General features: G+C 71.1%; 48 protein-coding genes and 2 tRNA genes (2 of these 50 only partly in view). 18 read left to right on the top strand and 32 right to left on the bottom strand.

All coding sequences use genetic code 11. The features are described 5' to 3' along the window. The 7 genes from mrdA to AB0F56_RS10470 all read right to left on the bottom strand — a co-directional run. Positions 1-1,273, bottom strand: the 5' portion of a protein-coding gene (gene mrdA, locus AB0F56_RS10440; protein WP_362006569.1) for a penicillin-binding protein 2. 923 nt of this gene lie to the left of the window's left edge; 1,273 of the gene's 2,196 nt are visible here — the first part of the coding sequence; it begins with the start codon at positions 1,271-1,273; the stop codon falls past the left edge of the window. A 19-nt stretch (positions 1,274-1,292) separates the two neighbouring features. After that, on the bottom strand, positions 1,293-1,958 hold the full coding sequence (gene mreD / locus AB0F56_RS10445) for a rod shape-determining protein MreD (RefSeq protein ID WP_362006571.1): 666 nt from the start codon (positions 1,956-1,958) through the stop codon (positions 1,293-1,295). 3 nt (positions 1,959-1,961) lie between these two features. Next, a complete protein-coding gene (gene mreC, locus AB0F56_RS10450) occupies positions 1,962-3,023 on the bottom strand; it encodes a rod shape-determining protein MreC (protein WP_362006573.1) in 1,062 nt (353 codons plus the stop codon). Between the two features lie 147 nt (positions 3,024-3,170). Further along, positions 3,171-4,190 (bottom strand): rod shape-determining protein, encoded by a 1,020-nt coding sequence (locus AB0F56_RS10455; protein WP_260226282.1) that lies wholly within the window; start codon positions 4,188-4,190, stop codon positions 3,171-3,173. Between the two features lie 347 nt (positions 4,191-4,537). After that, positions 4,538-4,951: a nucleoside-diphosphate kinase gene (gene ndk / locus AB0F56_RS10460; protein ID WP_362006577.1), complete on the bottom strand. Its 414-nt coding sequence runs from the start codon at positions 4,949-4,951 to the stop codon at positions 4,538-4,540. A 128-nt stretch (positions 4,952-5,079) separates the two neighbouring features. Further along, complete coding sequence (locus AB0F56_RS10465; RefSeq protein ID WP_362006579.1) at positions 5,080-5,448, bottom strand: DUF4233 domain-containing protein; 369 nt, start codon at positions 5,446-5,448, stop codon at positions 5,080-5,082. Between the two features lie 5 nt (positions 5,449-5,453). Beyond that, on the bottom strand, positions 5,454-6,962 hold the full coding sequence (locus tag AB0F56_RS10470; protein WP_362006582.1) for a folylpolyglutamate synthase/dihydrofolate synthase family protein: 1,509 nt from the start codon (positions 6,960-6,962) through the stop codon (positions 5,454-5,456). Between the two features lie 100 nt (positions 6,963-7,062). Here AB0F56_RS10470 and AB0F56_RS10475 point away from each other — a divergent pair, with 100 nt between their 5' ends. Beyond that, complete coding sequence (locus AB0F56_RS10475; RefSeq protein ID WP_362006585.1) at positions 7,063-8,082, top strand: rod shape-determining protein; 1,020 nt, start codon at positions 7,063-7,065, stop codon at positions 8,080-8,082. 22 nt (positions 8,083-8,104) lie between these two features. Here the strand turns inward: AB0F56_RS10475 and AB0F56_RS10480 are convergent, their stop codons facing one another. Both AB0F56_RS10480 and AB0F56_RS10485 read right to left on the bottom strand, forming a co-directional pair. Next, entirely contained in the window at positions 8,105-9,247 is a 1,143-nt protein-coding gene (locus AB0F56_RS10480) for an ATP-binding protein (protein WP_362006588.1), read from the bottom strand. A 212-nt stretch (positions 9,248-9,459) separates the two neighbouring features. Next, positions 9,460-12,081: a valine--tRNA ligase gene (locus AB0F56_RS10485; protein WP_362006589.1), complete on the bottom strand. Its 2,622-nt coding sequence runs from the start codon at positions 12,079-12,081 to the stop codon at positions 9,460-9,462. A 138-nt stretch (positions 12,082-12,219) separates the two neighbouring features. Between AB0F56_RS10485 and AB0F56_RS10490 the strand changes: the two genes are divergently transcribed. Further along, positions 12,220-13,173: a hypothetical protein gene (locus tag AB0F56_RS10490; RefSeq protein ID WP_362006592.1), complete on the top strand. Its 954-nt coding sequence runs from the start codon at positions 12,220-12,222 to the stop codon at positions 13,171-13,173. A gap of 63 nt (positions 13,174-13,236) precedes the next feature. Here AB0F56_RS10490 and clpX read toward each other — a convergent pair whose 3' ends face one another. The 5 genes from clpX to AB0F56_RS10515 form a co-directional block, all read right to left on the bottom strand. Then, entirely contained in the window at positions 13,237-14,520 is a 1,284-nt protein-coding gene (gene clpX, locus AB0F56_RS10495) for an ATP-dependent Clp protease ATP-binding subunit ClpX (protein WP_137989313.1), read from the bottom strand. Between the two features lie 156 nt (positions 14,521-14,676). Then, complete coding sequence (locus tag AB0F56_RS10500; RefSeq protein ID WP_362006950.1) at positions 14,677-15,339, bottom strand: ATP-dependent Clp protease proteolytic subunit; 663 nt, start codon at positions 15,337-15,339, stop codon at positions 14,677-14,679. Positions 15,340-15,399: 60 nt separating this feature from the next. Next, on the bottom strand, positions 15,400-16,017 hold the full coding sequence (locus tag AB0F56_RS10505; protein ID WP_362006595.1) for an ATP-dependent Clp protease proteolytic subunit: 618 nt from the start codon (positions 16,015-16,017) through the stop codon (positions 15,400-15,402). 240 nt (positions 16,018-16,257) lie between these two features. Continuing rightward, positions 16,258-17,643 carry a trigger factor gene (gene tig, locus AB0F56_RS10510; RefSeq protein WP_362006598.1) on the bottom strand — a complete coding sequence of 462 codons (1,386 nt, stop codon included), beginning with the start codon at positions 17,641-17,643 and terminating at the stop codon, positions 16,258-16,260. Between the two features lie 161 nt (positions 17,644-17,804). Continuing rightward, a tRNA-Pro gene (locus tag AB0F56_RS10515) sits at positions 17,805-17,881 on the bottom strand. A 131-nt stretch (positions 17,882-18,012) separates the two neighbouring features. On the opposite strand from AB0F56_RS10515, the gene AB0F56_RS10520 reads away from it, so the two are divergent. Then, positions 18,013-18,083: transfer RNA gene (locus tag AB0F56_RS10520), tRNA-Gly, on the top strand. Between the two features lie 126 nt (positions 18,084-18,209). Further along, the gene (locus AB0F56_RS10525; protein ID WP_362006600.1) at positions 18,210-18,575 is read left to right on the top strand and encodes an amphi-Trp domain-containing protein; all 366 of its coding nucleotides are present in this window, start codon (positions 18,210-18,212) and stop codon (positions 18,573-18,575) included. 160 nt (positions 18,576-18,735) lie between these two features. Here the strand turns inward: AB0F56_RS10525 and AB0F56_RS10530 are convergent, their stop codons facing one another. The 5 genes from AB0F56_RS10530 to AB0F56_RS10550 form a co-directional block, all read right to left on the bottom strand. Next, positions 18,736-18,930 carry a hypothetical protein gene (locus tag AB0F56_RS10530; RefSeq protein WP_362006602.1) on the bottom strand — a complete coding sequence of 65 codons (195 nt, stop codon included), beginning with the start codon at positions 18,928-18,930 and terminating at the stop codon, positions 18,736-18,738. Positions 18,931-19,116: 186 nt separating this feature from the next. Beyond that, the gene (locus tag AB0F56_RS10535; protein WP_362006604.1) at positions 19,117-19,566 is read right to left on the bottom strand and encodes an HD domain-containing protein; all 450 of its coding nucleotides are present in this window, start codon (positions 19,564-19,566) and stop codon (positions 19,117-19,119) included. A gap of 9 nt (positions 19,567-19,575) precedes the next feature. After that, on the bottom strand, positions 19,576-22,014 hold the full coding sequence (locus tag AB0F56_RS10540; RefSeq protein WP_362006606.1) for an ABC transporter permease: 2,439 nt from the start codon (positions 22,012-22,014) through the stop codon (positions 19,576-19,578). Further along, positions 22,014-22,820, bottom strand: a complete 807-nt coding sequence (locus AB0F56_RS10545) for an ABC transporter ATP-binding protein (RefSeq protein WP_362006608.1) — start codon at positions 22,818-22,820, stop codon at positions 22,014-22,016. Before AB0F56_RS10545 ends, AB0F56_RS10540 begins: the two co-directional genes overlap by 1 nt. A 128-nt stretch (positions 22,821-22,948) precedes the next feature. Then, positions 22,949-24,094 carry a PP2C family protein-serine/threonine phosphatase gene (locus tag AB0F56_RS10550; protein ID WP_362006611.1) on the bottom strand — a complete coding sequence of 382 codons (1,146 nt, stop codon included), beginning with the start codon at positions 24,092-24,094 and terminating at the stop codon, positions 22,949-22,951. Between the two features lie 107 nt (positions 24,095-24,201). Between AB0F56_RS10550 and AB0F56_RS10555 the strand changes: the two genes are divergently transcribed. Next, the gene (locus AB0F56_RS10555) at positions 24,202-25,431 is read left to right on the top strand and encodes a GNAT family N-acetyltransferase (RefSeq protein ID WP_362006614.1); all 1,230 of its coding nucleotides are present in this window, start codon (positions 24,202-24,204) and stop codon (positions 25,429-25,431) included. Positions 25,432-25,450: 19 nt separating this feature from the next. Here AB0F56_RS10555 and AB0F56_RS10560 read toward each other — a convergent pair whose 3' ends face one another. Both AB0F56_RS10560 and AB0F56_RS10565 read right to left on the bottom strand, forming a co-directional pair. Then, positions 25,451-26,260 carry a DNA-formamidopyrimidine glycosylase family protein gene (locus tag AB0F56_RS10560; protein ID WP_362006616.1) on the bottom strand — a complete coding sequence of 270 codons (810 nt, stop codon included), beginning with the start codon at positions 26,258-26,260 and terminating at the stop codon, positions 25,451-25,453. Continuing rightward, complete coding sequence (locus tag AB0F56_RS10565; RefSeq protein WP_362006619.1) at positions 26,260-26,754, bottom strand: ribose-5-phosphate isomerase; 495 nt, start codon at positions 26,752-26,754, stop codon at positions 26,260-26,262. Before AB0F56_RS10565 ends, AB0F56_RS10560 begins: the two co-directional genes overlap by 1 nt. A gap of 195 nt (positions 26,755-26,949) precedes the next feature. Between AB0F56_RS10565 and AB0F56_RS10570 the strand changes: the two genes are divergently transcribed. Together AB0F56_RS10570 and AB0F56_RS10575 are read left to right on the top strand one after the other, a co-directional pair. Continuing rightward, on the top strand, positions 26,950-28,404 hold the full coding sequence (locus AB0F56_RS10570; RefSeq protein WP_362006620.1) for an amino acid permease: 1,455 nt from the start codon (positions 26,950-26,952) through the stop codon (positions 28,402-28,404). Positions 28,405-28,488: 84 nt separating this feature from the next. Further along, complete coding sequence (locus tag AB0F56_RS10575) at positions 28,489-29,796, top strand: FAD-binding oxidoreductase (protein ID WP_362006623.1); 1,308 nt, start codon at positions 28,489-28,491, stop codon at positions 29,794-29,796. A gap of 22 nt (positions 29,797-29,818) precedes the next feature. Here the strand turns inward: AB0F56_RS10575 and AB0F56_RS10580 are convergent, their stop codons facing one another. Beyond that, positions 29,819-30,412: a biotin transporter BioY gene (locus AB0F56_RS10580; RefSeq protein WP_362006625.1), complete on the bottom strand. Its 594-nt coding sequence runs from the start codon at positions 30,410-30,412 to the stop codon at positions 29,819-29,821. Between the two features lie 254 nt (positions 30,413-30,666). Between AB0F56_RS10580 and AB0F56_RS10585 the strand changes: the two genes are divergently transcribed. From AB0F56_RS10585 to AB0F56_RS10595, 3 genes are all read left to right on the top strand, one after another. Further along, the gene (locus AB0F56_RS10585; RefSeq protein WP_362006627.1) at positions 30,667-32,061 is read left to right on the top strand and encodes an amino acid permease; all 1,395 of its coding nucleotides are present in this window, start codon (positions 30,667-30,669) and stop codon (positions 32,059-32,061) included. 115 nt (positions 32,062-32,176) lie between these two features. After that, complete coding sequence (locus tag AB0F56_RS10590; protein WP_362006629.1) at positions 32,177-33,595, top strand: amino acid permease; 1,419 nt, start codon at positions 32,177-32,179, stop codon at positions 33,593-33,595. A 215-nt stretch (positions 33,596-33,810) separates the two neighbouring features. Further along, the gene (locus AB0F56_RS10595; protein ID WP_362006632.1) at positions 33,811-34,455 is read left to right on the top strand and encodes a superoxide dismutase; all 645 of its coding nucleotides are present in this window, start codon (positions 33,811-33,813) and stop codon (positions 34,453-34,455) included. Between the two features lie 156 nt (positions 34,456-34,611). Here AB0F56_RS10595 and AB0F56_RS10600 read toward each other — a convergent pair whose 3' ends face one another. Then, complete coding sequence (locus AB0F56_RS10600) at positions 34,612-35,247, bottom strand: DsbA family protein (RefSeq protein ID WP_362006634.1); 636 nt, start codon at positions 35,245-35,247, stop codon at positions 34,612-34,614. 136 nt (positions 35,248-35,383) lie between these two features. Here AB0F56_RS10600 and pepN (AB0F56_RS10605) point away from each other — a divergent pair, with 136 nt between their 5' ends. Both pepN (AB0F56_RS10605) and AB0F56_RS10610 read left to right on the top strand, forming a co-directional pair. Continuing rightward, complete coding sequence (gene pepN / locus AB0F56_RS10605; protein WP_362006637.1) at positions 35,384-37,978, top strand: aminopeptidase N; 2,595 nt, start codon at positions 35,384-35,386, stop codon at positions 37,976-37,978. 161 nt (positions 37,979-38,139) lie between these two features. Further along, the gene (locus AB0F56_RS10610) at positions 38,140-38,994 is read left to right on the top strand and encodes a hypothetical protein (RefSeq protein WP_362006640.1); all 855 of its coding nucleotides are present in this window, start codon (positions 38,140-38,142) and stop codon (positions 38,992-38,994) included. A gap of 3 nt (positions 38,995-38,997) precedes the next feature. On the opposite strand, the gene AB0F56_RS10615 is transcribed toward AB0F56_RS10610, so the two are convergent. The 5 genes from AB0F56_RS10615 to AB0F56_RS10635 form a co-directional block, all read right to left on the bottom strand. Continuing rightward, a complete protein-coding gene (locus tag AB0F56_RS10615; RefSeq protein ID WP_362006643.1) occupies positions 38,998-40,155 on the bottom strand; it encodes a serine hydrolase domain-containing protein in 1,158 nt (385 codons plus the stop codon). Positions 40,156-40,263: 108 nt separating this feature from the next. Beyond that, positions 40,264-40,731: an NUDIX hydrolase gene (locus AB0F56_RS10620; RefSeq protein ID WP_362006645.1), complete on the bottom strand. Its 468-nt coding sequence runs from the start codon at positions 40,729-40,731 to the stop codon at positions 40,264-40,266. 9 nt (positions 40,732-40,740) lie between these two features. Further along, positions 40,741-41,235, bottom strand: a complete 495-nt coding sequence (locus AB0F56_RS10625) for an HPP family protein (protein ID WP_362006647.1) — start codon at positions 41,233-41,235, stop codon at positions 40,741-40,743. Further along, complete coding sequence (locus AB0F56_RS10630; protein WP_362006649.1) at positions 41,232-42,131, bottom strand: pyridoxamine 5'-phosphate oxidase family protein; 900 nt, start codon at positions 42,129-42,131, stop codon at positions 41,232-41,234. The genes AB0F56_RS10625 and AB0F56_RS10630 overlap by 4 nt, the downstream gene beginning before the upstream one ends. Positions 42,132-42,253: 122 nt before the next feature. Continuing rightward, entirely contained in the window at positions 42,254-42,709 is a 456-nt protein-coding gene (locus AB0F56_RS10635) for a VOC family protein (RefSeq protein ID WP_362006650.1), read from the bottom strand. A 118-nt stretch (positions 42,710-42,827) separates the two neighbouring features. On the opposite strand from AB0F56_RS10635, the gene AB0F56_RS10640 reads away from it, so the two are divergent. The 5 genes from AB0F56_RS10640 to pepN (AB0F56_RS10660) all read left to right on the top strand — a co-directional run bounded on the left by AB0F56_RS10640 (position 42,828) and on the right by pepN (AB0F56_RS10660) (position 52,045). Next, positions 42,828-43,370, top strand: a complete 543-nt coding sequence (locus tag AB0F56_RS10640; protein WP_362006653.1) for a CGNR zinc finger domain-containing protein — start codon at positions 42,828-42,830, stop codon at positions 43,368-43,370. A gap of 197 nt (positions 43,371-43,567) precedes the next feature. Beyond that, positions 43,568-46,888: a S8 family serine peptidase gene (locus AB0F56_RS10645; protein ID WP_362006655.1), complete on the top strand. Its 3,321-nt coding sequence runs from the start codon at positions 43,568-43,570 to the stop codon at positions 46,886-46,888. 201 nt (positions 46,889-47,089) lie between these two features. Then, positions 47,090-48,106 carry an aspartate-semialdehyde dehydrogenase gene (locus AB0F56_RS10650; RefSeq protein WP_362006657.1) on the top strand — a complete coding sequence of 339 codons (1,017 nt, stop codon included), beginning with the start codon at positions 47,090-47,092 and terminating at the stop codon, positions 48,104-48,106. A 137-nt stretch (positions 48,107-48,243) separates the two neighbouring features. Then, complete coding sequence (locus AB0F56_RS10655; protein WP_362006659.1) at positions 48,244-49,419, top strand: TerD family protein; 1,176 nt, start codon at positions 48,244-48,246, stop codon at positions 49,417-49,419. Between the two features lie 52 nt (positions 49,420-49,471). After that, positions 49,472-52,045 (top strand): aminopeptidase N, encoded by a 2,574-nt coding sequence (gene pepN / locus AB0F56_RS10660; RefSeq protein ID WP_362006662.1) that lies wholly within the window; start codon positions 49,472-49,474, stop codon positions 52,043-52,045. Between the two features lie 136 nt (positions 52,046-52,181). Here the strand turns inward: pepN (AB0F56_RS10660) and alc are convergent, their stop codons facing one another. The 4 genes from alc to AB0F56_RS10680 all read right to left on the bottom strand — a co-directional run bounded on the left by alc (position 52,182) and on the right by AB0F56_RS10680 (position 56,252). After that, positions 52,182-53,318: an allantoicase gene (gene alc / locus AB0F56_RS10665; RefSeq protein WP_362006665.1), complete on the bottom strand. Its 1,137-nt coding sequence runs from the start codon at positions 53,316-53,318 to the stop codon at positions 52,182-52,184. A gap of 65 nt (positions 53,319-53,383) precedes the next feature. Beyond that, positions 53,384-54,304 carry a LysR family transcriptional regulator gene (locus tag AB0F56_RS10670; protein ID WP_362006667.1) on the bottom strand — a complete coding sequence of 307 codons (921 nt, stop codon included), beginning with the start codon at positions 54,302-54,304 and terminating at the stop codon, positions 53,384-53,386. 35 nt (positions 54,305-54,339) lie between these two features. Then, entirely contained in the window at positions 54,340-55,194 is an 855-nt protein-coding gene (locus AB0F56_RS10675) for a DMT family transporter (protein WP_362006953.1), read from the bottom strand. A gap of 116 nt (positions 55,195-55,310) precedes the next feature. Then, positions 55,311-56,252, bottom strand: coding sequence for an EamA family transporter (locus AB0F56_RS10680; RefSeq protein WP_362006669.1), 942 nt, complete (start codon positions 56,250-56,252; stop codon positions 55,311-55,313). A gap of 164 nt (positions 56,253-56,416) precedes the next feature. On the opposite strand from AB0F56_RS10680, the gene AB0F56_RS10685 reads away from it, so the two are divergent. Beyond that, positions 56,417-56,789, top strand: the 5' portion of a protein-coding gene (locus tag AB0F56_RS10685) for a MarR family transcriptional regulator (RefSeq protein WP_362006671.1). It continues 143 nt past the right edge of the window; 373 of the gene's 516 nt are visible here — the first part of the coding sequence; it begins with the start codon at positions 56,417-56,419; the stop codon falls past the right edge of the window.

A 56,789-nucleotide genomic window follows, 5' to 3' on the forward strand; every position in this document is an offset into this window, starting at 1 on the left:
ACTCCTGGTGGCCGAGACGGTAGAAGACCGTGTTGCAGGAGTACTTGAGGGCGTCGCCGAGGGTGATGGGGCCGTGTCCCTGGGACTCGAAGTTCGCGAAGCTCCGGTTGCCCATGCTGTAGGAGCTGCTGCAGAGGTACTTGTCGTCGAAGTCGTAGCCGGCCCGTACTGCCGCGCTCGCCGACACGACCTTGAAGACGGAGCCGGCCGGCGCCTGCCCCTGGATGGCCCGGTTGAGCAGCGGGTAGTTGGAGTCCTTGCTGGTGAGCCGCGCGTAGTCCTTGCCGGAGATGCCACCGACCCAGGCGTTCGGGTCGTAGTCGGGCTGGGACGCCATCGCGACGACGCGGCCCGTCTTGGACTCCATCACGACGACGGCACCGGCGTCGGCCTCGTACTTCCGGCCGGTGATCTTGTCGGTCTCGCCGCGGACCGTCTTCATCGCCTGGGCGAGCTCGTACTCGGCGACGGACTGGACGCGGGCGTCGATGCTGGTGACGAGGGTGGAGCCGGGCACACCGGGATCGGACTGGGTCTGGCCCATGACCCGGCCGACCTTGTCCACCTCGTACGACGTGACGCCCGCCTTGCCGCGCAGCTCCTTGTCGTAGGTGCGTTCGATACCGGAGCGGCCGATCTGGTCGGAGCGGAGGTACGGCGACTCGGAGTCCTTGGCCTTCTGGATCTCCTCGTCGGTCACCGGCGAGAGATAGCCGAGCACCTGCGCGGTCTTGGCCTTGCCGGGTGCCGTGTAGCGGCGTACGGCGGTGAGTTCGGCGCTGATGCCGGGGAAGTCCTCGGTGCTCTCCCGGATCCGCAGGGCCTGCTGCGTGGTGGCCTCGTCGGTGATCGGGATCGGCTGGTAGGGGGAACCGTTCCAGCAGGGCTTCGGGGTCTGCGAGTCGCAGAGCCGGACCTTGTCCATGACGTCCTTGGGCTTCATGCCGAGGACGCCCGCGAGGCGGGTGAGGACGGCCTTGCCGTCGTCCTTCATCTTCATCAGGTCCGTGCGGGACGCGGAGACCACGAGCCGGGTCTCGTTGTCGGCGAGCGGGACGCCCCGGGCGTCGAGGATCGCGCCGCGGACGGCGGGCTGGACGACGCGCTGGATGTTGTTGCTCTTCGCCTCTTCGGCGTACTCCTTGCCGTTGCGGATCTGGAGGTACCAGAGGCGTCCGCCGAGGGTGAGGAGGAGGGAGAAGACGAGGATCTGGATGATGACGAGCCGGACCTGGACCCTGGGGGTCCGCCCGGTCTCCGGGATGTTGCTCATACTGCCGGTGCCCCCTCGCTCACAGTCGCTTGACTCCCTTGATGCGTCCGGCGCGTGCCGCTCTCGTACGGGCCGCCTTGACGCGCAGGCCGCCGCGCTGGTTGCCGATCTGCAGGCCGGTGCCCGAGCTGAGCCAGCCGGAGGCGACGTCCGTCCCGCCGGAGCTGTCGGCGGTGAGCGGGTCGTTCTCCGCGCGCCGGGCGAGCGCCATGATCAGCGGCACGGTGAAGGGCGCGAGGAGGAGGTCGTAGAGGGCCGCGGTGAACAGCAGGAAGCCGAGGCCGACATGGCGGGCGGCGGTGTCACCGACGAGGGCGCCGACCCCCGCGTAGAGCAGGGTGGAGCCGATCGACGCGGCGACGACCACGGCCATCGGGCCGCTGGCGGACTTGAGCTTGCCGTTGTCGGGGCGGGCCAGTCCGGCGAGGTAGCCGATGACGCAGAGGACCAGCGCGTAGCGGCCGGCGGCGTGGTCGGCGGGCGGGGCGAGGTCGGCGAGGAGGCCGGCCCCGAAGCCGATGAGGGAGCCGCTGACGGGGCCGTACACGAGCGCGAGACCGAGGACGGTCAGCAGGACGAGATCGGGTACGGCGCCGGGGAGCTGGAGGCGCGCGAGGACGGAGACCTGGATGACCAGGGCGACGACGACGAGCGTGGTGGAGAGCAGGATCCGGTTGAACTTCATGCCTCAGTCCCCCTGCTGATCGTTCTGCTGCTCGTTCTCGGGCATCTGCCCCGGCGGTTGCTGTTGGCCCGGCTGCTGACCCGGCTGCTGCTCCCCCTGCGGCTGCTCGCCGCCCTGTACCTGACCCTCGACCTGGCCCTGCGGCTGCTGCTCGCCCGCCGGGGGCTTCGGGGTGACCGTGACGGTGACGGTCGGCGCGGGCTTCGGCTTGGGCGGCAGGACCGTGTCGCGCGGGTTGGTGCGCGGGGCCTGGACGACGACGCCGACGATGTCGAGCTTGGAGAAGCTGACGTACGGGCGGACGTAGATGTTGCGCGTGAGACCGCCGCCCAGCGGGTCGACGCGGACGACCTCGCCGACCGGGACGCCGGGCACGAAGGGCTTGTTCGCCTGCGAGCCGAAGGTGACGAGCCGGTCGCCGTTCTTCACCTTCGCCTTGCCGTTGAGGAGCTGGACCAGGAGAGGTCCGTTGCCCTGGCCGGTGGCGAAGCCGAGTTCGTCCGAGTTCTCCATGCGGGTGCCGACGGTGAAGTCGGGGTCGCTGGCGAGGAGCACCGTCGAGGTGGAGGGGCCGATGGTGGTGACGCGGCCGACGAGACCCGAGCCGTTGAGCACGGTCATGTCCCGCTCGATGCCGTCGTTGGCCCCGGCGTCGATGGTGACGGTCCAGGAGAAGCCCTGGGCCGCTCCTATCCCGATGACCTCGGCGCCCTTGATGCCGTACTGCCCGGCGCCGGCCGTCTTGAGCAGCGTGTCGAGTTCGCGCAGCCGGCTGCGGTTGCGGTCGTCGCTGCCGAGCTTGGCCTTGAGAGCGGCGTTCTCGCGCTCCAGGGCGGCGAGCCGGTCGTGCCGCTCGCCGGAGTCGCGTACCGCCCCTATGGCGTTGCCGATGGGATCGACGGCCGCCGCGACACCGTTCTCCACCGGTCCGAAGACCGCCGCGGCCGCCTGGCGGGCGCCGTCGACGGGTGACTCCTCGCCGCCGCGGATGTCCACCGTGATCAGTGCGAACGCGATGGCGATCAGCAGCACCAGGAGCAGCCGGCTCTCTCGTGTGTCCCTCACGTGCGGCGGCCGTGCCTTTCCTCGTGGTTCGGTTGCTTCGTGCGGTTCGTGCGATTGGTGCCGGTTTGTGTCGCTATATCAACGATCGGCCGTACGGGAGGTCTTGCCACCCGTGCGGCCGATCGCTGGCCGAAAGCCGCTCATTCGTTATCGGCGGGGCTGGGAGTCCAGGACCTGCTGGAGCGCCTCGAACTCCTCCACGCACTTGCCGGAGCCCAGCGCCACGGAGTCGAGCGGATCCTCGGCGATGTGGATCGGCATCCCGGTCTCGCGGCGGAGCCGCTCGTCCAGGCCGCGCAGCAGGGCGCCGCCACCCGTGAGAACGATGCCGCGGTCCATCACGTCACCGGAGAGCTCGGGCGGGCACTTGTCGAGCGTCGTCTTCACGGCGTCGACGATGGCGTTGACCGGCTCCTCGATGGCCTTGCGGACCTCGGCGGCCGAGATGACCACGGTCTTGGGCAGACCGGAGACGAGGTCACGGCCGCGGATCTCGGTGTGCTCGTCCTTGTCGAGGTCGTAGGCCGAGCCGATGGTGATCTTGATCTGCTCGGCGGTGCGCTCACCGAGGAGGAGCGAGTACTCCTTCTTGATGTGCTGGATGATCGCGTTGTCGAGCTCGTCGCCGGCCACCCGGATCGACTGTGCCGTGACGATTCCGCCGAGCGAGATCACGGCGACCTCGGTGGTGCCGCCGCCGATGTCGACGACCATGTTGCCCGTGGCCTCGTGGACCGGCAGGCCCGAGCCGATGGCGGCGGCCATGGGCTCCTCGATGATGTGCACCTGACGGGCGCCGGCCTGCGTCGAGGCCTCGATGACGGCGCGGCGCTCCACTCCGGTGATGCCGGAGGGCACGCAGACGACGACCCGGGGGCGAGCCAGGTAGCGGCGCTTGTGGATCTTGAGGATGAAGTAGCGGAGCATGCGCTCGGTGATCTCGAAGTCGGCGATCACGCCGTCCTTCAGGGGCCGGACGGCGACGATGTTGCCGGGTGTCCGGCCGATCATCTTCTTCGCCTCGGCGCCGACCGCCAGGATGCCGCCGGTGTTGGTGTTGATCGCGACGACGGACGGCTCGTTCAGAACGATGCCGCGACCCCTGACGTACACCAGCGTGTTGGCGGTCCCGAGGTCGACAGCCATGTCACGGCCGATGAACGACATTGAGTTCCCCTTGTTTCCCATGAGGATGCGTCGGGCCTTCCCAATCGGAGCGTTGACGGCTTCTCAGGTAGGCGAGGTGGTGCGAAGTGGGTGGGTGTTCGGGTGCTACGGCGTGGAGTTTTCCATCGTAGTGCCGCCCCCACGGATACCGCGCGGTGGTCCACCTCTGTACAGGTGACGACAGGACGGTGCGATGCGTTCCCGGTCCTGTCGTTCATATGCCCGGGGGCGACCGAAATTCCTTCGGTCGCCCCAGGTTCGTTGCGGTGGATGGCTGACTTCGGGTCAGAACGGGATGTACCCGGTCGGCCCTGTCGGCCGGTCCACTCGGCCTCTCCGCCGTCGGCTCAGACCAGGCCGGGGAAAAAGATCTTCAGTTCCCTGGCGGCGGACTCCTCGGAGTCCGAGGCGTGGATCAGGTTCTCGCGGACGATGGTGCCGAAGTCGCCACGGATGGAGCCGGGGGCGGCGGCGATCGGGTCGGTCGGTCCTGCCAGGGTGCGCAGGCCCTCGATGACGCGCTCACCGTCGACGACCAGGGCGACGACGGGGCCGGACTGCATGAAGCCCATCAGCGGCTCGTAGAAGGGCTTGCCCTTGTGCTCGCCGTAGTGCTGCTCCAGCGTCTCCTGGCTCAGCTCGCGCAGTTCGAGCGCGGAGATGGTCCAGCCGGCCTTGCGCTCGATACGACCGATGATCTCGCCGATCAGGCCACGGCGGACGGCGTCGGGCTTGAGCAGGACGAGCGTGCGCTGGCTCACGGTGGGGGCTCCTTACGAATCCGGTGTGCGGGACTCAGAGGCTACAGGGCCGGATCCCCCGCCGATTACGCAGCGTCAGGCCCACCCCAGCCCACGTCCAGGGCGGGCCCGACTCGGCTCCGCGGGGTCTAGGGAGTGTCCGGCGTCGCGCCGGCCTCCGCCGCCTCCGCCTGGGCGGCCCAGCGGGCCTTGACCTCGTCGATCTTCGCGCCGTAGTGGCAGGAGGCCCACCACAGGGCGGCGAAGGCGACGCCGAGGAAGAACATCACCGGGACGAAGAAGCCGCTCGCGATCAGGGCGATCTGCAGCGCCCAGCCCATCTGGACGCCGCCCGGGCGGGTGATCATCCCGCAGAGCAGCACCGACAGCAGCATCGCGACGCCGCAGACCCACCAGACCGTGGCCATCGACAGGCTGTCGTCCTTCATGGCGACGAGCCCGGCGAAGCCGATCACGAAGAACTCGCCGATCAGCGTCGAGGCACAGAGCGTACGCATCGGATTCAGCGCCTTCCCAGCAGCAGCCGGGCGTCCCCGACCGTGAAGATCGAACCGGTCACGAGCACACCCGCGCCGCTGAACTCGCCCTCTTCCTCCGCGAGGGTGATCGCCGCCTCGATCGCGTCGTCCAGACGCGGCTCGACGACCACGCGGTCCTCGCCGAAGACCTCCACGGCGATCGCCGCGAGCGCGTCGACGTCCGTGGCGCGCGGGTTGGAGTTCGCCGTCACCACGACCTCGGCGAAGATCGGCTCGAAGGCTTCGAGCAGCCCCTTGGCGTCCTTGTCGGCGCTGGTGGAGACCACGCCGATGAGCCGGGAGAAGCCGAACGACTCGCTGATGCCGTCGGCCGTGGCCCGCGCGCCGTGCGGGTTGTGCGCCGCGTCCAGGATGACCGTCGGGGACTTGCGGACGACCTCCAGGCGGCCCGGCGAGGCCACCGAGCCGAACGCGCGCCGGATGGTGTCGATGTCCAGCGTGCGGGCGTGCTCCGCGCCGATCCCGAAGAAGGCCTCGACCGCCGCGAGGGCGACCGACGCGTTGTGCGCCTGGTGCGCGCCGTGCAGCGGCAGGAAGACCTCTTCGTACTCGCCGCCGAGCCCTCGCAGGGTGAGCAACTGGCCGCCGACCGCGACCTCGCGCGAGACGATGCCGAACTCCATGCCCTCGCGGGCCACCGTCGCGTCGACCTCGACGGCCTTCTTCAGCATGACCTGCGCCGCGTCCACCGGCTGCTGGGCGAGGACGACCGTCGCGCCCTGCTTGATGATCCCGGACTTCTCGACCGCGATCTCGCCGGGCGTCCCGCCGAGGCGGTCGGTGTGGTCCAGGTCGATCGGGGTGACGACGGCGACCTGCGCGTCGATCACGTTCGTCGCGTCCCAGGTGCCGCCCATGCCGACCTCGACGACCGCCACGTCCACCGGGGCGTCGGCGAAGGCCGCGTACGCCATGCCGGTGACGACCTCGAAGAAGGAGAGGCGGTACTCCTCGCGGGAGTCGACCAGCTCGATGTACGGCTTGATGTCCTGGTAGGTCTCGATGAACCGCTCGGCGGAGATCGGGGCGCCGTCCAGGCTGATGCGCTCGGTGATCGTCTGCACGTGCGGCGAGGTGTACCGGCCGGTGCGCAGCTCGAAGGCGGCGAGCAGGGCCTCGATCATCCGGGCCGTGGACGTCTTGCCGTTCGTCCCGGTGATGTGGATGGAGGGGTACGCGCGCTGGGGCTCGCCCAGGACGTCCATGAGCGCCGCGATACGGGTCACCGAGGGCTCGAGCTTGGTCTCGCCCCAGCGGGTCGACAGCTCGGTCTCGACCTCGCGGAGTGCCTTGTCCACCTCCGGGTCGGCGGGCCGGGCGGGCACCGGGTCGCCCTGGGGCGGGCCGGACTGCGCGCGCAGCGTACGGCTGCCGGCCTCGATCACCGCCAGGTCGGGGTCTCTGTCGGTCTCGGAGGCGACGATGTCGTCGAACGGGTCGGACTCGCCGGACTGGTCGCGGGGCTCACTCACGGGCCCAGTCTACGGAGCGGCACCGACAGGACCATGGACCCACCCCTTTCGGGACTTTCGGCCCACCGTCCGCGGAAGCGGCCGGGCAAACTTGGCGATCATGGACATAGGCATCGACCTCGGCACCGCGAACACCCTCCTCTACGCCCGCGGCCAGGGCATCGTGCTCAACGAACCGTCGGTGGTGGCGGTCCAGGAGGGATCGCGCTCCGCGCTCGCGGTCGGCACGGAGGCGAAGGAGACGATCGGCCGGACGCCCGGTTCGATCACGGCGATCCGGCCGCTGCGGGACGGGGTGATCAGCGACTACGAGGCCGCCGAGGAAATGATCCGGCACTTCGTCCGCAAGGCGGTGAAGGGGCGCAGGCCACGGACCCGGATGGTGGTCTGCGTGCCGAGCGGGGTGACGCCGGTCGAGCGGCGGGCGATCGTGCACGCCTCGCGCTCGGCGGGCGCCCGCGCGGTCCATCTCATCGAGGAGCCGATGGCGGCGGCGATCGGTGCGGGGCTGCCGGTCTCGTCCCCGCGCGGCTCGATGGTCGTGGACATCGGCGGCGGTACCACGGAGGTGGCGGTGATCTCGCTCGGCGGCATCGTCACGGCGCGGTCGCTGCGGGTGGGCGGCGACCGGCTGGACGCGGCGATCACCGACTTCGTACGCAAGGAGCACTCGCTGCTGATCGGCGAACGCACGGCGGAGGACGTGAAGGTGGCGATCGGCTCGGCGTGGCCGGTGCCGGGCGAGGAGGAGCGGGAGCGGGCGACGTTCACGGTACGGGGCCGGGAGAAGGTCAGCGGGCTGCCGAGGACCCTGGAACTGACGGTGGCGGAGGTGCGGGCGGCCCTGGACGAGCCGGTGGAGGCGATCATCGCGGCGGTGCGGGCGACGCTGGAGGAGTGCCCTCCGGAGCTCTCGGGCGACGTGATGGAGCACGGCATCGTCCTCACGGGCGGCGGCGCGCTGCTGCCGGGCCTGGACCTGCGGATGGCCTCGGCGACGGGCATCCCGGTCTTCGTCGCGGACGACCCGCTGGACTGCGTGGTCCTGGGCTCGGGCCGCTGCGTGGAGGACTTCGACAGCCTGCACCGGGTGCTGGGGCGGGCGGAGCGGGCGCGCTGACGCCCTGCGCCAGCGCCGGGGACTATGTCCGGTCGAATCCCGTCGGCAGCAGCGCCGTCACCGTGTACGTGTCGCCGTCCGGGCCCGCCGACAGGCTGCCGCCCATGCTCGTGACCCGCTCCTCCATGGAGAACAGGCCGGTGCCCGTGGAGACCGGGGCGCGGTCCGGCGGGGTCTCGGGGAGCGGGTTGCGGACCTCGACGCGCAGGTCGCGGCCGGCCACCTCGATCGTGACCGTCACCGGCAGCCCGGGCGCGTGCTTGGCCGCGTTCGTCAGGCACTCCTGGACGACACGGTGGACGGCCGCCTGCCGCAGCGGCGAGAGCGCCTTGGCCTCCTCGGCGACTTCGAGGTCGACCGGGCCGCCCATCCGCTCGCTCTCGTCCGCGAGCGCGGCGAGCCCTTCGAGACCGGGTGTCGCCGCTCCCCCGTCGGCCCGCCGCACGAGGGTCTCGTTCAGCATGTGGTGGGCCCGCCGGGCGGTGTCCGCGAGCTCCTCGAAGTCCGTGTGGTGCGTCGCGCCCCTGGCCCGTACGGCGAGCACCTCGGCCCGTACGGCGAGCACGGTCAGCTCGCGTCCCACCAGGTCGTGGACGTCCCGCCCGACCGAGATCCGCTCCTCCTGGACGGCCTGCCGGGCCGCCGCCTCCGCTCGCTGGGACTCCAGGGCGCGCACCAGGTCCTGACGGTTCGCGCCGATGCCGACGCCGGCCGCGAGCACGCCGATCGGCACGACGAGGCTGAGGAAGTCGCTGAGGGTCTCGCCGTGCCGGGCCGGCCAGCCGGGCATGAGGAAGAGGCCGTACGCCACGGCCACGTAGAGCACGGTCGCGACGACGCCGACCGCGCGCCCCCGGAACCGGCCGAGGGAGTACAGCGCGAACTGAATCATCGTCAGCTCGTGCAGCCAGCCCATCAGGGCGAGCGCCACCAGGTACGGCACCCAGGGCAGCCGCCGCCGCAGGACGAGCGTCGCGGCCCCGGCCGCCAGGACCAGGGAGGCGGTGGCGCCGGTCAGAGAGTTGTCGGCGCGGGCCAGGCCCGGCACGTCGAGGGACATCAGGGCGAAGGCGCTCACCGCCGTCACGACGTCCAGCGCACGCGGCGAACCCGCCCACCGGTCCACGCGGCGGCGCAGCGCGGGGAAGGCGGGCAGTCGGGACATGCCCTCCATCATCCAGGGTCTTTCGACCCGCCACCCCGGACCTAAGTCACTTCTCGTGTGAGATCGGGCACTCCGGTCAATACGTCGTTAAAGACCCGCCTCCGCAACGCCGAGACGGCGGGCGTGGGCTCCTGAAACGGGAGGAGGGCCCGGAACCGATCGGTTCCGGGCCCTCCCGCGCCGTCTGAGGCTGTACGCCTGCTTAGGCCTGCCTACGCCTGCGGCAGCCGCTCCAGCTGCGCCTGGATACGGGCGATGTCCTCGTCCGCCTTGGCGAGCCGCGTACGGATCTTGTCCACGACGTTGTCCGGCGCCTTCGCAAGGAACGCCTCGTTGCCGAGCTTCCCGTTGGCCTGCGCCTTCTCCTTCTCGGCGGCGGCCAGGTCCTTCGCGAGCCGCTTACGCTCGGCCGCCACGTCGATCGTGCCGGACAGGTCGAGCGCGACCGTGGCCCCGGCGACGGGCAGGGAGGCGGTGGCCGAGAAGCCCTCGCCCTCCGGCTGGAGGCGCAGCAGCTGACGGATGGCGGCCTCGTGCGGGGCGAGGGCGGTGCCGGTCACGTCCAGACGGGCCGGGACCTTCTGGCCGGGCTGCAGACCCTGGTCCGAGCGGAACCGGCGGACCTCGGTGACGACCTGCTGGACCAGCTCGATCTCCTTCTCCGCCGCGTCGTCGCGGAAGCCGGAGTCGGTGGGCCAGTCGGCGATGACGACGGACTCCTTGCCGGTGAGCGTGGTCCAGAGCGTCTCGGTGACGAACGGGACGATCGGGTGGAGCAGTCGCAGCATGACGTCCAGGACCTCGCCGAGGACCCGGCCGGAGACCGTGGCGCCCTTGCCGCCGGCGAAGAACGTGGTCTTCGACAGCTCGACGTACCAGTCGAAGACCTCGTCCCACGCGAAGTGGTAGAGCGCGTCGGCGAGCTTCGCGAACTGGTAGTCGTCGTAGAACGCGTCGACCTCGGCGACCGTCTTGTTGAGCCGCGAGAGGATCCAGCGGTCCGTCGCGGACATCTCCGACGGGTCGGGCAGCGGGCCCTCGACCGTCGCACCGTTCATCAGCGCGAAGCGGGTGGCGTTCCAGATCTTGTTGGCGAAGTTCCGGGAGGCCTTGACCCAGTCCTCGCCGATCGGGACGTCGACGCCCGGGTTGGCACCGTTGGCCAGGGTGAAGCGGACGGCGTCGGAGCCGTACTCGTCCATCCAGTCCAGCGGGTTGACCGCGTTGCCGAAGGACTTCGACATCTTCTTGCCGAACTGGTCGCGGACCATGCCGTGGAGAGCGATGGTGTGGAACGGCGGGGTGCCGTCCATCGCGTACAGGCCGAACATCATCATCCGGGCGACCCAGAAGAAGAGGATGTCGTAGCCGGTGACGAGGACGGAGTTCGGGTAGAACTTCGCGAGGTCGTCGGTCCGCTCCGGCCAGCCGAGCGTGGAGAACGGCCACAGGCCGGAGGAGAACCAGGTGTCCAGGACGTCGGTGTCCTGGTGCCAGCCCTCGCCGGTCGGCGGCTGCTCGTCGGGTCCGACGCAGACGATCTCGCCGTTCGGGCCGTACCAGACGGGGATGCGGTGGCCCCACCACAGCTGGCGCGAGATGCACCAGTCGTGGAGGTTGTCGACCCAGTCGAAGTACCGCTTCTCCATCTCCTGCGGGTGGATCTTGACCTTGCCGTCGCGGACCGCGTCACCGGCGGCCTGGGCGAGCGGGCCGACCTTGACCCACCACTGCATGGACAGGCGCGGCTCGATGGTGGTCTTGCAGCGCGAGCAGTGGCCGACGGAGTGGACGTACGGACGCTTCTCGGCGACGATCCGGCCCTCGGCGCGCAGCGCGGCGACGATGGCGGAGCGGGCTTCCAGTCGGTCCAGACCCTGGAAGGGGCCGTGGGCCGTGATGACCGCGCGCTCGTCCATGACGGCGAGGTTCGGCAGGCCGTGGCGCTGGCCGATCTCGAAGTCGTTCGGGTCGTGGGCGGGCGTGACCTTGACGGCGCCGGTGCCGAACTCGGGGTCGACGTGCTCGTCGGCGACGACCGGGATCCGGCGGCCGGTCAGCGGCAGCTCGATCTCCGTGCCGACCAGGTGCTTGTACCGCTCGTCCTCGGGGTGGACGGCGACGGCGGTGTCGCCGAGCATCGTCTCGGCGCGGGTGGTGGCGACGACGATGGAGGCGTCGCCGTCCCCGTACCGGATGGAGACGAGCTCGCCGTCGTCGTCCTGGTACTCGACCTCGATGTCGGAGATGGCCGTCAGACAGCGCGGGCACCAGTTGATGATGCGCTCGGCGCGGTAGATCAGCTCGTCGTCGTAGAGCTTCTTGAAGATGGTCTGGACGGACTGGGAGAGCCCCTCGTCCATGGTGAACCGCTCACGGGACCAGGCGACGCCGTCCCCGAGTCGCTTCATCTGGCCGGAGATCTGACCGCCGGACTCGGCCTTCCACTGCCAGACGCGCTCGACGAACGCCTCGCGGCCCAGGTCGTGGCGGGACTTGCCCTCCTTGGCGAGCTCGCGCTCGACGACGTTCTGGGTGGCGATGCCCGCGTGGTCCATGCCGGGCTGCCACAGCGTCTCGTAGCCCTGCATCCGCTTGCGGCGGGTGAGGGCGTCGATCAGCGTGTGCTCGAAGGCGTGGCCCAGGTGCAGCGAGCCGGTGACGTTCGGCGGCGGGATGACGATGGTGTACGGAGGCTTCTCGCTGTTCGCGTCGGCCTCGAAGTAACCGCGCTCTACCCAGCGCTCGTACAGCTTCCCCTCTACTTCGGCCGGCGCGTACTGGGTCGGCAGTTCGGGGTTGGCTGCTGGCTGCTGCTGAGTGTTCTCGGTCACGGGGTCAGTTTAGGGGTGTCGCAGGGCTGTCCCGAAACGCGTTTGTTCCGTAACGGTGTGCCCCCCGCCGCCCATGTGGGGCACGGCTTCCGACAGGATGTTCGCTACGCATAAACATCCTGTGAGGGGAACCTGTCCATGAGCTACAACCAGCCGGGTCCGTACGGCGGTCAGCCGCAGCAGCCCGGGCCGTACGGCCAGCCGGGCCCCTACGGTCAGCAGCCGGGTCCGTACGACCAGCAGCCGCAGCCCGGCTACGGCTACCCCCAGCAGGCTCCTCAGGGCGTACCGCCGCAGCAGCCCCCGTACGGCTACCCGCAGCAGCAGCCCCAGTGCGGCCAGCAGCCCCCCTACGGCGCCCCCCAGGGCCCCGGCGGCTACCCGCCGCCCCCGCCGGCCGTGAAGAAGTCGAAGACGGGGCTGATCATCGGCGCGTCGGTCGTGGCCCTCGCACTGATCGCGGGCGGCGCCTGGTTCTTCACCCAGGGCGGTGGCGGCTCATCGGTCGCGAACGACGGCCCGCACAAGCTGATCACTCCGGAGACGGTGCTCACCGAGTACAAGAAGTCGAAGGAGGAGGAGGCCGGCGTCGGTGGCTCGGACGACGACTTCCTGAAGGACGCCGAGAAGAACGGCGTGAAGAACGCGAAGCAGGTCGAAGCCGGCTACGAGGTGAAGGACACCTCGAACCCGCTGGCGGGGAAGCTGATCGAGTTCGGCGGTGTCTACGGCGAGATCGCCGACCCCGAGGCCGTCGTGGACGGCGTCTCCGCCACCATCAAGGCCGAGTCCGAGAAGGACAAGGACGCCGAGGCGGAACTGCTCGGTGAGCCCAAGCCGTACACCCCCGAGGGGTTCGACGGCGCGGTCCTGAAGTGCCAGCAGATCAAGAGCAAGCCGAAGGCCGGTGCCGACGCGGGTGCGGGTCCGACGGAGTTCACGATGTCGGTGTGCGTGTGGGGTGACCACAGCACGCTCGGTTTCGTGCTCCCCATGGACATGGCCTCGATGCTGAGCGGCAAGGGCACCGCGCCCGAGCAGGCGGCGGCGATCACCGCCAACCTCCGCAAGGAAGTCCGCGTCAAGCTCTGACCCGACGCCGCACACGGAGAGGGGCGCCCCCGGTGGGGGCGCCCCTCTTCGTGTTCGTGGTGCTCAGGCCGACTTCTCGTGCCGCCCGTCGTTCTTCACGATGCGGGGGACCAGCGTCGGGTTCACGTTGTTGTGGACGACGTCGGCCGTGATGACCACGCGGGCCACGTCCTTGCGGGACGGGACCTCGTACATCACCGACATCAGGACCTCTTCCATGATGGCCCGCAGGCCACGCGCGCCCGTGCCGCGCAGGATCGCCTGGTCGGCGATGGCCTCCAGGGCCGGGCGGTCGAAGTCCAGCTCCACGCCGTCGAGTTCGAAGAGGCGCTGGTACTGCTTCACCAGCGCGTTGCGCGGCTCGACCAGGATCTTGAGCAGGGCCTCGCGGTCCAGGTTGTGGACCGAGGTGATGACCGGGAGGCGGCCGATGAACTCCGGGATCATCCCGAACTTCACCAGGTCCTCCGGCATGACCTCCTGGAACTGGTCGCTCGCCTCGATCTCCCGCTTCGAGCGGATCGTCGCCCCGAAGCCGATGCCCTTGGCGCCCGCACGCGACTCGATGATCTTCTCCAGGCCGGCGAAGGCGCCGCCCACGATGAAGAGCACGTTCGTCGTGTCGATCTGGATGAACTCCTGGTGCGGGTGCTTCCGACCGCCCTGCGGCGGAACCGAGGCCGTCGTGCCTTCCAGGATCTTGAGCAGGGCCTGCTGCACGCCCTCGCCCGAGACGTCGCGCGTGATCGACGGGTTTTCGCTCTTGCGGGCGACCTTGTCGATCTCGTCGATGTAGATGATCCCGGTCTCGGCCTTCTTGACGTCGTAGTCCGCCGCCTGGATCAACTTGAGCAGGATGTTCTCGACGTCCTCGCCGACATAGCCGGCCTCCGTCAGCGCCGTCGCGTCGGCGATGGCGAACGGGACGTTGAGCATGCGCGCCAGCGTCTGGGCCAGCAGCGTCTTGCCGGAGCCCGTGGGGCCCAGCAGCAGGATGTTGGACTTCGCCAGCTCGATGGCGTCGTCACGGCCCGCGCCGCCGCCGTTCTCGCCGGCCTGGACGCGCTTGTAGTGGTTGTACACCGCGACCGAGAGGGCCTTCTTGGCCGGCTCCTGGCCGACCACGTACCCCTCGAGGAACTCGTAGATCTCGCGGGGCTTGGGAAGCTCTTCCCAGCGCACCTCGCTCGTCTCCGCGAGTTCTTCCTCGATGATCTCGTTGCAGAGGTCGATGCACTCATCGCAGATGTACACACCGGGTCCCGCGATGAGCTTCTTCACCTGCTTCTGGCTCTTTCCGCAGAACGAGCACTTGAGCAGATCGCCGCCATCACCGATGCGTGCCACGAGGTGCTTCCCCTTCGCCTGGGAGCGCTTGGTTCAGCGACTCCTGGTGCCTCATATTCGACGGTACCTTGCCGGGCCCCCCGTTCGGGCCCCCCTTGGCACGGTTCACATGGTCGTGATTCGGCCACGCGGACCGTGCCAGGGGAAGGTCGAGCGTCAGGCTGCCGCGGCGGCCGTGCTCTTGCGGGTCGAGACGATCTGGTCGACCAGGCCGTACGCGAGGGCGTCCTCGGCGGTCAGGATCTTGTCGCGCTCGATGTCGTCGCGGATCTTCTCGATCGGCGTGGACGAGTGCTTGGCCAGCATCTCCTCCAGCTGGGTGCGCATGCGCAGGATCTCGTTGGCCGCGATCTCCAGGTCGGAGAGCTGCTCACGGCCGGTGCCGCCGGACGGCTGGTGGATCAGCACGCGGGCGTTCGGCAGGGCCATCCGCTTGCCGGGCGTACCGGCGGCGAGCAGCACGGCCGCGGCGGAGGCCGCCTGGCCCATGCAGACCGTCTGGATGTCCGGCTTCACGAACTGCATCGTGTCGTAGATGGCCGTGAGGGCGGTGAAGGAGCCGCCCGGGCTGTTGATGTAGATCGAGATGTCGCGGTCCGGGTCCATCGACTCCAGGCACAGCAGCTGCGCCATGACGTCGTTGGCGGAGGCGTCGTCGATCTGCACGCCGAGGAAGATCACGCGCTCCTCGAAGAGCTTCGCGTACGGGTCGTACTCGCGGATGCCCTGCGAGGTGCGCTCGACGAAGCGCGGGACCACGTAGCGGTTGTCCATCGGCGCGCCCGTGTAGAGGCCGCTCGCGGAGAGGTTGTTCTGCATCTGGTTGTTCACCGTCCTGGTGGCGTTCGGTGGGCTGTGGTCTTCAGCGGACTGCCGGGCTCAGGCGCCCGTGCCGCCGCCGCCGGGAACGCCCGCGGCGTGCGTGATGATGTCGTCGATGAGGCCGTAGCTCTTGGCCTCGTCCGCCGTGAACCAGCGGTCGCGGTCACCGTCGCGAATGATCGCCTCGACGGTCTGACCCGAGTGGTGGGCCGTGATCTCGGCCATGCGCTTCTTCGTACGCAGGAGGTACTCGGCCTGGATCTTGATGTCCGAGGCCGTGCCGCCGATGCCGGCGGAACCCTGGTGCATCAGGACGTCCGTGTTCGGCAGCGCGAAGCGCTTGCCGGCGGCGCCGCCGGTGAGCAGGAACTGACCCATGGAGGCCGCCATGCCCATACCGATGGTGACGACGTCGTTCGGGATGTACTGCATGGTGTCGTAGATGGCCATGCCGGCCGTCACCGAGCCACCGGGGCTGTTGATGTAGAGGTAGATGTCCTTCTCCGGGTCGGCTGCCAGGAGGAGCATCTGCGCGGTGATCTTGTTGGCGATCTCGTCGTCGACCTGCTGGCCGAGGAAGATGATCCGCTCGCCGAGCAGCCGGTTGTAGACATGGTCGCCGAGGCCACCACCGATGGACGGCTCACCCGCGGCGTAAGGCTTCAGATTCGTCACGTATCCACCTGCTCGTCTCCGACGGCTCCGGCCGTCTCAGCGTCTCGTTCAGAGGGCAGTGCCCTCGTATTCATGGACCCTAACGCGCAGGTAGGACAACGCCATCCCGGTTCCCGAACTGTTCGCTGGGAGCGCAAGGTTACCGAAGGCTCCAGGGGGCCTGAATACGGGCACGGGCCCGGCGCACAGCAGTGCGTCCGGGCCCGTGGACCAGCGGTTCAGTGCGAGGCGGAGGGCCTCTTACTTCTCCTCGGCGACCTCGGCCTCACCGGTGACGGCCTCGACCGTCTCGGCGGCGTTCTCGGCCTCGTCCTCGTCGTCCTCGAGGTCGACGGTCTCACCGTTGGTGTCGACGACCTTGGCGGCCTCGACGACGACCGCGAGGGCCTTGCCGCGGGCGACCTCGCCGACGAGCATCGGCACCTGGCCACCCTCGACGACGGCCTGGGCGAACTGGTCGGGGGACATGCCGGAGGAGGCGGCGCGGCGCATGAGGTGCTCGGTGAGCTCCTCCTGGCTGACGTTCAGCTTCTCCTTGTTGACGAGCTCATCGAGGATGAACTGCGTCTTGATGCCCTTCTCGGCCTGCTCCTTGGTCTCCGCCAGGAACTCTTCCTCGGTCTTGCCCTGGATCTCCAGGTACTTCGCGAGGTCGAGGCCCATCTGGCCGAGCTGGTGGTGCTCCAGGTTGTGCTTGCGGGTGTTGATCTCGTCCTCGAGCAGCTTCTCGGGCATCGGGACGTCCGCCAGCTTCAGGAGCTCGTCGAGGACGCGCTCCTGGGCCTGGGTGGCCTGGTCGAACTGCTTCATGTTCTCGAGGCGCTTGCGGCTGTCGGCCTTGAGCTCGTCGAGGGTGTCGAACTCCGACGCGAGCTGCGCGAAGTCGTCGTCGAGCTCGGGGAGCTCACGGGCGGCAACGGCGGTGACCTTGACGGAGACCTCCGCGTCCTTGCCCTCGGCGGAGCCGCCCTTCAGCTGCGAGGTGAAGGTGGCCTCGCCGCCGGCCTCCAGGCCGGTGACGGCCTCGTCGATGCCGTCGAGGAGCTCGCCGGAACCGATGGTGTACGAGACGCCCTGGGCGACGCCGTCCGGGAGGACCTCGCCGTCGACCTTGGCCTCGAGGTCGATGGTGACGACGTCACCGTCGGCGGCGGCGCGCTCGACCGGGTTGGTGGAGGCGAAGCGCTCGCGCAGCTGCTGCACGGACTTCTCGACGTCCTCGTCGGTGACCTCGACCGCGTCGACGGTGACCTCGATGCCGGAGTAGTCCGGGATCTCGATCGTCGGGCGGATGTCGACCTCGGCGGTGAAGGCCAGCAGCTCGCCGTCCTTCAGCTCCGTGATGTCGACCTCGGGCTGACCCAGCGGGTTGACCTCGGCCTCGTTGACGGCCTCGGTGTAGAACTTCGGGAGGGCGTCGTTGACGGCCTCCTCCAGCACCGCACCACGGCCGAACCGCTGGTCGATGACACGAGCCGGGATCTTGCCCTTACGGAAGCCCTTGACCGTGACCTGCTGGTTGATCTTCTTGTACGCCGCGTCGAGGCTGTCCTTGAGCTCCTCGAAGGGCACCTCGACAGTGAGCCGAACCCGGGTCGGGTTCAGGGTCTCCACGGCGCTCTTCACGGTTCGGTCTCCTTGGTGGCTGATTCTTGGAATCTGCCGGTGCCGCTTGGTGGCGGTTCCGGCCGATCGGCCCGGTCAGAGAGACACACGGGCACGCAGCTTGCATAGTAACCGCAAGCGGGATGAGGCCCACAACGCGATCTTGCGATGCCTGATCTCGGTGGTCGGGGTGGCGGGATTTGAACCCACGGCCTTCCGCTCCCAAAGCGGACGCGCTACCAAGCTGCGCCACACCCCGTCGGTGCGACACGTAGGGTACATGCACGGAGACAGTGCGACGCCCCCTCTTTATGGGGCGTGCGGGGACCGCCCGGGACCCGCTACGATGCTGTCCGTGCCGCGGCCCTCGTGACCTGCGGCGCATCCTTTGCGGGCGTAGCTCAATGGTAGAGCCCTAGTCTTCCAAACTAGCTACGCGGGTTCGATTCCCGTCGCCCGCTCTTCCGGCCTCGGGGCCGGGCCGGAGATCACTCCTCCGGCCCGGCCCCGAGGCGTTTTCCGTGGTGCGGCCGCAGGATGGGCATTGACCTGTTCGTCCTCTTGTTCCTGCCGCATCGGAGGCAGCCGTGAAGGATCTGAAGTTCGAGGAGAAGCGCGCGCTGTCCCGGATCGAGGCGGCGGATCAGCTGTCCGCGCTCGCGGACGCGCTGCGCGAGGGCGGCGAGGCGGAGATGCGGTTCGGCTCCGGGACGCTGAGTCTGCGCATCCCCGACAACGTCCGCAGCGAGGTGGAGTTCGAGGTCAGCGACGGGGAGATCGAGCTGGAGATCGAGTTCAAGTGGCCCACGGGGACCCCCGCGAAGGCCAAGGCCCCCGCCGCGGCCGCGCCCGGCGCGGAGAAGCCCGCGAAGAAGGCGGCGCCCGCCAAGCGCACGCGGAGCGGCGCCGGCGGGAGCACGAGGACGAAGCGGGCGGCGGCGAAGAAGGCCTGAGCAAGGCCTGAACGGGGTGGCGGCCCCTGGATCCGGGATCGACTCGAAGGCGACGCGGGAACGGCTCGGGTCCGAGAGCTCGGCAGAGACTCAGGAGAGTCCCGGGAGCGGCTCGGGTCCGAGCGCTCGGCAAAGCACTCGGAAGAGTCTCGGGAGCGGCTCAGAACTTGATGGAGCCCACCGTCTGCGTTATCGAGTCCAGGAAGCGCTGGATGTCGTCGGCCATGCCCGTCGAGGCGAGGAAGAAGCCGAAGAGCACGGCAACGACGGCCGGGCCGCCCTTCAGACTCCCGCCGCGGATCAGCACCACCAGGACGATCGCCAACAGCAGCACCACGGATAGCGAAATGGCCATACTGATCACACCCTCGGTCGGTCCCACCTAGCCGCCCGGGAGCGCACGTCACAGAGCACCCCCGCTGCATCCATCGTGCCACCAACTTCTTTCCCACCGACGCCGGGTGACGAATCGTCGGCGTAAGAATCGAGCCAACCCGCGCGATTTTCGTCTTGATCGTTTCGCGCGGGGTACGGCCCCAGGTCAGTCGGTGGAGAGCCCGAGCAGTCCCCGTACGGTGGCGTACTTGCCGGTCAGCCGGGTGCGGGTCGGCTCGTCGAGCGCCGCGAGGCGCGCCGGGTCGGCGTTGTGCGCGAGGTCGGCCTCCTTCACCAGGAGGGCACCGGGAACCGCCAGGATCCGCCGGGTGTACGACGCGAGATCCTCGCCCGGCCGCTTGGTGAGCGCGAGCACCATGTCCTTGACCGCGCGCGGGAGTTCGGCCGAATCCAGCCACTCGGCGGAGAGGGCGTCGTCCTCGACGGAGTCGTGCAGCCAGGCCGCCGCGATCTGCTCCTCGCTCCCGCCCCGGGCCCGTACCCCCTCGGCCACCGCCCGCAGATGCTCGGCGTACGGACGGCCCGCCTTGTCGGTCTGGCCCTCGTGGGCGGCGACGGCGAGGGACTCGACCTGGGCGAGGGTGAGGTGCGGCATGCGCCGACTCTACGGCGCCGGGCGGCGCAGCGCGGCGCGTGCGGGCAGGCTCGTGGACAGCAGGCCGAGGGCCACGACGGCGGCCGCGAAGCTGCCGTAGAGGAGCGGCGGGACGGTGGGGGCCGCGCCGGTCAGACCGTTGGTCATCGGGACGAGCGTGGCCAGGGCGATCCCGGTGCCCAGGGCCAGGCCGGCCAGGGTGACCAGGAGCGCCTCCCAGCGGATCATCCGCAGGACCTGGCGGCGCGTGCTGCCGATCAGGCGGAGCGTGCCGAGTTCCCGGCGGCGGTCGAGGACGGTCATGACCAGGGTGTTGGCGGCGGCGATCGCGGCGAAGCCGCCGAGGACGGCCGCCATCGTGGTGTTGGCCCAGGCGTTCAACGCGCGCTCGGTGCTCTGCGCGGTGGTCCAGCCGGCGGGGTCGGTGACCGTGCCGAGGCCGGTGAGGACGGCCGCCGTGCCACCGCGGACGAAGAGTTCGGTGGCGTACGGGGAGGTCACGTGGCCGGTCAGGGCGGCGGCGGGCAGGGTGACCTCGGCCAGACCGAGGCCGCGCGTGTAGGTGGCGACGAGGCGCGGGGCGGCCTTCGTGCCGTCGGGGAGCAGGAGCTCGACGCGGTCGCCGGTCGCCAGGTCCATCGCGTCCGCGAGCCGGGTGTCCAGGGCGACCGTGCGGGGAGTGAGCGCGGCCAGGGAACCCGTACGGACCCCGAGGTCCAGGACCGGGGACGGGTCTCCGGAGACGGCCTGGGCCGAGGCGGTACGGAAGCCCTGGCTGTCGGACGGGAGCAGGACGGAGGTCCGCTGGACCGCGACGGCGGCGGCGACGCCCGGGGCCTCGGCGGCGCGTGCGGCCGCGTCGGTGGGCAGCCCGGCGGGTGCGGTGACGACGTGGTCGGCGACGACGGCGGCGCGCTGTTGGTCGGCGGTGGCGCGGTCGGTGCTGGTGTGCAGGAAGACGAGCGTGGAGGCGAAGGACATCGCGAGCACGATCGGGGTGAGCGCGGAAGCGAGCCGGCGGGCGTTGGTACGGGAGTTGGCGGCCGCCAGGTAGCCTGCGGCGCCGGAGCCGCGCAGCGGCAGCCCGAAGAGGCTCGCGCAGAGCCGGGCCAGGAGCGGCCCGAGCAGGGCCACGGCCAGCATGAAGAGCATCACGACGCCCAGGGCCGTGTTGGCGGCGTCCTCGCCGGACAGCGAGGCGGCGACGCCCGCGAGGGCCGCTCCGCCGACGGCGGCGGCGAGGCCGAGCGGCGTACGGACCTTGCCGAGGGCGCGGCGCTCGACGGCGGCCTCGGCGAGCGCCTCGCCCGGCTTGGCGCGGGAGGGGCGGCGGGCGGCCAGGAAGCCGGCGAGCAGCGCGGTCGCGACGACGGCGAGGAGTGCGACGGCGAACGGGATGGGGCCGAGGTCGAGGGCGAGGGCCTCGGGAACGGCGCCCTTCTCCTTCAGCTGCCCGAACCACCAGGCGGCGAGCGCGGCGCCCGGCAGGCAGCCGAGGAGTCCGGCGACCGGCGCGACGAGGAGGGCCTCGGTGGCGATGGAGCGCCGGATCTGGCGCGGGGTCGCGCCGATGGCGCGGAGCAGGGCGAACTCGCGGGCGCGCTGGCCGACGGAGAGCGCGACGGTCCCGGCGGCGGTGAAGACCGCGACGAGGGTCGCGATGCCGCCGAAGGAGCCGCCGAGCGCGGTGAGCAGTTCCTTGGCGGCGGGCAGCGCGGCCCCTTCGGCGAGGGCCCGGTCGTCGCCGGTGTGCACCTGGGCGCGGTCGCCGAGGGTGCGGGCCACCTGGGCGGCCAGCGCGTCGGGGCCCGTGCCGGGCTCGGGCAGGACGGCGATGGCGTCGACCGTGCGGGGGTGGCCAGAGAGAGCGAGCGCCCGCGCGTCGGAGAGCCAGACGCCGGGGCTCGCGGTGACGCCGGAGACCGTGAACCCGCGCTCGCCGACGGGGGTCGAGAGCGTGATCCGCTCCCCCACGCGCGCGGTGGCGTCGGCGACGACGGCCTCGTCGGGGCCCGGGGGCCGGCCCGCGGCGAGGGTCACGCCGGTGAAGGCGGTGGAGGACCAGCCGTGGGCGCTGAGCGTCGCCTTGTCCGTACGGACGGGAAAGGTGACGTCGCCGATCGCGCGGGCCGCCCCCGGGGCCTTGGCGGCCTCGGCGACCAGGGAGGCGTCGAGCCGAGCCCGGTCCGGGACGGCGGCCGACTCGGTCTCCTTCTCGCCGCCCATGGTCACCGTCCGGTGGACCTCCTGGTCGGCGGCGGCGACGACGGGCGCACCCGCGTACCGGTCGGGCGGGACGGTGGCGGTCACGCCGGTCTGGAGGAGGAGCCCGCAGCCGGAGACGACGGCGGCGGCCAGGAAGAGGGCGACGAAGGTGCCCACGAAGGACGAGGGCTTGAAGCGCACGGCGGCGCGGGCGAGGCCGTTTGGCCGGAACAGGCGGGGCATCAGGCGGCTACCCCGGCGGGCGCGGCGGGCGCGGTGAGCGCGCGCATCCGGTCGGCGATCCGTGCCGGGCTCGTCCGGGGCAGGGTGTCGGCGATGGCCCCGTCGGCGAGGAAGAGGACGCGGTCGGCGTGGGCGGCGGCGACCGGGTCGTGGGTGACCATGACGACGGTCGCGCCGAGGGTGTCGACGGCGCCCCTGAGCAGGGCGAGGACCTCGGCGGCGGTCGTGGTGTCCAGGGCGCCGGTGGGCTCGTCGGCGAAGACGACGTCGGGGCGGGTGACGAGCGCGCGGGCGAGGGCCACGCGCTGCTGCTGGCCGCCGGAGAGCTCGGAGGGGCGGCGGGCGCCCTTGTCGCCGAGGCCGACCTGGCCGAGGACCTCGGTCGCCCTGCGACGGTCGGGCCGCTGCCCCGCGAGCCGCATGGGAAGTAGCACGTTCTGCTCGACGGTCAGCGAGGGCAGCAGGTTGAACGCCTGGAAGACGAAGCCGAGGCGGCTGCGGCGCAGTTCGGTGAGCCGGTTCTCGCTCATCCCGGTGATCTCCGTGCCGCCGAGCCGGACGGAGCCGGCGGTGGGGCGGTCGAGGCCCGCCGCGCACTGCAGGAACGTGGACTTGCCGGAGCCGGAGGGGCCCATCACGGCCGTGTAGCTGCCGTGCGGCAGGGCCAGGTCGATCCCGCGCAGCGCGTGGACGGCGCCCGCGCCCCGGCCGTACTGACGGCGCACGCCGGCCAGTTCGACGGCGAGGCCGGTGCCCGCGGGCGGTGCGGGGTGCTCGGAGCGCTTGGCGCGGCGCAGGGCAGCCATGGGGGTTCCTCCGTGGGTTCGTGACGATGTCTCGAACGTACGGATCGGGGCGGTACGGGAACCATGGCGGCTGCCGGTCGATCTTGGGTGGGGATTCCCCCACCTTCGGCCTTCAGGAGGTCGGGCGGTCAGCCCCTGCGGCTGATGAGCAGCAGCGCGCGGTCGTCGTTGACGTCCTTGGCGCAGGCCTCGATCAGATGCCAGGCGGCGCCCTCGAAGCCGGAGGCGACATAGCGGTCGGCCTCGCCGGTGAGCCGGTCGATGCCCTCGGTGATGTCCCGGTCGGCGGCCTCGACGAGCCCGTCGGTGAAGAGCATCAGGACGTCGCCGGGCCGCAGGGAGCCCTTGACGGGGTGGAACTCGGCGCCGTCGTAGACGCCGAGGAGCGGCCCCTCGCCGGACTTCTCCTCCCAGCGCCCGGTGCCCGCGTGGAGCTGGAGCGCGGGCAGGTGCCCGGCGGAGAGGAGTTCGTAGTCCCCGGACTCGAGGTCGAGGACCAGGTGGATGGAGGTGGCGAAGCCCTCGTCCCAGTCCTGGCGGAGCAGGTAGCCGTTGGCGGCCGGCAGGAAGGCGTGCGGGGGCAGCGAGCCGAGCAGCCCGCCGAAGGCCCCGGAGAGCAGCAGTGCGCGCGATCCGGCGTCCATGCCCTTGCCGGAGACGTCGGTCAGCAGGACCTCCAGGGTCCGGCCGCCGTGGGTGCGGGCCGCGACGACGAAGTCGCCGGAGAACGACTGGCCGCCGGCCGGGCGGAGCGCCATCTCGCGGTGCCAGCCCTTGGGGAGCCGGGGCAGGGCGCTCTGGGCCCTGATCCGTTCGCGCAGGTCGAAGAGCATCGTGCCGCCACGCCGCCAGGGCACGCCGACGCGGGCCCGGAACTGGGCGATGAGCAGGCCGAAGAACCCGCAGGCGGCGACGACCAGGACCGTGCCGGGGGTGACCCGGGCGGGGCCCTCCGTGTACGGGCCGAGCACGAGGGCCTCGACGATCAGGGCGCCGGCGGCGGCCGCGTACAGGGCGAGCAGGCTCGCGGGGCGGAGCAGCAGGCCGCCGGCGACGATCGGCAGGACGAGCGTGGCGGGCGCGCACCACACCGGGTCGGCCAGGGTGCCGAGGGTGATGGCCGGAATCGTGAGCAGCAGCGCGCCGAAGGCGAGCCAGTCGGAGCCCTCGCCGCGGAAGTAGTCGACGCCGGATCTGCGCAGCGCGACGCGGGCCCGGTGTGCGCTCCTGCGCATCCGGGCGGGGTACGAATCGACACCCGCGCGAGTTCTCATTGGCCTGGACCCTATCCACCCGGCAGGACCTCGTGCAGGGGGACCCCTAAGACAATGCGAGCGAAAACGGGTCGCGTCGGGCTGCCGTGCGCTGGTATCGATGGCATATGACGACTGAACTGCGTGTACTCGAACCGGCCGAGTGGGACGAGTGGTACGGAGTCCTCGAGCTCGCCTTCGGCGGTGTGGCGGAGTCGCCGGAGGAGCGTGCGCTCTATCGGAGTCTGACCGAGTGCGAGCGCTCGTACGGGGTCTGGGACGGCGAGAGCTGCGTGGCCACGTCGGGGGCGTTCTCGTTCCGGCTGTCCGTCCCCGGCGGGGCGCTCGTGCCGGCGGCGGGGGTCACGATGGTGGGGGTGGCGCCGACGCACCGGCGTCGCGGGATCCTGACCTCGATGATGCGGCGCCAGCTCGACGACGTGCGGGCGGGCGGTGAGTCTCTGGCCGTGCTGACGGCCTCGGAGCCGGAGATCTACGGCCGGTTCGGCTACGGCGTCGCCGCGTACACGACGCGGGCGACGATCGACACGAACCGGGTCCGGCTCGGTGTGCCCGAGGGCACGGACGACGTGACGTTGCGGCTTGCCGATCCGGTGAAGGCGCTGGGGGCGTGCGAGGCGGTGTACGCGCGCCGGGTGGCGACCCGGCCGGGGATGCTCGCCCGGCAGCCCGGCTGGGAGAAGCAGGCGCTGCTCGACCCGGCGAGCGACCGGGGCGGGGCGTCGCCCCAGCTGTGCGTGCTCGCGGAGCGGGCCGGGGAGGTCGTGGGCTTCGCGCGGTACGCGATCAAGCCGGATTGGTCGCCCGCGGGGGCCGAGGGCGTGGTGATCGTGCGGGATCTGGAGGCGCTGGATCCGGCGGCGGAGGCGGCGCTGTGGCGGTTCCTCTGGTCGGTCGACCTGACGTCGACGGTACGGATCCACAGCCGGCCGGTGGACGACGCGTGGCAGCACCTGGTCTCCGACGTGCGGCGCTGCGCGCCGACGCAGCGGGACGGGCTGCACCTGCGGGTGGTGGAGGTGGGCGCGGCCCTGGAGGCGCGGACGTATCAGGCGCCGGTGGACGTGGTCTTCGAGGTCACGGACACGTTCTGCCCCTGGAACGAGGGACGGTGGCGGCTCACGGGCGGCCCGAAGGGCGCGGTGTGCGTCCGTACGGACGATCCCGCCGATCTGGCGCTGTCGGTAAGGGAGTTGGGCGCGGCGTACCTCGGCGGCACGAGCCTGACGTCGCTGGCCGCGGCCGGGCGAGTACGGGAGCTCCGGGCCGGGGCGCTCGTGGAGGCGTCGGTGGCGTTCGGGTCCCCCGTGGCGCCGTGGCTGCCGCACGGGTTCTGACAGGGCCGCCCGGCCGGCGTCAGCGGTGCTGGCAGGCCGGGCACCAGAAGAGGTTGCGGGCGGCGAGGTCGGCGGTGCGGATCTCGCCGCCACAGATGTGGCAGGGCTGGAGGGCCCGGCGGTAGACGTAGACCTCGCCGCCGTGGTCGTCGACGCGCGGCGGGCGGCCCATCGCCTCGGGGGTGTGCTCGGGGCGGACGGTGTCGATGCGGCCCAGGCGGACGCCCTCGCGCATCAGGGCGATCAGGTCCGTCCACATCGAGGACCACTCCGCGCGCGTGATGTCCTTGCCCGCGCGGTACGGGTCGATGCCGTGGCGGAACAGGACCTCCGCCCGGTACACGTTCCCGACGCCCGCGACGACCTTCTGGTCCATCAGCAGGGCCGCGATCGTCGTACGGGAGCGGGAGATGCGGTGCCAGGCCTTCTCCGCATCGTCGCCGCCACGCAGCGGGTCCGGGCCCAGGCGGTCGTGTATCGCCCGCTTCTCGGGGTCCGTGATCAGGGCGCACGTGGTGGGGCCGCGCAGGTCGACGTACGACTCGGGGTTCGCGAGCCGCAGCCGCACGGTGTCCGTGGGCGGCGGCGCGGGGGCGTCGCCGAAGTTCACCTTGCCGAAGAGGCCCAGGTGGATGTGGACCCAGCCCAGGCCGGCGAAGGCGAGGAAGAGGTGCTTGCCGTGCGCCTCGGTGGACTCCAGGACCGTGCCGTCGAGCAGCGCCGCCGAGTCGGCGAACTTGCCCTGCGGGCTCGTCACCCGCACGGACCGGCCGCCGAACCGTTCCCGGTGGTCGGCGGCCAGTCGGTGGATCGTGTGCCCCTCGGGCATCAGGCCGTGGGCTCCTGCGGGTGGTGGGCCGGGATCGCGGGGAGTTCGCCGGTGGTCTCGTAGACGCTGAGCATCTCGATGCGGCGGGTGTGACGCTCCTCACCCGAGTACGGGGTGTTCAGGAAGATCTCGACGAACTTCGTCGCCTCTTCCTCGGTGTGCATCCGGCCGCCGATGGAGATGACGTTGGCGTCGTTGTGCTCGCGGCCGAGGGCGGCGGTCTGCTCGCTCCAGGCGAGGGCCGCGCGCACCCCCTTCACCTTGTTCGCGGCGATCTGCTCGCCGTTGCCGGAGCCGCCGATGACGATGCCCAGGCTGTCCGCGTCCGCGGCCGTCTTCTCGGCGGCACGCAGGCAGAACGGCGGGTAGTCGTCCTGGGCGTCGTAGATGTGGGGACCACAGTCGACGGGCTCGTGGCCATGGGCCTTCAGCCACTCGACGAGGTGGTTCTTGAGTTCGTAGCCGGCATGGTCCGAGCCGAGGTACACGCGCATGGGTCCGAGTGTGGCACGCGCCGGGCTGGGTAGCGGTCAGCGGGGTCGGGGGCAGGACACGACCTTGGTCCGGATCGGTATGGACCTTTGGCCCTTACGCAACGATCCGGAGTCGGACCTTCCGATAAGCCGCGAGTCCGGGGTTCAATGCTCGGGCTCGTGACCCGAGCGACCGCCACACGTTAGGAACCGTTCATGAACCCGCAGCCGACCCTTGCGAAGGAAGGCTCTGCCACCGGTAACCCCGGTGATTCGCAGTCTTCCGACGGACTCAAGGCCGGACTCAAGAACCGGCACCTCTCGATGATCGCCATCGGTGGCGTCATCGGCGCCGGACTCTTCGGCGGCTCCGCGGCCGGCATCAAGGCCGCCGGCCCCGGCATCCTCCTGTCCTACGCGCTCGTGGGCACGATGGTCGTCTTCGTGATGCGGATGCTCGGCGAGATGTCCGTCGCCAACCCGACCTCCGGCTCCTTCTCGGCCCACGCCGACCGGGCGCTCGGACGCTGGGCGGGCTTCTCCATCGGCTGGCTGTACTGGTTCTTCTGGGTCGTCGTGCTCGCCGTCGAGGCGACCATGGGCGCCGACATCCTCAACGGCTGGATCCCGGCCGTCCCGCAGTGGGCCTGGGCGCTCATCGTGATGGTCGTCCTGACCGTCACCAACCTCGGCTCGGTCGCCTCCTACGGCGAGTTCGAGTTCTGGTTCGCGGGCATCAAGGTCGTCGCCATCGCCGCGTTCATCGTGGTCGGCGGGCTCGCGATCTTCGGCGTGCTGCCGGGTGCGGACACCTCGGCCGCCGGTCTGAGCAACCTCACCGAGCACGGTGGCTTCCTGCCCAACGGCTACGGCGCGATCCTCACGGGCATCCTGATGGTCGTCTTCTCCTTCATGGGCAGTGAGATCGTCACCCTCGCCGCCGGCGAGTCCTCGGACCCGCGCCGCGCGGTCGCCAAGGCCACCAACAGCGTGATCTGGCGCGTCGGCATCTTCTACCTGGGCTCGATCCTGGTGGTCGTCTCGCTGCTGCCGTGGAACGACCCGTCGCTGGAGAAGGACGGCTCGTACGTCGCGGCGCTGAACTCCATCGGCATCCCGCACGCCGGCCAGATCATGAACGTCATCATCCTGACCGCGGTGCTGTCCTGCCTGAACTCGGGCCTCTACACCGCCTCCCGCATGGCCCACTCCCTCGGCCGCCGCGGTGACGCGCCGAAGGCCTTCGGCAAGACCAACGCGAAGGGCGTGCCGACGGCCGCCATCATCGGATCGGTCATCTTCGGCTTCGTCGCCGTCTTCTTCAACTACAAGTGGCCCGACACCGTCTTCGCCTTCCTGCTGAACGCGTCCGGCGCCATCGCGCTCTTCGTCTGGCTGGTCATCTGCTTCTCGCAGCTGCGCATGCGGAAGATCATCCTGCGCGAGGCCCCGGAGAAGCTGCTCGTGAAGATGTGGCTCTTCCCGTACCTGACCTGGGCGACCATCGCGATGATCGTCTTCGTCCTCGGCTACATGCTCTACAACGGCGGCTCCGCCCGTGAGCAGGTCCTGCTGTCGCTGCTCGTGGCCGGACTCGTGGTGGCCATCGCCGTGGTCCGCGACCGCCTCGGCAAGAACGTGGAGCCGGCGGACGCCGTCACCAAGGACTGAATCCATACCTGACGGGTTCTGTCAGGTATCGGCGGAAAGCTCTCCGTGTCCCAGGGAAACCCCCAAGGAACGGAGAGCTTTTCCATGTCCTTCACCGCCCAGCACGTCTTCCGTCCCGGCGACACCGGGTACGACGAGGAGATCGCCGGCTTCCAGACCGGCTTCGCCGTCCGCCCCGAGCTCGTGGTCGGCGCCACCGACGCCGAGGAGGTCCGCGCGGCCGTCGCGTACGCCGCCGAGCGGGGCCTTCCGGTCGCCGTCCAGGCCACCGGGCACGGGCTGCCCGGCGCCTCGGAGGGCGGGCTGCTGATCACCACGCGCCGGATGGACCAGGTACGCATCGACGCGGACGCCCGCGTCGCGCGGGTCGCGGCCGGGGTGCGCTGGGCGCGGGTCGTCGAGGCGGCCGCACCGTACGGGCTCGCCCCGCTGAACGGCTCCGCGCCGAGCGTCGGAGTGGTCGCGTACACCCTCGGGGGCGGGCTCGGGATCCTCGCCCGCGAGTTCGGCTGGACCGCCGACCATGTGCGGTCCCTGGAGCTGGTCACCGCCGACGGCACCCTGCGCGAGGTGACCGCGGCGAGCGATCCGGAGCTGCTCGCAGGGCTGCTCGGCGGCGGGCCCGGCCTGGGCGTGGTCACCGCCCTGGAGGTCGGCCTGGTCCCGGTGGCCCGGCTCTACGGCGGGGCGCTCGCCTTCGACGGCACCCGGACCGACCCGGCCGCGGTCCTGCGCGCGTACGCCGAGTGGACGCAGACGGTGCCGAAGACCCTGACCTCGTCGCTCGCCGCGCTCGTCTACCCCGACCTGCCGATGCTTCCGCCGCACCTGCGCGGCCAGTACGTGCTCTCGGTACGGGTCGCCTTCACCGGGGACGCCGCCGACGGCGAGCGGCTCGTGGCCCCACTGCGTGCGATCGGCCCGGCGCTCTCCGACTCGCTGCGGGAACTGCCGTACGCCGAGAGCCACACGATCCACAGCGACCCCGAGTTCCCGCACGCCTACTGGGGCGACGGGATCCTGCTGAGCGAACTCGACCTGGCCGCGGCCGCCTCGGTGCTGGACCTCGCCGGGCCGAAGGCCGGCCGGATGGCGATCGTGCAGATCAACCACCTGGGCGGGGCGCTCGCCGAGGAGCGGCCGAACTCCGTGCCGTACCGCGAGGCGGCCTTCCTGGTGCGCGCGCTCTACCCGCTGGACGAGAACGGTGTGGAGCCGGTCCGCGCGCTCCACGCGCGCGTGGAGGAGGCGTTGGCACCCCGGGCGCTCGGCCGGGCGGTCAACTTCGTCTTCGGCGACGGGCAGCGGAGGGAGGGGCTGTACGACGCGGAGACGCGGAAGAGGCTCGCCCGGCTGAAGTCGGAACTCGACCCGGCGAACCTCTTCGGATGAAACGTGCGATGAAGGCGCGTACTCAGCCCTTGCGGCCGAGCAGCTTCCACGCGGTCGGCAGCGCGCCCATCGCGAGCGCGGCCTTGAGCGCGTCGCCGATCAGGAACGGGGTCAGGCCCGCGGCGACCGCCTGCGGGAGGGTCATGCCGGTGGCGAAGGCCAGGTACGGCACGCCGACCGCGTAGATGACCGCGGAGCCGAGCACCATGGTGCCGGCCGTGCGGAGCACGGAGCGGTCGGCGCCGCGGCGCGCGAGGGCGCCGACGACGGTGGCGGCGAGCAGCATGCCGAGGATGTAGCCGAAGGACGGCATCGCGTAGCCGGAGGAGGCCTGGGCGAACCACGGCACGCCCGCCATGCCCACGACCGCGTACAGCGCGAGGGAGAGGAAGCCGCGGCGGGCGCCGAGCGCCGTGCCGACGAGCAGGGCCGCGAAGGTCTGGCCGGAGACCGGGACCGGCGAGCCGGGGACCGGGACGGCGATCTGCGCGGCGATGCCGGTGAGCGCGGCGCCGCCCACGACGAGGGCGATGTCCCTGGCCCGGGAGGACGGCAGCAGGTCGGCGAGGACCGTCCCGGAGCGGAGGGGACGGACGGGGGCGGCGGCGGTGCTCATCGGTACTCCGCGGGGGTGAGGGAGGTCAGGACAGGTTGACCGTAGTCGAGGGGTGAACGCTCGATCACCATCAGCCGCCCACAAAGGGGAGGTTGAGCGCTTGGTGGAGATCACACAAAGAACCGGTTCCATGCCTCGCACCACGTGACGCTTGTCACGGCGGGGAGCTGGACCGGGGGCCATTTTGCGCCAAGGGGCGATCAGCGGAGAGACTGTGGGGTCTCCATAAACGCTTCCGAAGGCCCGAGCCCCTCATGCACGACGCACCACCCGCCTCCCCGGCTCCCCTGGCCCCCGAACCCGAGCCGCTCTCGCACGGGCTGAAGCAGCATCATCTGACGATGCTGGGGCTCGGCGGGGTGATCGGCGCCGGGCTCTTCGTCGGCTCGGGCGCGGGCATCGCGGTCGCGGGGCCCGGGATCGTCCTCTCGTATCTGATCGCGGGCACGCTCGCGATGCTGGTCATGCGGATGCTCGGCGAGATGTCGGCGGCGATACCGGCCTCCGGCGCCTTCTCCGTCCACGCGGAGCGGGCGCTCGGCCGCTGGGCGGGCTTCTCGGTGGGCTGGCTGTACTGGTTCCTGCTGGTCGTGGTCCTCGCGGTGGAGGCGACGGGCGCGGCGCAGATCGCGCACGGCTGGGCGCCGGGGGTCCCGCAGTGGGGCTGGGTGCTGATCTTCATGATCGTGTTCACCCTCGCCAACCTGGCGGCGGTGAAGAACTTCGGCGAGTTCGAGTTCTGGTTCGCGGCCCTGAAGGTCGGCGCGATCGTCCTCTTCCTCGTCCTCGGCACGCTGGCGATCCTCGGCCGGCTGCCCGACACGGACCCGGTCGGCATGGCGAACCTCTCCGGCCAGGGCGGCTTCCTGCCCAACGGCTGGGGCGGGGTCGTCTCCGGTGTCCTCGCCGTCGTCTTCGCCTTCGGCGGTCTGGAGGTCGTCACGATCGCGGCCGCGGAGTCGGACGACCCGGCGCGCAACGTGGCCCGCGCGGTGCGCAGCGCCGTGTGGCGCATCCTCTTCTTCTACGTCGGTTCGATGCTGGTCATCGTGACCCTGCTGCCGTGGACCTCGATGAAGCCGGGCCAGTCGCCGTACGTCGCCGTCCTCGACTCGATCGGCGTACCCGCGGCCGGCCAGATCATGAACATCGTGGTCTTCGTGGCGCTGCTGTCGGCGCTCAACGCGAACCTGTACGGCTCCTCGCGGATGGTCTTCTCGCTCGCCGAGCGCGGCGAGGCGCCGAAGGGGCTGCTGAAGGTGTCGGGCGGAGGGGTGCCGCGCCGGGCGGTGCTCGCCTCGGTGGCGTTCGGCTTCGTCTCCGTACTGCTCAATCTGAAGTGGCCGGATTCCGTCTTCCTCTACATGCTCAACGCCGTCGGCGCGGTACTCCTCTTCGTCTGGGGTCTGATCGCGGTCTCGCAGCTGCGGCTGCGCCGCCGGATCGAGCGCGAGGCACCGGAGACCCTGACCCTGAGGATGTGGGGCTTCCCGTGGCTGACCTGGACGGCGCTCGCCGCGATGGCGGCGGTCCTGGTCCTGATGCTGACCGACGACGGGGCGCGGCCGCAGGTGCTGTGGTCGGGCGCGGCCACCGGAGCCGTCCTGCTGGTGGCGTGGGTGCGCGAAGTGCGCACGAAGCGGAGATAGTCCTTCACCTTGTGTGAAGCTCGTGCCCGTATAGCGGACATCTGTTCCCTGTAAGCGGTGCGTCCGCCCAGACTGTGGGCCGTTCCCCCGTCTCGGCCAATGAACAGGGCTGCCCATGTCACGGACCACCGCGCCCGAGCCCGTCGACCGCAAGGTCGACGAAGCGCCCCCTGCCGAAGGCCTCACGCACGGCCTCAAGCAGCGCCACCTCTCGATGATCGCCCTCGGTGGCGTCATCGGCGCCGGCCTCTTCGTCGGCTCCGGTGCCGGTATCGCCGCCGCCGGTCCCTCGATCGTGGTCGCGTACGCCATCTCGGGGCTGCTCGTCATGCTCGTGATGCGCATGCTCGGCGAGATGTCGGCGGCCAACCCGGCCTCCGGCTCCTTCTCGGTCCACGCCGAGCGGGCCATCGGCCCGTGGGCGGGCTTCACGGCGGGCTGGGCCTTCTGGTTCCTGCTCTGCGTGGCCGTCGGCCTGGAGGGCATCGGCGCGGCGAAGATCATGACCGGCTGGTTCCCGGACAGCCCGGAGTGGGCCTGGGTCGCCCTCTTCATGCTGGTCTTCTGCGTGACCAACCTGGCGGCGGTGAAGAACTTCGGCGAGTTCGAGTTCTGGTTCGCGGCCCTGAAGGTCGGCGCGATCGTCCTCTTCCTCGGCATCGGCGTCCTCGCCATCGTCGGCGTCCTGCCCGGCACGGACGCCCCCGGCTCCGCGAACCTCACCGGCGACGGCGGCTTCTTCCCGAACGGCTCCGAAGGCCTGATCGTCGGACTGCTCGCCTCGGTCTTCGCGTACGGCGGTCTGGAGACCGTCACCATCGCCGCCGCCGAGTCCGAGCACCCCGTGCAGGGTGTCGCCAAGGCGGTCCGTACGGCGATGTGGCGCATCGCGCTCTTCTACATCGGCTCGATGGCCGTCATCGTGACCCTGGTCCCGTGGGGCGACAAGGCGGTCGTCGAGAAGGGCCCGTACGTCGCGACCCTCGACCACCTGGGCATCCCGGCCGCGGGCCAGATCATGAACGTGGTCGTCCTGATCGCCCTGCTGTCGGCCATGAACGCCAACATCTACGGCGCCTCCCGGATGGCCACCTCGCTGGTCGCCCGCGGCCAGGGCCCGAAGGCGCTCGGCCGGACCTTCGGCGGCGTCCCGCGCCCCGCAGTGCTCGTCTCCTCCGTCTTCGGCTTCGCCTGCGTGCTGCTGAGCTACTGGCGGCCCGACGACATCTTCATCTGGCTGCTCAACACCATCGGCGCGATCATCCTCGTCGTCTGGTTCTTCATCGCCGTCTCGCAGCTGCTGCTGCGCCGCCGCACCGAGCGCGAGGCGCCGGAGAAGCTCGTCGTGAAGATGTGGGCGTTCCCGGTGCTGACCTGGGTGGCGCTCGCCGGCATGGCGGCGATCTTCTTCCTGATGGCCCGTGAGGAGGGCACCCGCGTCCAGCTGTACTGGACCGGCGGCCTCACGGCGATCCTGGCCGTGGTCGGCCTCGTGCTCCAGAAGAAGCGCGCGCGGGAGCCGCAGGACGCCTGACCCACCCCGTACGAACGTCGAACCCCCGGACCGGTCCTCGGTCCGGGGGTTCGGCGTTTTCCACCCCGAGCCACCCCCCGAGCCGCCCCCGACCCGCCTTCGCTACGCCACGAGTCCTAGGCCCAAGGACTGATCAACCAGGGGGCGGTCCTGCTGTTAGCCTGCACCTGCATATAGGTTGCAATAAGCATCAGTAGCAGCGAGAGGCTCGGCACATGGCGATCTACACCCTTCCGGAACTGCCGTACGACTACGCGGCACTGGAGCCGGTGATCAATCCGCAGATCATCGAGCTGCACCACGACAAGCACCACGCCGCGTACGTCAAGGGCGCCAACGACACCCTTGAGCAGCTGGAAGAGGCGCGCGACAAGGAGCAGTGGGGCTCGATCAACGGCCTGGAGAAGAACCTCGCGTTCCACCTCTCCGGCCACATCCTGCACTCCATCTACTGGAACAACATGGACAGCCCGAAGGACGGTGGCGGCGGCGAGCCGCTGGCGGCCGACGGTGTCGGTGAGCTCGCCGACGCGATCACCGAGTCCTTCGGTTCCTTCGCGAAGTTCAAGTCCCAGCTGACCAAGGCCTCCGCGACCACCCAGGGCTCCGGCTGGGGTGTCCTCGCGTACGAGCCGATCAGCGGCCGGCTGATCGTCGAGCAGGTCTACGACCACCAGGGCAACGTCGGCCAGGGCTCCATCCCGGTCCTCGTCTTCGACGCCTGGGAGCACGCCTTCTACCTGCAGTACAAGAACCAGAAGGTCGACTTCATCGAGGCCATGTGGCAGGTCGTCAACTGGCAGGACGTGAACAAGCGCTACCAGGCGGCCAAGACCTCCGTGCCGCTGATCTCCTTCTGATCCGCGTTCCGCACCACCTTCCGGTCCCCGTCCGGACCGGACCCCGCTCGTCCTGCTCGTGATCGTCTTCTCAACCTTCACTTGCAGGCGGATGAAAGAAGAACCCCCGCGATGACAGGAATCGCGGGGGTTCTTCCGTGTGGGGAGCGGGAGTGACTACTCGAAGCTCGGGGCCGCCGTCCGCGTCCGCTTGATCTCGTAGAAGCCGGGGGTCGCCGCCACCAGCAGTGTGCCGTCCCACAGCCGGGCCGCCGCCTCGCCGCGCGGGGTCGGGGTGACGACCGGGCCGAAGAAGGCGACCTCTTCGCCGTCGGCGCCCGGGACGGAGATGACCGGCGTGCCGACGTCCTGGCCGACCCGCTCGATGCCCTCCTTGTGGGAGGCGCGCAGCTCGGTGTCGTACGTGTCCTTGTCCGCGTACTCCGCGAGGTCGGCCGGGAGGCCGACGTCCGACAGGGCGCCGACGATCGCCTCGCGCGTCGGGCCCTCGCCGTTGTTGTGGAAGCGGGTGCCGAGCGCGGTGTAGAGCTTGCCGACGACCTCGTCGCCGTGCAGCTGCTGGGCCGCGACCACCACGCGGACCGGGCCCCAGGCCTTGGTCTCCAGCATGTCGCGGTACTCGGCCGGGAGCTCGTCCAGCTTGTCCTCGTTGAGGACGGCCAGGCTCATCACCTTCCACCGGACGTCGACCGGGCGGACCTTCTCGACCTCCAGCATCCAGCGGGAGGTCATCCAGGCCCAGGGGCACAGGGGGTCGAACCAGAAGTCGGCGGTGGTCCTGCTCTCGGACATGTCACTCCTCGTGGATGGATACCGTTGCGCCGCCTGGAGCAACGCCACGACCCGACCCGGGCATTCCCCGAGTGCCGCGTGACAGTGGCACATGGGAGGATCGGTGCTGTTTCGAACGAGCCACGAAGGAGTGACCGTGCCCGGTGAGAATCTGTCCCGCGACGAGGCCCGCGAGCGGGCCGAGCTGCTGTCCGTCGACGGGTACGAGGTCGCCCTGGACCTGCGCTCCGCGGTCGGGGAGTCGAGCGAGGAGGTCCGCACCTTCCGCTCGGTGACGACGATCCGGTTCCGCCGCACGGGCACCGGCACCACCACCTTCGTGGACCTGATCGCCCCCGCCGTCACCTCGGTGGAGCTGAACGGCCGCGCGCTCGACCCGGCCGTCGTCTTCGACGGCGCGCGGATCGCCCTGGACGGCCTGGCCGACGAGAACGTGCTCGTCGTGGACGCCCGGTGCGCGTACAGCCGCACCGGCGAGGGCATGCACCGCTTCGTCGACCCGGAGGACGGCGAGGTCTACCTCTACACGCAGTACGAGCCGGCCGACGCCCGCCGCGTGTACGCCACCTTCGAGCAGCCCGACCTGAAGGCCCCGCACCTCTTCTCCGTGACGGCCCCCGAAGGCTGGACGGTGTGGAGCAACGGCGCCGGGGAGCGGGACGCCGAGGGCGTGTGGCGGTTCGCGGAGACGGCGCCGATCTCGACGTACATCACGTGTGTCGTCGCCGGGCCGTACCACTACGTCACGGACACGTACACGCGCGCGCTGGCCGACGGGACCGAGCTGGAGATCCCGCTCGGCGCGATGTGCCGCAAGGGGCTCGCCAAGCACTTCGACGCGGACGACGTCTTCCTGATCACCAAGCAGGGCTTCGACTTCTTCCACGACAACTTCGACTTCCCGTACCCCTTCGGGAAGTACGACCAGGCCTTCGTCCCCGAGTACAACCTCGGCGCGATGGAGAACCCGGGCATGGTGACCTTCCGCGAGGAGTACATCTACCGGGGCAAGGTCACCCAGGCCGCGTACGAGCGCCGGGCCAACGTCATCCTGCACGAGATGGCGCACATGTGGTTCGGCGACCTGGTCACCATGGTGTGGTGGGACGACCTGTGGCTGAAGGAGTCGTTCGCCGACTTCATGGGCTCCTTCTCGCTGGCCGAGGCGACCCGGTTCACCAACAGTTGGGTGACCTTCGCCAACAGCCGCAAGTCCTGGGCGTACCGCGCCGACCAGCTGCCGTCCACGCACCCGATCACGGCCGACATCCGTGACCTGGAGGACGCCAAGCTGAACTTCGACGGCATCACGTACGCCAAGGGCGCGTCGGTCCTGAAGCAGCTCGTGGCGTACGCGGGGCGTGACGCGTTCCTGGAGGGCGTGCGCCGCTACTTCAAGCGCCACGCGTACGGGAACACGCGCCTGGCGGACCTGCTGTCCGTCCTGGAGGAGACCTCGGGGCGCGACATGAAGGCGTGGTCGCGGTCCTGGCTGCAGACCTCGGGCGTCAACACGCTGACGCCGGAGGTGACGTACGACGCGGAGGGCCGGATCACCGAGCTGGCCGTCGTCCAGGGCAGCGACGCCGTGCTCAATCAGCCGACTCCGTCGGCGGGCCGCCCGCACCGGGTGGCCGTGGGCCTGTACGAGCTGTCGGCGGACGGCGAGCTCGTGCGGTACGCGCGGGCCGAGGCGGACGTGGTCGGCGCGCGGACGGTCGTGGCGGAGCTGGCCGGTTCGGCCCGGCCCGACCTGGTCCTCGTCAACGACGACGACCTGACGTACTGCAAGGTCCGTTTCGACGAGGGCTCGCTCGCGACGCTGCGGGCGCACCTGGGCGACATCACGGACCCGCTGGCGCGGGCGCTGTGCTGGTCGGCGCTGTGGAACCTGACGCGGGACGGGCTCATGCCGGCCCGGGACTTCGTCGCGGTCGCGCTCGACTTCGCGGGGCGCGAGACGGAGATCGGCGTGCTCCAGATGGTGCACGCCTGGGCGCGCTCGGCGGTCACGCACTACGCGGCGCCCGCGTGGCGCGCGGAGGGTGGCCGGCTGCTCGCCGAGGGCGGGCTGCGGGAGCTGCGCGTGGCCGAGCCGGGCAGCGAGCACCAGCTGACGTGGGCGCGGTTCTTCGCGGCCGCGGCCGCGTCGGAGGCGGACTTCCAGCTCCTTGAGGGCCTGCTCGACGGTACGGCGAAGATCGACGGCCTGGACGTCGACCAGGAGCTGCGCTGGGCGTTCCTTGAGCCGCTGGCCACGCACGGCCGCGCGGACGAGGCGCGGATCGGCGAGGAGCTGACCCGCGACGACACGGCGACCGGCAAGCGTCACCAGGTGCGTTGCCTGGCCGCGCGGCCGTCGGCGGCGGTCAAGGCGCAGGCCTGGGCGCAGGTCGTCGAGTCGGACGCGCTGTCGAACGCGCTGGTGGAGGCGACGATCGCGGGCTTCGTCCAGCCCTCGCAGCGGGAGCTGATCGCGCCGTACGCGGAGAAGTACTTCGCGGCGATCGAGCGGATCTGGGCGGAGCGGTCCATCCAGATCGGCATGGACGTCGTCCGCGGCCTGTTCCCGGGCCTCCAGGACGACGAGTCGACGCTGGCGGCGACGGACGCGTGGCTCTCCGAGCACGAGGCCGCGGCGCCGGCCTTGCGCCGCCTGGTCCTGGAGTCGCGGGACGACCTGGCGCGTGCGCTGCGCGCGCAGGCGTGCGACGGGGGCGCGGGCGCGTAGGGCGTGAGCTCGTCGTGGCGGCGCGCATGGTGCGCGCCGCCCACGACGAACAGGGCTTATTCGGCACTCGAACGTGCGTACTTTAGGGCGAGGTTGTCCCGGTTTGGCGACGCGCTTGTAACAGCGGTTAGGGAGGGGGCGGGGAGCGGAAGACCCCCGGCATGAACCAGAACACCCCCATCACCCCCCGTCCCCTCCCCCTCACCACCGACCGGCTGCGCGCCGCGCTGCTGCACGCGCACCGGCCCGGCGCCGCGCCGGCCGCGCGCGAGGCCGAGGCGATGATCACCGGGCTCGCCGCGCTCACCCTGCACCGGTTCTCCTCCGCTCCCCCGCTGCTCGCCCTGGACCGGATCGACGTCCTGGTCCCCCGCACCCGCCGGCTGCGCTCCACCGGCAGCGTCCGGGTCGTGCGCGCGCAGGACATGCCCGAGCCGCTGTACCTCTCCGGGGTCCCCGTCGCCCCGGTCGCCCGGGCGCTCGCCGACGCCGTGTCCGCGCTCGCCGACGCGCCCACCGTGCGCGGACTGCTCACCGAGGCCGTACGCGGCGGCCACTGCGAACCCGGCACGGTGGTAAGGGAGTTGAACCGCGCGCGGCTGCTCAACCGGCCGCACGTCGTGGACGCCGTCGACTCGCTGCTCGCGGAAGGCCGCAGCATCGCGGAGGAGCGGCTGTACGAGATGGTCCGGGAGTTCGGGCTCCCGGACCCGATGTGGAACGTCGACCTTCGACTCCCCGGCGGCCCGCACCTCGGCGGCCTGGACGCCTACTGGCCCGACCAGGCGGTGGCCGTGGAGCTGGACACCCGGGCACCCCGGCAGGACGACGACGCGCTCTGGTCGGAGTACACCCGCAAACGCGAGCACCTGGAACGGCTCGGCATCACGGTCGTCCACATCACCCCGCGCAAGCTGCGCGAGGCGATGGACCAGCAGGCCACCGTGGTCCGTACGGCCCTGATGGCCGCGTCGGACCGGCAGCCCGCCGCGTACGTCGTCGTCCTGCCCCGGTGAGCGTCAGCCCTTCGGCGCCGTACCGCAGAACTCGGCCTCGATGACGGTCTGGCTGTCACCCGCCCAGTCCGCGTTGAAGTTCATGGCGAGCGAGTGCTCACCGTCCCGGGTGGCGACCGCCTCCGAGGAAGAGCCGTGGATGCCCCCACCGTGGCCCCACACCTCCTTGCCGCAGCTCAGCTTCACCTGCATCAGCCCGAGCCCGTAGTGGTACGCGGGGTGCTCGGCGCCCACAGGTACGGCCCGCGTCATCTCGCGCATCTCGGCCCTCGGGAGCAACTTCCCCTTGAACAGGGCCCGGTAGAACGTCTGCAGATCGTTGGAGTCGGAGATCATCTCGCCCGCCGCGTACGCGAGGGACGGGTTCAGTTCGGTGACGTCGTGGACCGTCGTCGCGCTCGGGTCCCTCGAGAGCTTCGAGTACGCCCGTGAACTCGGCTGCGGCATCTTCGACTTCGTCCCGGGAACGCTGGTGGCCCGCAGCTTCAGCGGCTTGAGGATCCGCCGCTCGACCTCCTTGCCGTACGGGCGACCGGTCGCCTTCTCGATCACCATGCCCGCCAGGACGTAGTTGGTGTTGGAGTAGTTCCAGGAGGTGCCGGGCGCGAAGTCCGGCTTGTGGGTCATGGCGATGGCGACGAGCTGCTCCGGGGTCCAGGTGTCGTAGCGGTGCTTCAGGAACTCCTCGCTGAAGACCCGCTGCTCGAAGCCGGCGTCGGAGGTGACGTCGTAGATGCCGCTGGTGTGGTTGAGGAGCTGGCGCACGGTGATCTTCCGGCCGTCGTGGCCGTTGCCGCGGACCACGCCCGGCAGCCACTTCTCGACCGGGTCGTCGAGGTCGAGCCGGTCCTCGGCCTGGAGCTGGAGGAGGACGGTGGCCACGAAGGTCTTGGTGATCGAGCCGACCCGGTAGCGGTCCTGGCCGCCGCGCTCGCCCGCCGTCCCGGTCCAGCCGGCGCGGCCGGTCCGGGCCTGGGCGACGGCCCCGGGCACCCCTTCGGCGACCGCCGCGTCGAGGGCCCGCTGGGTGGCGGTGTGGTCGGGCTTCTTCGGCGCGGTGGCGGCCACGGCGGGTGCGGCGAGCGCACCGGCGGTGAGCGCGGCCGCGGCGGTGGCGGCCGTCGCGGCGAGGAGGGTGCGGGCGAGGCGTGCGGATGTCATGCGGGTCCCCTGTTCATGTACCTGCGTACTGCCGTGTACTGCGGTCGCGGGAGGGGACTGCGGAGGCGGGGCGGAGGGTTGAGCGGGACTGCTCCGGTTGAGCGGTATTCAGCCGTTCGCCGGATCGGCGAGGCGGGAGCGGCCGACGGGCGGCCGTTCGCGCCACAACTGCAGGCCGATGTCGACGAGTTCGACGCGGGTGAGGTCGGAAACGGAGGCGAGAGGGTGCCAGGCGGCGAGGTCGGTGGAGCCGCCCGTCTCGTTGCGCAGGGAGCCGCCGGTGACCCGGGACTCGTAGATGATCCGCAGGCCCTGGAAGTCGCCGGGGCCGCCGAGCCTGCGCAGCCAGCCGCGCCGGATGGAGTCGATGCCGAGCAGCGCGACCGGCTCGGTCAGATAGCCGGTCTCCTCCTCGACCTCGCGGACGACGGTGTCCACCGGCTCCTCGCCGTGGTCCATCCCGCCACCGGGCAGCGTCCACCGCTTGGCCCCGGCGCGGTCCACCCAGCGGGCGAGGAGCACCTCGTCGTCACGGACACACACGGCGTAGGCCGCCACCCTCAACTCCTGTTTCATGGAGTGAGGTTAGAACCAGTACGTGGGGTACGTCCGCCCCGTCGCACGGGCGCCCGCGAGGCCGACGGCGACGAGCAGCGCGCTGGCGAGGGCGAGCAGCGCGAGGAAGGTCCAGAACGGCGGGTTCTGGAGGGTGACGATCACGGCCGTGGCGGCCGCGGGCGAGTGCGGGGTGCGGGCCGCCATCATGACGCCGAGCGCGAGACCGCCGGCGAGAGCGGCGCCCCAGAGGGACGGTCCTGTGACCAGGAGGACCGCGAAGCCGGTGAGCGCGGAGAGGAGCTGGCCGCCGACGACCGAGCGGGGCTGGGCCAGCGGCAGATCGGGCGCGCCCGCCACCAGCGCCATGCTGGCCGCCAGGGGCGGGATCAGCAGCGGCTGGTGGAGGGCGGTGCCCACGGCGACCAGGGCGAGCAGGGCGGTGACGCTCACGGTGGTCGCCAGGGCCACGGTCCTGGGGTGCGGTCGGGCGGGTGGAGTGGCGGGTGGAGTGGCTGTCGTCATGCGGGGTCCAGGGGCAGGGGGCTCACGGGCGGGCCGAAGGGCGGATCGAGGGGCGGGTTCGCCGGGGAGAAGTCGGGGTCCGACCAGCGCAGGGGGCTCGCGGACGGGGACTCCACGATCCGTTCGATCAGGAGGCGCGTGGTGCGATTGCCGTCCTGGCCGTACGCGGTGTGTGCCGTGCCGGACAGTTGGAGCGTGGTGCCGGTCCGCCAGTCGAGGAACAGCAGGCCCGCGCGGCTGTCGGCCTCCAGGTTGCCGAGGGTCAGGAACATCGCGTTGCCGGGGTAGTCCCGCCAGCTCAGTTCGGTGGGCGACTCGACGGTCACGAAGCCGGGGAAGCCGCCGCGGTGGCTCGCGTCCATGCCGTCGGGGGCGGTGGTCGCGATGAAGAAGGTGTCGGCGGCCAGGACGAAGCCCGCCTGGCTCTCGGTGAGCGCGGTGCCGTGGCGCGGGGCGCCGGGCGGGGTGGTGAGGTCGGGCGCGTACAGCTCGCGCTTCTGGATGTACTTCGGGCAGTTGGAGAAGACCTGCTCCGCCTCGACGGTGAAGCCGCGGGCGCTGGGGCGGGCGATGCCGTTGAGGCGCATGCGGCGGCGGGTGCGGGGGTCCAGGGCGATCGTCCCGACGGGGTCGGGGCCCGGGCCGGGCGGCGGGGCCGCCACGGAGATCGTGTGCGGGCCGGTCGCCCGGGCGAAGCCGGGCGTGCCGGTCAGGAGCGTGCTCCAGACCTGGCCGTCGCCGTCGGCCGCGGCGAGGACCAGCATCGGCTGGAGCTCCAGGAAGGCGGCGGCGATGGGGCGGATGCCGTTGGTGATGGAGCGGCCTACGTGTGCGGCGATGTCGGCGACGCCGACGCGTTCCTGGACCGCGCGGGAGCCTGCGTTGTAGGCGTCCATGGCATGAGCCTTTCGTGTACGGGGCCGAGGCCGGGGGCCCGGGGTACGGGCCCTCGGCGCGGGCAGCGCGTCCGTGCGTCGTGCCCACGGCGGGGCGATCCGCAGCGCGGGGCAGCGCTCCTCTAGAAGAAGCCGCAGGTCGGGGCGCCCTCTGTGGGGGCGTGGGTGTGCTCGCCGCCCGTGGGGGCGAAGATTTCGAGGCGGGTGCCGTCCGGGTCGTGGAAGAAGATGCCGCCGGAGGCGCCGCCCTCGGAGTGGGGGACCACGCCCTCGTACGCGAAGTCCGTGCCGCGCGCCTTCAGGGCCTCCTCCGCCGCCTTGACCCGCTCGATCGACTCGGCCTCCCAGGCGAGGTGGTGCAGGCCCGCGCGGCCGGAGTCGTACGCGCCCTCCGCCTGCTGCCAGAGGGTGAGGACGAGCTGGCCGGCCTGGCCCAGGAACGCGTACCGCCGGCCCTCCTCCTTGCCCTCGCCGAGCACCTCGAAGCCGAGCACGTCCCCGTAGAACCCGAGCGAGCGCTCCAGGTCCGTGACGTTGAGCCCCACGTGGTTGGTCTTCAGCGTTCCGATCGCCGTCACGGCGATTCCCCTCTCCTCGGACGGGCTAACCATTGATGGCAACTTTAGAGGTTAGAGCACGGGTGCGCAACCGGTCACGTAACCTTGAGGGGTTAGTTCAGCGAGAAGGGTGCCCGTCATGACCGTTTCCGATCCGCGGCCCCTGGTCGGCGAGCCCGTCTCGCTCGACCTGCTCAACACCCGCTGGATGATGGACGGCGTACGCCAGGACCTGCTCACCGACACCGACGGCCTCGCCGTCTGGCTCGGCGCCAACGGGCTCGACGCGCGCTTCACCGCCGACGCGACCACCCTCCGCCACACGCTCACCGCGCGCGAGGCCCTTTCCGGCCTGGTCGACCGGCCCGGCGACCCCGACGCCGTCGCCCGCGTCGACGCCGTCCTCGGGCACGGCCGCATCCGCGCCACGCTCACGACCGAGGGGCCGGGCGAGCTGCCCGAATTCGCGGAGCCCGCCTGGGGCCCCGGGTGGACCGCCGCCCGCGACTACCTCGACCTCCTGCGCACCGCACCCGACCGCATCCGCTCCTGCGCCCACGACGCGTGCATCCTGCACTTCTTCGACACCTCGCGGAACGGCACCCGGCGCTGGTGCTCGATGGCGATCTGCGGCAACCGGGCCAAGGCGTCGCGCCACTACGCCCGTACAAAGGAGAACTAACCGGCGGTAAGCGGGAGTCGGCTCGCCCCGTTTGACGGCGTTACGTCCTCTGTGGCGGATCGCGCCCTGTGGCGGATGTGTGCCATGACCACATCCCGCCGATTCCAACCCTCCACAAACCCCTGTCACTTGCGAAAGGCTGAGCGGTCATCCGGTACCGGAATCCGGACCCTCTTCTTTCACAAACAGGGATGTAAATGACCACCCCCGAAACTCAGAGCTCCATATCCGGGCGCTCGACCTCCGGGCACAGACGCGCAGCCCGGATCGCCGCCGCCGCGGGACTCGTCACCGCGCTCATCGCGGCCGGTGCCGCGCCGGTCCTGGCCGTCGACGCGCCGGCCACCACCACTCCCCCGGTGAAGTCCGCCGGATCCGGCGACAAGCTGGGCCCGACCGACGCCCAGCGCCTCAGCGAGGCCGAGGCGACCGGCGAGAAGAACGTCACGATCCTCGTCGCCACCGCCCCCGGCGCCACCGAGCAGGTCGCGGGCCAGCTCGACGCCGTCCAGGGCGCCTCGGTCGGCCGTCAGGAAGACAAGCTCGGCTACGTCCGCGCCACGATCCCGACCGCCAAGGCCGAGGCCGCCATCAAGGCGGCCACCAAGCTCTCCACGGTCCAGGCGATCGACCTCCAGGCCGAGATCCCGCTGGACGACCCGACCCCCGACGCCGGCACCGCCGGCGCCGTCGAGGGCACCACGGTCTCCACGACGTACCCGGCCCCGAGCAAGAAGACGCCGGCGAAGAACCCGTACAACCCGTCGCACGAGACGGGCGCCGTCGACTTCGTCGAGGACCACCCCAAGGCCGACGGCCGGGGTGTCACCATCGGCATCCTCGACTCCGGCGTGGACCTCGGTCACCCGGCCCTGCAGAAGACCACCACCGGCGAGCGCAAGATCGTCGACTGGGTCACCTCGACCGACCCGCTGACCGAGGGCGACGGCACCTGGCGCGCCCAGATCACCCCGGTCGCCGGCCCGGTCTTCACCGCCTCCTCGCAGTCCTGGAAGGCGCCCGCGGGCTCCTACCAGTTCAGCCGCTTCAACGAGGCGATCACCGCGGGCGGCGACCCGGCCGGTGACATCAACCGCGACGGCGACACGGCCGACCTCTTCGGCATGCTGTACGACCCGGCCGCCGGCACCGTCCGCGTGGACACCGACCAGAACAACGACTTCACGGACAACGCGCCGATGAAGCCGTACAAGGACGGGTACCGGGTCGGCTACTTCGGTACCGACAACCCGGCCACCGAGGTCGTCGAGAAGACGCCGTTCGTCGTCGAGATCCGCAAGGACGTCGCGATGGACCCGCTCGGCGGGACCTGGGTCGGCAAGAAGGCCGACTTCGTCAACATCGGCGTCGTCGAGTCCTCGCACGGCACGCACGTCGCCGGCATCACCGCCGCCAAGGGCCTCTTCGGCGGCCGGATGAACGGCGCGGCGCCCGGCGCGAAGATCGTCTCCTCGCGCGCGTGCACCTGGACCGGCGGCTGCACCAACACCGCCCTCACCGAGGGCATGACGGACCTCGTCGTCAACCGCGGCGTCGACATCGTCAACATGTCGATCGGCGGCCTGCCCGCGCAGAACGACGGCGACAACGTCCGCGCCCGCCTCTACACCCGGCTGATCGACCAGTACGGCGTGCAGCTGATCATCTCGGCCGGCAACAGCGGCCCGGGCATCAACACGATCGGCGACCCCGGCCTGGCCGACAAGGTCGTCTCGGTCGGCGCGGCGATCTCCAAGTCGACCTGGGCCGCCAACTACGGCTCGGCCGTCACCAAGTCGTACGCGATGTTCCCCTTCTCCTCGCGCGGTCCGCGTGAGGACGGCGGCTTCACCCCGACCATCTCCGGTCCGGGCTCGTCCGTGAACACCATCCCGACCTGGCAGGCCGGCGCCGGCGTGCCCGAGTCCGGCTACGCGCTGCCCGCCGGCTACGGGATGCTCAACGGCACCTCGATGTCCTCCCCGCAGGTCGCCGGCGCCAGCGCGCTGCTGATCTCGGCCGCGAAGCAGAAGCGGATCGAGCTCGACCCGCTGACCCTGCGCACCGCGCTCACCTCGACCGCCCAGCGGATCCCTGGTGTCGCGGCGCACGAGCAGGGCTCGGGCCTCATCGACATCAACGAGGCCTGGGAGTCGATCAAGGACGGCGCGACCGCCCACGACTACAAGGTCCAGGCCCCGGTCGACACCGCGATCTTCCCGGCCCCGCACACCGGCACCGGTGTGTACGACCGTGAGGGCGGCCTCAAGGTCGGCCAGAAGAAGGTCTACGACGTCACCATCACGCGCACGAACGGCCCGAACCGGCCGATCGAGCACGACCTGGAGCTGAAGTACAACGACGGCACCTTCCGGATCCTCGGCGACGACGAGATCGACCTGCCGCTGAACCAGCCGGTGACCGTCAAGATCCAGGCGAAGCCCACCTCCGCCGGTGTGCACAGCGTGATCCTGGAGGCCGACGACGACCGCACCGAGGGCGTCGACAAGCAGATCCTCGCCACCTCGGTCGTCGCGTCCGACCTGGCCGCGCCCGGCTTCGGCTTCTCCGGGACCGGCTCGGTCCAGCGCAACAGCCACAAGTCGTACTTCGTGACCGTGCCGGAGGGCGCCAAGACCCTCGAGGTCGCCCTGGGCGGTCTGAAGGAGAAGAGCCAGACCCGGTTCATCTCGATCCACCCGTACGGTGTGGCCTTCGAGTCCACCGCGTCCAACGTGTGCTACCCGCACTACAACCCGGGCAACGGCTGCCGTGCGGACCTGCGTTCGTACGCCAACCCGACGCCGGGCGTCTGGGAGATCGAGGTCGAGGCGCGCCGCACCTCTCCCGACCTGGACAACCCGTACAAGCTGGACGTCTCGGTGCTCGGCGCCGAGTTCGACCCGGCCACGCAGACCGTCGCCGAGGCGAAGGTCGGCACCCCGGCGGCCGTCGAGTGGACGGTCACCAACAAGTTCGCCGGCATCGAGGGCAAGCTGAAGGGCGGCCCGCTGGGCTCGCTCAAGGCCGAGACGCCGACGATCAAGCACCACGAGCAGCAGACGAAGACCGTCACCATCGGTGAGGGTGTCGAGCGCCTCGACGTGGCGATCGGCAACACCTCGGACAAGGCCGCCGACCTGGACCTGACGGTCCTGCGCGACGGTGTCCAGGTGGGCCAGGCCGCGGACGGCGACTCGGAGGAGGCCGTCTCGCTCGTCAAGCCGGCCGCCGGTACCTACACGATCGTGATCGACGGCTACTCGGTGCAGGCCGAGGGCGGCACGACCTTCGACTACAAGGACGTGTACTACTCGGCAGCGCTCGGCAGCGTCCAGGTCGACGCCGCCAAGAGCTACCCGCTGGCCAACGGCGCTTCCGCCAAGGTCGGCGCCGAGGTGGTCGTCGCCGGTGCCGCGCCCGAGGGCCGGCAGTTCTTCGGCGAGGTCCAGCTGGTGAACGCGCGCGGCACGGTCGCGGGCGCCGGCAGCGTCGTGATCGGCAAGGTCACCCCGTAACACCGCGGTACGCGTGACACACGCGTGAGGGGCGGGCGCCGGAACCGGTGCCCGCCCCTTCTCCGTCTCCGCCCCTGTCCCCGTGTCCCCGTGTCCGTCTTCTCACTCGTCCCGATCCTCGGACAATGGATTGGACAAGGCGGGCCGGGACATACGCATCATGGACGGCAGCAGCCTGCACAAACGTACGGAGGAGTCCCCGTGAAGGTCGGAATCGTCGGAGCCACCGGTCAGGTCGGCACAGTCATGCGCAAGATCCTGGCCGAGCGGAAGTTCCCGGTCGACGAGCTGCGGCTCTTCGCCTCCGCCCGCTCCGCCGGCACCGTCCTCGACGGGGTCACGGTCGAGGACGCCGCCACCGCCGACTACACGGGCCTGGACATCGTCCTGTTCTCCGCGGGCGGCGCGACCTCCAAGGCCCTCGCCGAGAAGGTCGCCTCCCAGGGCGCGGTCGTGATCGACAACTCCTCCGCGTGGCGCCGCGACCCCGAGGTCCCCCTGGTGGTCTCCGAGGTCAACCCGCACGCGATCAAGGACCGCCCCAAGGGCATCATCGCCAACCCGAACTGCACCACGATGGCCGCGATGCCGGTCCTCAAGCCGCTCCACCAGGAGGCCGGCCTGACCGCGCTGATCGCCACGACCTACCAGGCCGTCTCCGGCTCCGGTGTCGCGGGCGTCGCCGAGCTGCGCACCCAGGCGTGCGCCGTGGCCGAGAACGCCGACCAGCTGGCGTTCGACGGCGAGGCCGTGGAGTTCCCCGAGCCCGCCGTCTACAAGCGCCCGATCGCCTTCAACGTGGTCCCGCTGGCCGGTTCGATCGTCGACGACGGCACCTTCGAGACCGACGAGGAGCAGAAGCTCCGCAACGAGTCCCGCAAGATCCTGGAGATCCCCGGGCTGAAGGTCTCCGGCACCTGCGTGCGCGTCCCGGTCTTCTCCGGCCACTCGCTCCAGGTCAACGTCCGCTTCGAGCGTCCGATCAGCGTCGAGCGCGCCTACGAGCTGCTCAAGGACGCCGAGGGCGTCGAGCTCTCCGAGATCCCGACCCCGCTCCAGGCGGCCGGCAAGGACGCCTCGTACGTGGGCCGCATCCGCGTCGACGAGACCGTCGACAACGGTCTGGCGCTCTTCCTGTCCAACGACAACCTGCGCAAGGGCGCCGCGCTGAACGCGGTGCAGATCGCGGAGCTGGTCGCGGCGGAGCTGAAGGGCTGACGCCGATCCGTACCCGAGGGGCGGCCGTCCGGAAGGGCGGCCGCCCTTCGGCGTCCCGCGGCCCGGCCGCTCGGTCACGGTCGGGCAGGATTCGGACAACGCGTTCGAAGCCGGGCCTCGGGTGACAGGATCCGGGCATGACCCAGTTACCGAAGGGCGCCCACCTCCCGGTGCCCGCCCGGGCGCTCCAGGTCGCCGTCGCCTGGCGGGCCGTCGCCGGCGGGCCCGACGTGGACGTCTCCGCGCTGCTGCTCGACGGCCGCGGGCGGGTGCGCGGGGACGGGGACCTCGTCTTCTACGGCCATGTCGAGCACCCCTCGGGCGCGGTGCGGCACCTGGGCAGGTCGGCGCCCGGGGTGCCCGGCAGCGCGGCCGCGGACTGGCTGTGGCTGGACCTCGCGCGCGTGGAGCCCGCGATCGGCCGGATCGCGATCGCCGCCTCCACCGACGGCGGGACGTTCGGGCAGCTGCCCGAAGCGGACGTCCGGGTCACGGACCTCTCCGGCGCACCGCTGGCGTACGTCGCGCTCGGGGACGCGACGAGCGAGACGGCGTTCGTCCTCGGCGAGTTCCACCGGTGGGAGGGCGGCTGGCGGTTCCACGCGGTGGGGCAGGGGTACGTCTCCGGTCTCGCCGGGCTCGCGACGGACTTCGGCATCGTTGTCGAACCGCCCCCGGCCCCGATCCCGGGCCCGGGCTACGTCCCGCCGCCCGCCGCGCACGCGGCCCCGGTCGCGCACTTCGGCGACCCCTTCCTCACCTCGTTCCGGCCCTCGACCCACCAGGGCCGGGGGAAGGAGACCGTGCACTGCGATCCCGCGCTGCCGCCGGGCTGGGCGCTCCTGGAGATCGAGTCGAACCACTCGATCTCCACCACGATCGAGTCCTGCGACTCCCAGGGCCGGGCCCAGGGCTTCCTGCTCATGGCGTACGAGGACGAGGTCCGCGCCCGTACCGTCGCCGTCGTCCCGCCGGACCGGCCGCTGAGGCTGCGGGTCGACGCGGACACCCCCTGGACGCTGCGGGTCCTCCCCCTCAGCCACGCGCGCCGTTTCGACAGCCACATCGAGGGCCGGGCCCACGACCTCGTCGTCTACGAGGGACCGCCCGGTGTCCTCGACTTCCTGCACCGCGGCCAGTCCTCCTTCACCGTCCACCGGCACACTCCGCCCCGGGAGCCGGAGTACGACGCGGAGGACCAGGAGCTGCTGGTCGACGAGGTCGGCGAGGTCCTCGTCAGCGCCGCCGTGCCCGGTCCCGGGCTGCTGCGGATCAGCGGGGACGGCCCTTGGAAATGTGCCGTGCGACGGTGAGGCACGGCGTGGAAGGATGGCCCAAACGTCACGAAACCTAGGAGATGACCGGGTGCCTGGCACAAACCTGACCCGTGAAGAGGCGCAGCAGCGGGCGAAGCTGCTGACCGTGGACGCGTACGAGGTCGACCTCGACCTCTCCGGTGCGCAGGAGGGCGGCACCTACCGGTCCGTCACCACCGTCCGCTTCGATTCCGCCGAGGCCCACGCCGAGACCTTCATCGATCTCGTCGCCCCCGCCGTGCACGAGGTCGTCCTCAACGGCCACGCGCTCGACGTCGCCGCCGTCTTCCGCGACTCGCGGATCGCGCTGGCCCATCTGCAGCAGGGCCCGAACGAGCTGAAGGTCGTCGCGGACTGCGCGTACACGAACACCGGTGAGGGCCTGCACCGCTTCGTCGACCCGGTCGACGACCAGGCGTACCTCTACACGCAGTTCGAGGTGCCGGACGCCCGTCGCGTCTTCGCCTCCTTCGAGCAGCCGGACCTGAAGGCGACCTTCCAGTTCACCGTGAAGGCGCCGAGCGGCTGGACGGTGATCTCCAACTCGCCGACCCCGGAGCCCAAGGACGACGTGTGGGTCTTCGAGCCCACGCCCCGCATCTCGACGTACATCACGGCGCTCATCGTCGGCCCGTACCATTCGGTGCACTCCTCGTACGAGAAGGACGGCCAGACCGTTCCGCTCGGCATCTACTGCCGTCCGTCGCTGGCCGAGTTCCTCGACTCGGACCACATCTTCGACGTCACGCGCCAGGGCTTCGACTGGTTCCAGGAGAAGTTCGCGTACGACTACCCCTTCGCCAAGTACGACCAGCTCTTCGTGCCGGAGTTCAACGCGGGCGCGATGGAGAACGCGGGCGCGGTGACCATCCGCGACCAGTACGTCTTCCGCTCGAAGGTGACGGACGCGGCGTACGAGCGCCGGGCCGAGACGATCCTGCACGAGCTCGCGCACATGTGGTTCGGCGACCTGGTCACCATGGAGTGGTGGAACGACCTGTGGCTGAACGAGTCGTTCGCGACCTTCACCTCGGTCGCCTGCCAGGCCTCCGTGGAGGGGACCCGCTGGCCGAACGCCTGGACCACCTTCGCCAACGCGGAGAAGACCTGGGCGTACCGGCAGGACCAGCTGCCGTCCACCCACCCGATCATGGCCGAGATCAACGATCTCGAGGACGTGCTGGTCAACTTCGACGGCATCACCTACGCCAAGGGCGCCTCGGTGCTCAAGCAGCTGGTGGCGTACGTCGGCCAGGACGAGTTCTTCAAGGGCGTCCAGGCGTACTTCAAGGCGCACGCCTTCGGCAACACGCGCCTGACCGACCTTCTGGGCGCCCTCGAGGAGACCTCGGGCCGTGACCTGAAGGCCTGGTCGAAGCTGTGGCTGGAGACGGCCGGCATCAACATCCTGCGCCCGGAGATCGAGACCGACGAGAACGGTGTGATCACCTCCTTCGCGGTCAAGCAGGAGGCCCCGGCGCTGCCCGCCGGCGCCAAGGGCGAGTCGACGCTGCGTCCGCACCGGATCGCGATCGGCTTCTACGACCTGGACGCGGCCGGCAAGCTGGTCCGCTCCGACCGCCTGGAGCTGGACATCGAGGCGGCCGAGCTGACCGCCGTACCGCAGCTGGCGGGCAAGCCCCGTCCGGCGGTCGTGCTGCTCAACGACGACGACCTGTCGTACGCCAAGGTCCGGCTCGACGAGGTGTCCCTGAAGAACGTGACCGCGCACCTCGGCGACTTCGCCGAGTCGCTGCCGCGCGCGCTGTGCTGGGCCTCCGCCTGGGACATGACCCGCGACGGCGAGCTGGCCACCCGCGACTACCTGGACCTGGTCCTCTCCGGCATCGCCAAGGAGAGCGACATCGGTGTGGTGCAGTCGCTGCAGGGCCAGGTGAAGGCGGCCCTCGACCTGTACGCGGCGCCGGAGTGGCGTGAGGCCGGGCTGACCCGCTGGACCGACGCGACGCTCGCGCACCTGCGCGCGGCCGAGCCGGCGAGCGACCACCAGCTGGCGTGGGCGCGGGCGTTCGCGGCGACGGCCCGCACGCCGCAGCAGCTGGACCTGCTGGCGGCCCTGCTCGAGGGCGGCGAGTCGATCGAGGGCCTGGCCGTCGACACCGAGCTGCGCTGGGCGTTCGTGCAGCGGCTCGCGGCGACCGGCGTCTACGACGAGCCGGAGATCGCGGCCGAGCTGGTGCGGGACAAGACCGCGGCGGGCGAGCGGCACGCGGCGACCGCGCGGTCGGCGCGTCCGACGGAGGCGGCGAAGGCCGAGGCGTGGGCGTCGGTCGTGGAGTCCGACAAGCTGGCGAACGCCGTGCAGGAGGCCGTGATCGGCGGCTTCGTCCAGACCGACCAGCGTGAGCTGCTCGCCCCGTACACGGCGAAGTACTTCGCCGCGATCAAGGGCGTCTCGGAGACCCGCAGCCACGAGATGATCCAGCAGATCGTGGTCGGGCTCTACCCGACGCTCCAGGTCTCCGAGGAGACCCTGGACGCCACGGACGCGTGGATCGCGGCGAACAACCCGGCGCCGGCGCTGAAGCGCATGGTGACCGAGTGCCGGGCGGGTGTCGAGCGCGCCCTGAAGGCGCAGGCGGCGGACGCGGCCGCCGCGTAGCCACCGCGTAGGTGCAGAAGACGAAGGGGCACCCTCCCCCACGGAGGTGCCCCTTCGTCCGTTTGAGGTCCGCTCGGCGGGTGGGCGTCGGCGCGCGGCCGCCCGCCGGGCGGAGACTGTGGGTCCGCTGTGTTCGTCAGCCGCCGAGCGCCGTGTAGCGGGCGCGCAGGTCGGCCGCGCCCTGCTCCGTCAGCGCGCCGTGCAGCCGCATGCGGGCCACACCGCCGTCGGGGAAGGCGTCCAGGCGGACGTGGGTGACGACGGCCTGCGCGGGGAGCTTGAAGCGGTGCAGGGTGTCGGGCTGGAGCCTGGTCCGGGGGATGATCTCGAACCACTCGCCCGCCTCGCCGTTGCGGCCCTGGAGCGCGATCCAGCCGGCCGAGTTGCCCTTGAGGTACGCGGTGTCGATCTCGACGGCGCGTACGGCGCCCTGGGCGGCGAGCCGGAAGCGGACCCAGTCGTTGGTGCCCCGGACGCGGCGGCGGCGGTTCTCCCAGCCGTCGTCCATCTTGCGGGAGGTGCCGGGCAGGATGATCTGGGTCGGCGAGGAGTAGAACTTGTCCGACGCGTCCTCGTACACGCCTCCGTTGAGTACGGAGATCAGGTCGAGGGTGCCGAGCAGCTCCAGCCACTCCGGGTCCGCGACGACCTCGCCGTGGACGCGCAGGCGCGCGATGCCGCCGTCGGGGTGCTGGCAGACCCGTACGTGGGTGAAGCGGCGCTCGGCGTCGATCGCAAAGCCGTTGGCGGCGTGGCCGCGCACGGGGGTCGGCGGGACGAGCTCCTCCCACTTCACGTCGTCGGCGAGAAGCTGCTCCGGGCTCGGCGAACCCTCCACGGCGGCGGCCTGGATCGACACCCGCTGCGGGTAGTTGCCACGGAAGTGGGCGGTGTCGACGATGATGCCGCGGATCACGCCGGGGGCGCCGAGCCGGACGATCGCCCAGTCGTGGTCCTCGGGGGCGGGGAAGACGTTCTCGGCGTCGGCGCCACGGCGGCGGCGGGTCTCCCAGCCGTCCATGATCTTGCCCTTGTGCCCGAAGTGCTCCGGGTCGAAGACGGCGCGCTCGCGGACGAGGAGGTTCTCCCGCTCGGCGAAGAACTCGTCGTTGGCGGCGACGACACCGGCGCCGAGGCGACGGTCGGCCAGGTCGACGAGCTCGGTGAAGGGGAAGTCACCGGTGCGGTAGTCGGCGTACGGGTCGCCACCGCCGTAGGGAGCGGCGTCGTTGGCGTGCGGGTCGGCGTTCGCGGCGTTCTCGTCGAGGCTCATGGAACGACTGTGCGCTTCCAGGACGCAGCGGGTCCATCGAATGTTTTCGACAGGTGTGTTCAGTTCTACTGAACGGTCTCGCGCTGGACGGCCGCCTGCCGGAGCGCGGCGAGGACCCGGGCCACGGCGGGGCCCTCCTCGGCCCCGCGCCGTACCGCCGCGACGACATGGCGGCGCGGCTGGTCGGCGGCGAGGACCCGCATGACGACCCCGCGCTCGCCGCGCCGCTCGGCGGAGGCCATCCGGGGGACGAGCGCGACGCCCATCCCGGCCTCGACCATGGCGAGGATGGCGGTCCAGCCGGCGGCACTGTGGGCCTGCTCGGGGACGAAGCCGGCGGCCTCGCAGGCGGCGGTGGTGATCTCGGACCAGGGCCCTGAACCGCCGAAGATCCAGGGTTCGGCGGAGAGGTCGGCGAGCCGGAGCCCGGGCGCGTCGGCGAGCGGGTGGTCGGCGGGCAGGGCGACGTCGAGCGGGTCGGCGAGGAGCGGGACCCGGCTGAACTTGGGGTCGCGCGCGGAGGGGGCGTGGGCGGCGAGCGAGAGCGCGAGGTCGACGTCGCCGGTGGAGAGGAGTTCGTACGCCTCCGCCGCCTCGGCCTCGCGGACCTTGACCTCGAGCCCGGGGTGGGCGGTGCGCAGCTGCTGCACGGCGGGGACGACGAGGGCGGGCACGGCCGTGGAGAACGCGGCCACCCGCACCTGCCCGGCCTCGCCGCGCAGATAGCCGTCCAGTTCGGCGTCGGCGCGCTCCAACTGGGCGAAGACGACCTCGGCGTGCCGCAGCACGAGATGGGCGGCGTCGGTGAGCCGGACCCGCCGCCCCTGCGCCTCCAGGAGCTGCACGCCGAGCTGCTTGGCCAGGTTGGTGAGCTGCTGGGAGACGGCCGAGGGGGTCATGAGCAGCGCCTCCGCGGTCGCGGTGACGGTGCCGCGGTCGCGGAGGGTACGGAGGATCTGGAGCTTCTTGATGTCCCACTCGGTCATGGGGCGCAACCTACCGGGCGCCCCATGGGGATCCGTCACGTCCTGGCCCGGGCGCTCGCAAGCGCCACGCCGCCGAGGATCAGCGCCATGCAGGCGCCGCCCAGAAGGCCGAGTTCCTCGCCGAGGAGGGCGTACGAGAGGAGGGCCACGCAGACCGGCTGGAGGTAGTAGACGACTCCGGCGCGGGCCGCGCCGATCAGGGCGATGGCCTTGTTCCAGGCGAAGAAGGCGACGGCGGAGGAGAAGACTCCGACATAGAGGAGCGCTCCGACGGAGCCGGGGGTCGGGGCGAAGCCGCCCTGGACTGCGAGGCTGACGCCGTACGCCGGGAGCAGCATCAGGGCGCCGAGCACGAAGGTGGTGAAGAGGAAGGCCAGGGCGCCGATCTCGGCCGGCTTGCGCTTGAGCAGCGCGCTGTACGAGGCGAAGGAGAGGGCGGCCGCGAACATCCACAGGTCCCCCGCGGTGAAGTCGACGGCGGGGGAGCCCTTGCCGACGAGGAGCAGCACGCCGAGCGCGGCGAGGAGCATCCCGGCGGTGCGGCGGGCGCCGAGACGTTCGCCGCCCAGGCGGGAGTAGAGCGCCATGATCACCGGGGAGGCAGCCATGATCATGCCCATGTTGGAGGCGGAGGTGGTCAGTCCGGCCTGGTGCACGAGGGTGTTGTAGAGGGCGACGCCGAACAGCGAGGCCAGGGCGACGTACCCGAAGTGGCGGCGGATCAGGTGCCGTTGCCGCCAGGCCTGCCGGGCCGCGAGGGGGGCGACGGCGACGAGGGCGATGACCCAGCGCCAGAAGACGGCCTGGACCGGCGGGACGGAGTCGGCCATGTCCCGGGTGGCGACGAAGCTGCCGGACCAGACGACCGTGGCGACGAGCGCGAGGAGCAGCCCGACGCCCGCGCCCCGCGCGAGGCGGCGCGGGGCGGTGGGGGTGGTCGGGGTGGTCCCTGCGGTACGGACGTGGTCCAGGAGCGCCACGGTGGTCCTTTCGGTCGGTGTGGCCTCTACCGTCGCACCGGGGAAACCTCCAGGTCCATCGAAAGTTTCCGATCATTCCGTTCAGGTGAGCTGAACGGTTCGGTGTTCTTCGGAGTACGGGGGTTCAGCTGACCGAAGAGCGTGGCACCGAAGGCGATCGCCATGCCGGCGAGCTGGACCGGGCCGAGCGCCTGGCCGAGGGCCACCCAGCCGACGACGGCCGCGGTGATCGGCGACAGCGGGCCGAGGAGGGTCACGGAGGAGGCGCTCAGCCGCTCGATCCCGCGGAACCAGAGGAAGTAGGAGATCGCGGTGTTGCCGAGGGCCAGGTAGGCGTAGCCGAGCAGGTTCGTGGAGTCCAGGGCGGGCGGGGCGCCCTCGACGAGGGCGGCGATCGGCAGGATCACCAGGCCGCCGGCGGTCAGCTGCCAGCCGGTGAGCGCGAGCGCGCCCGCCCCTTCCGGCCTGCCCCAGCGCTTGGTGAGGACGGTGCCGGCCGACATGGAGAGCGCCGAGAGGAGCCCGGCGAGCACGCCGACGAGGTCGAGGGCGGCTCCCGCCTTCAGGACGACGAGGCTGACGCCGAAGGCGGCGGCGACGGCGGTGAGCAGGGTCCGGGCGGTCGGCCGGTCGCCGAGGAGGAGCGCGGCCAGGCCGACCACGAAGAGCGGGCCGACGGAGCCGACGACCGCCGCGACGCCGCCGGGGAGCCGGTACGCGGCGAGGAAGAGGAGCGGGAAGAAGGCGCCGATGTTGAGCGCCCCGAGGACCGCCGCCTTCCACCACCAGGCCCCCCGCGGCAGCTTGCGGGTGACGGCGAGGAGCAGGAGTCCGGCGGGCAGGGCGCGCATGAGGCCGGTGAAGAGCGGTCGGTCGGGCGGCAGGAACTCGGTGGTGACGAAGTAGGTGGAGCCCCAGGAGATCGGGGCGAGCGCGGTCAGGGCGACTACGGCGGCCTTGCGGGACATGACGGGTCCCCCCTTGTCGGAGCGGTTTCGAGCGACTCGTTGGCGAGCGACCCACCGGCGAGTGAGGTGGTGGCGAGCGACTCACCGGTGAGCGGCTTGCCAGTAAGTAGCTTAGCAGTAAGCTACTTACTGGCAAGTGGCTTTCTCGTGAGATGCTTTCGGGCATGGACCGCACAGAACCCGCGACGCACGACGCCGTCGACGCCATCACCGACCAGTGGGCGGTCGTCCGCCCCGACCTGGACACGCTCCCGATGGCCGTCTTCGGGCGGATCTACCGGCTGGCCGGGGCTATGCGCGGCCGGGTCGACAAGGCGTACGCCCCCTACGGGGGCATGTCACTCGGGGAGTTCGACGTCCTGGCGACCCTGCGCCGCTCGGGGGCGCCCTACACCCTCTCGCCGCGCGAGCTCACCGCCACGCTGATGATCACCACGGGCGGGATGACGGGCCGGCTGGACAAGCTGGAGAAGGCGGGTCTGCTCAGCCGCAGCCCCGATCCGAACGACCGGCGCGGGCTGCGGGTGACGCTCAGCG

It is taken from the genome of Streptomyces sp. NPDC026092 (assembly GCF_040638605.1).
GTDB lineage: Bacteria > Actinomycetota > Actinomycetes > Streptomycetales > Streptomycetaceae > Streptomyces.

Excerpts from the sequence above, each read along its gene's own strand:
- mreD (WP_362006571.1), bottom strand. The coding sequence starts at position 1,958 with ATGAAGTTCAACCGGATCCTGCTCTCCACCACGCTCGTCGTCGTCGCC.
- AB0F56_RS10455 (WP_260226282.1), bottom strand. The coding sequence starts at position 4,190 with ATGTCGTTCATCGGCCGTGACATGGCTGTCGACCTCGGGACCGCCAAC.
- AB0F56_RS10465 (WP_362006579.1), bottom strand. The coding sequence starts at position 5,448 with ATGCGTACGCTCTGTGCCTCGACGCTGATCGGCGAGTTCTTCGTGATC.
- AB0F56_RS10475 (WP_362006585.1), top strand. The coding sequence starts at position 7,063 with ATGGACATAGGCATCGACCTCGGCACCGCGAACACCCTCCTCTACGCC.
- AB0F56_RS10480 (WP_362006588.1), bottom strand. The coding sequence starts at position 9,247 with ATGTCCCGACTGCCCGCCTTCCCCGCGCTGCGCCGCCGCGTGGACCGG.
- AB0F56_RS10490 (WP_362006592.1), top strand. The coding sequence starts at position 12,220 with ATGAGCTACAACCAGCCGGGTCCGTACGGCGGTCAGCCGCAGCAGCCC.
- AB0F56_RS10500 (WP_362006950.1), bottom strand. The coding sequence starts at position 15,339 with ATGCAGAACAACCTCTCCGCGAGCGGCCTCTACACGGGCGCGCCGATG.
- AB0F56_RS10530 (WP_362006602.1), bottom strand. The coding sequence starts at position 18,930 with ATGGCCATTTCGCTATCCGTGGTGCTGCTGTTGGCGATCGTCCTGGTG.
- AB0F56_RS10535 (WP_362006604.1), bottom strand. The coding sequence starts at position 19,566 with ATGCCGCACCTCACCCTCGCCCAGGTCGAGTCCCTCGCCGTCGCCGCC.
- AB0F56_RS10540 (WP_362006606.1), bottom strand. The coding sequence starts at position 22,014 with ATGCCCCGCCTGTTCCGGCCAAACGGCCTCGCCCGCGCCGCCGTGCGC.
- AB0F56_RS10545 (WP_362006608.1), bottom strand. The coding sequence starts at position 22,820 with ATGGCTGCCCTGCGCCGCGCCAAGCGCTCCGAGCACCCCGCACCGCCC.
- AB0F56_RS10550 (WP_362006611.1), bottom strand. The coding sequence starts at position 24,094 with ATGAGAACTCGCGCGGGTGTCGATTCGTACCCCGCCCGGATGCGCAGG.
- AB0F56_RS10555 (WP_362006614.1), top strand. The coding sequence starts at position 24,202 with ATGACGACTGAACTGCGTGTACTCGAACCGGCCGAGTGGGACGAGTGG.
- AB0F56_RS10560 (WP_362006616.1), bottom strand. The coding sequence starts at position 26,260 with ATGCCCGAGGGGCACACGATCCACCGACTGGCCGCCGACCACCGGGAA.
- AB0F56_RS10565 (WP_362006619.1), bottom strand. The coding sequence starts at position 26,754 with ATGCGCGTGTACCTCGGCTCGGACCATGCCGGCTACGAACTCAAGAAC.
- AB0F56_RS10570 (WP_362006620.1), top strand. The coding sequence starts at position 26,950 with ATGAACCCGCAGCCGACCCTTGCGAAGGAAGGCTCTGCCACCGGTAAC.
- AB0F56_RS10575 (WP_362006623.1), top strand. The coding sequence starts at position 28,489 with ATGTCCTTCACCGCCCAGCACGTCTTCCGTCCCGGCGACACCGGGTAC.
- AB0F56_RS10580 (WP_362006625.1), bottom strand. The coding sequence starts at position 30,412 with ATGAGCACCGCCGCCGCCCCCGTCCGTCCCCTCCGCTCCGGGACGGTC.
- AB0F56_RS10585 (WP_362006627.1), top strand. The coding sequence starts at position 30,667 with ATGCACGACGCACCACCCGCCTCCCCGGCTCCCCTGGCCCCCGAACCC.
- AB0F56_RS10590 (WP_362006629.1), top strand. The coding sequence starts at position 32,177 with ATGTCACGGACCACCGCGCCCGAGCCCGTCGACCGCAAGGTCGACGAA.
- AB0F56_RS10595 (WP_362006632.1), top strand. The coding sequence starts at position 33,811 with ATGGCGATCTACACCCTTCCGGAACTGCCGTACGACTACGCGGCACTG.
- AB0F56_RS10600 (WP_362006634.1), bottom strand. The coding sequence starts at position 35,247 with ATGTCCGAGAGCAGGACCACCGCCGACTTCTGGTTCGACCCCCTGTGC.
- AB0F56_RS10610 (WP_362006640.1), top strand. The coding sequence starts at position 38,140 with ATGAACCAGAACACCCCCATCACCCCCCGTCCCCTCCCCCTCACCACC.
- AB0F56_RS10615 (WP_362006643.1), bottom strand. The coding sequence starts at position 40,155 with ATGACATCCGCACGCCTCGCCCGCACCCTCCTCGCCGCGACGGCCGCC.
- AB0F56_RS10620 (WP_362006645.1), bottom strand. The coding sequence starts at position 40,731 with ATGAAACAGGAGTTGAGGGTGGCGGCCTACGCCGTGTGTGTCCGTGAC.
- AB0F56_RS10625 (WP_362006647.1), bottom strand. The coding sequence starts at position 41,235 with ATGACGACAGCCACTCCACCCGCCACTCCACCCGCCCGACCGCACCCC.
- AB0F56_RS10630 (WP_362006649.1), bottom strand. The coding sequence starts at position 42,131 with ATGGACGCCTACAACGCAGGCTCCCGCGCGGTCCAGGAACGCGTCGGC.
- AB0F56_RS10640 (WP_362006653.1), top strand. The coding sequence starts at position 42,828 with ATGACCGTTTCCGATCCGCGGCCCCTGGTCGGCGAGCCCGTCTCGCTC.
- AB0F56_RS10645 (WP_362006655.1), top strand. The coding sequence starts at position 43,568 with ATGACCACCCCCGAAACTCAGAGCTCCATATCCGGGCGCTCGACCTCC.
- AB0F56_RS10655 (WP_362006659.1), top strand. The coding sequence starts at position 48,244 with ATGACCCAGTTACCGAAGGGCGCCCACCTCCCGGTGCCCGCCCGGGCG.
- alc (WP_362006665.1), bottom strand. The coding sequence starts at position 53,318 with ATGAGCCTCGACGAGAACGCCGCGAACGCCGACCCGCACGCCAACGAC.
- AB0F56_RS10670 (WP_362006667.1), bottom strand. The coding sequence starts at position 54,304 with ATGACCGAGTGGGACATCAAGAAGCTCCAGATCCTCCGTACCCTCCGC.
- AB0F56_RS10680 (WP_362006669.1), bottom strand. The coding sequence starts at position 56,252 with ATGTCCCGCAAGGCCGCCGTAGTCGCCCTGACCGCGCTCGCCCCGATC.